Source organism: Nocardioides convexus, from assembly GCF_011090295.1.
Genome location: NZ_JAAMYA010000001.1, coordinates 4424274 through 4478562, shown reverse-complemented (window position 1 = coordinate 4478562; position 54289 = coordinate 4424274). Strand labels below are relative to the sequence as shown.

At 72.7% G+C, this 54289-nt stretch carries 61 protein-coding genes and 28 pseudogenes (2 of these 89 only partly in view); 14 read left to right on the top strand and 75 right to left on the bottom strand.

Annotated elements, in window-relative coordinates; genetic code table 11:
- From G5V59_RS33115 to rplS, 14 genes and pseudogenes are all read right to left on the bottom strand, one after another.
- Positions 1-719, bottom strand: partial view of a recombinase family protein gene (locus G5V59_RS33115; RefSeq protein WP_278259271.1) — the 5' portion only. It extends 691 nt beyond the left edge of the window; only the first 719 of its 1410 coding nucleotides appear in the window; the start codon lies at positions 717-719; the stop codon falls past the left edge of the window.
- Positions 720-755: 36 nt separating this feature from the next.
- A complete protein-coding gene (locus tag G5V59_RS38285; protein WP_341351092.1) occupies positions 756-1394 on the bottom strand; it encodes a YraN family protein in 639 nt (212 codons plus the stop codon).
- Positions 1395-1522: 128 nt separating this feature from the next.
- Positions 1523-1693 carry a hypothetical protein gene (locus tag G5V59_RS33100; protein WP_278259269.1) on the bottom strand — a complete coding sequence of 57 codons (171 nt, stop codon included), beginning with the start codon at positions 1691-1693 and terminating at the stop codon, positions 1523-1525.
- On the bottom strand, positions 1642-3303 hold the full coding sequence (locus G5V59_RS33095; RefSeq protein ID WP_278259268.1) for a pilus assembly protein TadG-related protein: 1662 nt from the start codon (positions 3301-3303) through the stop codon (positions 1642-1644). The genes G5V59_RS33100 and G5V59_RS33095 overlap by 52 nt, the downstream gene beginning before the upstream one ends.
- Positions 3237-3548 carry a hypothetical protein gene (locus tag G5V59_RS33090; protein ID WP_278259267.1) on the bottom strand — a complete coding sequence of 104 codons (312 nt, stop codon included), beginning with the start codon at positions 3546-3548 and terminating at the stop codon, positions 3237-3239. The genes G5V59_RS33095 and G5V59_RS33090 overlap by 67 nt, the downstream gene beginning before the upstream one ends.
- Entirely contained in the window at positions 3436-3771 is a 336-nt protein-coding gene (locus tag G5V59_RS33085; RefSeq protein WP_341351091.1) for a TadE/TadG family type IV pilus assembly protein, read from the bottom strand. The genes G5V59_RS33090 and G5V59_RS33085 overlap by 113 nt, the downstream gene beginning before the upstream one ends.
- A gap of 155 nt (positions 3772-3926) precedes the next feature.
- On the bottom strand, positions 3927-4091 hold the full coding sequence (locus G5V59_RS33080) for a hypothetical protein (protein ID WP_278259265.1): 165 nt from the start codon (positions 4089-4091) through the stop codon (positions 3927-3929).
- A complete protein-coding gene (locus tag G5V59_RS33075; protein ID WP_278259264.1) occupies positions 4088-4426 on the bottom strand; it encodes a hypothetical protein in 339 nt (112 codons plus the stop codon). The genes G5V59_RS33080 and G5V59_RS33075 overlap by 4 nt, the downstream gene beginning before the upstream one ends.
- Complete coding sequence (locus tag G5V59_RS33070) at positions 4423-5181, bottom strand: hypothetical protein (protein WP_278259263.1); 759 nt, start codon at positions 5179-5181, stop codon at positions 4423-4425. The genes G5V59_RS33075 and G5V59_RS33070 overlap by 4 nt, the downstream gene beginning before the upstream one ends.
- 636 nt (positions 5182-5817) lie before the next feature.
- Positions 5818-6127: pseudogene (locus G5V59_RS33065) on the bottom strand (DUF2469 domain-containing protein).
- A 9-nt stretch (positions 6128-6136) separates the two neighbouring features.
- Positions 6137-6816 (bottom strand): annotated as a pseudogene (locus G5V59_RS33060) (ribonuclease HII).
- A 7-nt stretch (positions 6817-6823) separates the two neighbouring features.
- Positions 6824-6973, bottom strand: coding sequence for a hypothetical protein (locus G5V59_RS33055; protein ID WP_278259262.1), 150 nt, complete (start codon positions 6971-6973; stop codon positions 6824-6826).
- Positions 6933-7793 carry a signal peptidase I gene (lepB, locus tag G5V59_RS33050; protein WP_341351354.1) on the bottom strand — a complete coding sequence of 287 codons (861 nt, stop codon included), beginning with the start codon at positions 7791-7793 and terminating at the stop codon, positions 6933-6935. Before lepB ends, G5V59_RS33055 begins: the two co-directional genes overlap by 41 nt.
- Positions 7790-8153 (bottom strand): annotated as a pseudogene (rplS, locus tag G5V59_RS33045) (50S ribosomal protein L19). Before rplS ends, lepB begins: the two are co-directional and overlap by 4 nt.
- Before the next feature lie 419 nt (positions 8154-8572).
- Here rplS and G5V59_RS33040 point away from each other — a divergent pair.
- Positions 8573-9526, top strand: coding sequence for a Fic family protein (locus tag G5V59_RS33040; RefSeq protein WP_278259261.1), 954 nt, complete (start codon positions 8573-8575; stop codon positions 9524-9526).
- 119 nt (positions 9527-9645) lie between these two features.
- Here G5V59_RS33040 and G5V59_RS33035 read toward each other — a convergent pair whose 3' ends face one another.
- From G5V59_RS33035 to G5V59_RS38275, 10 genes and pseudogenes are all read right to left on the bottom strand, one after another.
- Positions 9646-9810, bottom strand: a complete 165-nt coding sequence (locus G5V59_RS33035) for a hypothetical protein (RefSeq protein ID WP_278260215.1) — start codon at positions 9808-9810, stop codon at positions 9646-9648.
- Between the two features lie 94 nt (positions 9811-9904).
- A pseudogene (locus G5V59_RS33030) lies at positions 9905-10376 on the bottom strand (ammonia channel protein); the annotation flags it as partial.
- Positions 10377-10437: 61 nt separating this feature from the next.
- A pseudogene (locus tag G5V59_RS33025) lies at positions 10438-10896 on the bottom strand (ammonia channel protein); the annotation flags it as partial.
- Between the two features lie 155 nt (positions 10897-11051).
- Positions 11052-11303, bottom strand: coding sequence for a GNAT family N-acetyltransferase (locus G5V59_RS33020; protein ID WP_278260380.1), 252 nt, complete (start codon positions 11301-11303; stop codon positions 11052-11054).
- Positions 11304-11571: 268 nt separating this feature from the next.
- Positions 11572-12247 (bottom strand): annotated as a pseudogene (gene trmD / locus G5V59_RS33015) (tRNA (guanosine(37)-N1)-methyltransferase TrmD); the annotation flags it as partial.
- Positions 12244-12800 (bottom strand): annotated as a pseudogene (gene rimM / locus G5V59_RS33010) (ribosome maturation factor RimM). The pseudogenes trmD and rimM, both read right to left, overlap by 4 nt.
- 67 nt (positions 12801-12867) lie before the next feature.
- Positions 12868-13108: pseudogene (locus G5V59_RS33005) on the bottom strand (RNA-binding protein).
- A gap of 245 nt (positions 13109-13353) precedes the next feature.
- A pseudogene (rpsP, locus tag G5V59_RS33000) lies at positions 13354-13545 on the bottom strand (30S ribosomal protein S16); the annotation flags it as partial.
- Positions 13546-14711: 1166 nt separating this feature from the next.
- On the bottom strand, positions 14712-15554 hold the full coding sequence (locus tag G5V59_RS38280) for an amidohydrolase family protein (RefSeq protein ID WP_341351090.1): 843 nt from the start codon (positions 15552-15554) through the stop codon (positions 14712-14714).
- Entirely contained in the window at positions 15509-16051 is a 543-nt protein-coding gene (locus G5V59_RS38275) for a hypothetical protein (RefSeq protein WP_341351089.1), read from the bottom strand. The genes G5V59_RS38280 and G5V59_RS38275 overlap by 46 nt, the downstream gene beginning before the upstream one ends.
- Positions 16052-16188: 137 nt before the next feature.
- On the opposite strand from G5V59_RS38275, the gene G5V59_RS32980 reads away from it, so the two are divergent.
- The 3 genes from G5V59_RS32980 to G5V59_RS32970 all read left to right on the top strand — a co-directional run bounded on the left by G5V59_RS32980 (position 16189) and on the right by G5V59_RS32970 (position 17037).
- Positions 16189-16524, top strand: coding sequence for a hypothetical protein (locus tag G5V59_RS32980; RefSeq protein ID WP_278259258.1), 336 nt, complete (start codon positions 16189-16191; stop codon positions 16522-16524).
- 149 nt (positions 16525-16673) lie between these two features.
- Positions 16674-16799: a hypothetical protein gene (locus tag G5V59_RS32975; protein ID WP_278259257.1), complete on the top strand. Its 126-nt coding sequence runs from the start codon at positions 16674-16676 to the stop codon at positions 16797-16799.
- 1 nt (position 16800) lies between these two features.
- Positions 16801-17037 carry a GDSL-type esterase/lipase family protein gene (locus tag G5V59_RS32970; protein ID WP_278259256.1) on the top strand — a complete coding sequence of 79 codons (237 nt, stop codon included), beginning with the start codon at positions 16801-16803 and terminating at the stop codon, positions 17035-17037.
- Between the two features lie 22 nt (positions 17038-17059).
- On the opposite strand, the gene G5V59_RS32965 is transcribed toward G5V59_RS32970, so the two are convergent.
- Entirely contained in the window at positions 17060-17293 is a 234-nt protein-coding gene (locus tag G5V59_RS32965) for an NYN domain-containing protein (RefSeq protein WP_278259255.1), read from the bottom strand.
- 169 nt (positions 17294-17462) lie between these two features.
- Positions 17463-19006 (bottom strand): annotated as a pseudogene (gene ffh, locus G5V59_RS32960) (signal recognition particle protein); the annotation flags it as partial.
- 184 nt (positions 19007-19190) lie between these two features.
- Here ffh and G5V59_RS32955 point away from each other — a divergent pair.
- The 4 genes and pseudogenes from G5V59_RS32955 to G5V59_RS32940 form a co-directional block, all read left to right on the top strand.
- Positions 19191-20159, top strand: a pseudogene (locus G5V59_RS32955) (carbon starvation CstA family protein); the annotation flags it as partial.
- A gap of 22 nt (positions 20160-20181) precedes the next feature.
- Positions 20182-20922 carry a carbon starvation CstA family protein gene (locus G5V59_RS32950; RefSeq protein WP_278260214.1) on the top strand — a complete coding sequence of 247 codons (741 nt, stop codon included), beginning with the start codon at positions 20182-20184 and terminating at the stop codon, positions 20920-20922.
- A gap of 77 nt (positions 20923-20999) precedes the next feature.
- Positions 21000-21545 (top strand): YbdD/YjiX family protein, encoded by a 546-nt coding sequence (locus tag G5V59_RS38270; RefSeq protein WP_341351353.1) that lies wholly within the window; start codon positions 21000-21002, stop codon positions 21543-21545.
- 49 nt (positions 21546-21594) lie between these two features.
- Complete coding sequence (locus tag G5V59_RS32940) at positions 21595-21849, top strand: hypothetical protein (RefSeq protein ID WP_278259254.1); 255 nt, start codon at positions 21595-21597, stop codon at positions 21847-21849.
- Positions 21850-22032: 183 nt separating this feature from the next.
- Here the strand turns inward: G5V59_RS32940 and G5V59_RS32935 are convergent, their stop codons facing one another.
- The 6 genes and pseudogenes from G5V59_RS32935 to G5V59_RS32910 form a co-directional block, all read right to left on the bottom strand.
- On the bottom strand, positions 22033-23031 hold the full coding sequence (locus G5V59_RS32935) for an HD domain-containing protein (protein WP_278260212.1): 999 nt from the start codon (positions 23029-23031) through the stop codon (positions 22033-22035).
- Between the two features lie 136 nt (positions 23032-23167).
- Positions 23168-24037 carry a nucleotidyltransferase domain-containing protein gene (locus G5V59_RS32930; RefSeq protein ID WP_278259253.1) on the bottom strand — a complete coding sequence of 290 codons (870 nt, stop codon included), beginning with the start codon at positions 24035-24037 and terminating at the stop codon, positions 23168-23170.
- A 52-nt stretch (positions 24038-24089) separates the two neighbouring features.
- Positions 24090-24422 (bottom strand): P-II family nitrogen regulator, encoded by a 333-nt coding sequence (locus G5V59_RS32925; RefSeq protein ID WP_341351352.1) that lies wholly within the window; start codon positions 24420-24422, stop codon positions 24090-24092.
- Between the two features lie 9 nt (positions 24423-24431).
- Positions 24432-24587 carry a hypothetical protein gene (locus G5V59_RS32920; RefSeq protein ID WP_278260211.1) on the bottom strand — a complete coding sequence of 52 codons (156 nt, stop codon included), beginning with the start codon at positions 24585-24587 and terminating at the stop codon, positions 24432-24434.
- Positions 24588-24709: 122 nt separating this feature from the next.
- Positions 24710-25666 (bottom strand): annotated as a pseudogene (locus tag G5V59_RS32915) (ammonium transporter); the annotation flags it as partial.
- A complete protein-coding gene (locus tag G5V59_RS32910; protein ID WP_278259251.1) occupies positions 25666-26487 on the bottom strand; it encodes an SMR family transporter in 822 nt (273 codons plus the stop codon). The pseudogene G5V59_RS32915 and the gene G5V59_RS32910, both read right to left, overlap by 1 nt.
- Before the next feature lie 74 nt (positions 26488-26561).
- Here G5V59_RS32910 and G5V59_RS32905 point away from each other — a divergent pair.
- Positions 26562-26699 (top strand): annotated as a pseudogene (locus G5V59_RS32905) (MerR family DNA-binding transcriptional regulator); the annotation flags it as partial.
- Positions 26700-26942: 243 nt separating this feature from the next.
- On the opposite strand, the gene G5V59_RS32900 reads toward G5V59_RS32905, so the two are convergent.
- The 31 genes and pseudogenes from G5V59_RS32900 to G5V59_RS32770 form a co-directional block, all read right to left on the bottom strand.
- Positions 26943-27275 (bottom strand): P-II family nitrogen regulator, encoded by a 333-nt coding sequence (locus G5V59_RS32900; RefSeq protein WP_278260210.1) that lies wholly within the window; start codon positions 27273-27275, stop codon positions 26943-26945.
- 24 nt (positions 27276-27299) lie between these two features.
- Positions 27300-27746: pseudogene (locus G5V59_RS38265) on the bottom strand (ammonia channel protein); the annotation flags it as partial.
- Positions 27747-27867: 121 nt separating this feature from the next.
- Positions 27868-28284, bottom strand: a pseudogene (locus G5V59_RS38260) (hypothetical protein); the annotation flags it as partial.
- Positions 28285-28292: 8 nt separating this feature from the next.
- A complete protein-coding gene (locus G5V59_RS38255) occupies positions 28293-28592 on the bottom strand; it encodes a hypothetical protein (RefSeq protein WP_341351088.1) in 300 nt (99 codons plus the stop codon).
- A gap of 260 nt (positions 28593-28852) precedes the next feature.
- Positions 28853-29960: pseudogene (ftsY, locus tag G5V59_RS32890) on the bottom strand (signal recognition particle-docking protein FtsY); the annotation flags it as partial.
- 23 nt (positions 29961-29983) lie between these two features.
- Positions 29984-30172, bottom strand: a complete 189-nt coding sequence (locus G5V59_RS32885) for a hypothetical protein (protein ID WP_278259250.1) — start codon at positions 30170-30172, stop codon at positions 29984-29986.
- A gap of 104 nt (positions 30173-30276) precedes the next feature.
- Positions 30277-30723 (bottom strand): acyl-CoA thioesterase, encoded by a 447-nt coding sequence (locus G5V59_RS32880; protein WP_278259249.1) that lies wholly within the window; start codon positions 30721-30723, stop codon positions 30277-30279.
- Positions 30724-30832: 109 nt separating this feature from the next.
- A complete protein-coding gene (locus G5V59_RS32875; protein WP_278259248.1) occupies positions 30833-31156 on the bottom strand; it encodes a hypothetical protein in 324 nt (107 codons plus the stop codon).
- The gene (locus tag G5V59_RS32870) at positions 31107-31622 is read right to left on the bottom strand and encodes a hypothetical protein (protein WP_278259247.1); all 516 of its coding nucleotides are present in this window, start codon (positions 31620-31622) and stop codon (positions 31107-31109) included. The genes G5V59_RS32875 and G5V59_RS32870 overlap by 50 nt, the downstream gene beginning before the upstream one ends.
- A gap of 21 nt (positions 31623-31643) precedes the next feature.
- Positions 31644-32735 (bottom strand): hypothetical protein, encoded by a 1092-nt coding sequence (locus G5V59_RS32865; RefSeq protein ID WP_278260209.1) that lies wholly within the window; start codon positions 32733-32735, stop codon positions 31644-31646.
- A 110-nt stretch (positions 32736-32845) separates the two neighbouring features.
- Positions 32846-34312, bottom strand: coding sequence for an AAA family ATPase (locus G5V59_RS32860; RefSeq protein ID WP_278259246.1), 1467 nt, complete (start codon positions 34310-34312; stop codon positions 32846-32848).
- Positions 34313-34375: 63 nt separating this feature from the next.
- Entirely contained in the window at positions 34376-35638 is a 1263-nt protein-coding gene (locus tag G5V59_RS32855) for an MFS transporter (protein ID WP_278259245.1), read from the bottom strand.
- Positions 35639-35691: 53 nt separating this feature from the next.
- Positions 35692-36384, bottom strand: a complete 693-nt coding sequence (locus G5V59_RS32850; protein WP_278259244.1) for a Uma2 family endonuclease — start codon at positions 36382-36384, stop codon at positions 35692-35694.
- Positions 36385-36462: 78 nt separating this feature from the next.
- Positions 36463-36687, bottom strand: a complete 225-nt coding sequence (locus G5V59_RS32845) for a zinc finger domain-containing protein (protein WP_278259243.1) — start codon at positions 36685-36687, stop codon at positions 36463-36465.
- 27 nt (positions 36688-36714) lie between these two features.
- Positions 36715-36864 (bottom strand): annotated as a pseudogene (locus G5V59_RS32840) (DNA-formamidopyrimidine glycosylase); the annotation flags it as partial.
- A 160-nt stretch (positions 36865-37024) separates the two neighbouring features.
- Positions 37025-37423 (bottom strand): DNA-formamidopyrimidine glycosylase family protein, encoded by a 399-nt coding sequence (locus tag G5V59_RS32835; protein WP_278260208.1) that lies wholly within the window; start codon positions 37421-37423, stop codon positions 37025-37027.
- A complete protein-coding gene (locus G5V59_RS38250; protein ID WP_341351087.1) occupies positions 37423-37884 on the bottom strand; it encodes a hypothetical protein in 462 nt (153 codons plus the stop codon). Before G5V59_RS38250 ends, G5V59_RS32835 begins: the two co-directional genes overlap by 1 nt.
- Positions 37881-38078 carry a ribonuclease III domain-containing protein gene (locus G5V59_RS38245; protein ID WP_341351351.1) on the bottom strand — a complete coding sequence of 66 codons (198 nt, stop codon included), beginning with the start codon at positions 38076-38078 and terminating at the stop codon, positions 37881-37883. Before G5V59_RS38245 ends, G5V59_RS38250 begins: the two co-directional genes overlap by 4 nt.
- Positions 38079-38183: 105 nt before the next feature.
- A complete protein-coding gene (gene rpmF / locus G5V59_RS32825; RefSeq protein WP_278259242.1) occupies positions 38184-38369 on the bottom strand; it encodes a 50S ribosomal protein L32 in 186 nt (61 codons plus the stop codon).
- Between the two features lie 74 nt (positions 38370-38443).
- Positions 38444-38969: pseudogene (locus tag G5V59_RS32820) on the bottom strand (YceD family protein); the annotation flags it as partial.
- A gap of 73 nt (positions 38970-39042) precedes the next feature.
- Positions 39043-39523: pseudogene (coaD, locus tag G5V59_RS32815) on the bottom strand (pantetheine-phosphate adenylyltransferase).
- Positions 39520-40119, bottom strand: coding sequence for a 16S rRNA (guanine(966)-N(2))-methyltransferase RsmD (gene rsmD / locus G5V59_RS32810; protein WP_278259241.1), 600 nt, complete (start codon positions 40117-40119; stop codon positions 39520-39522). The pseudogene coaD and the gene rsmD overlap by 4 nt, the downstream one beginning before the upstream one ends.
- A gap of 451 nt (positions 40120-40570) precedes the next feature.
- Positions 40571-40645: pseudogene (locus tag G5V59_RS38240) on the bottom strand (hypothetical protein); the annotation flags it as partial.
- 355 nt (positions 40646-41000) lie between these two features.
- Positions 41001-41225 (bottom strand): annotated as a pseudogene (locus G5V59_RS38235) (DEAD/DEAH box helicase); the annotation flags it as partial.
- Positions 41226-41233: 8 nt separating this feature from the next.
- Positions 41234-41395 (bottom strand): hypothetical protein, encoded by a 162-nt coding sequence (locus G5V59_RS32800; protein ID WP_278260207.1) that lies wholly within the window; start codon positions 41393-41395, stop codon positions 41234-41236.
- Between the two features lie 56 nt (positions 41396-41451).
- Positions 41452-41826, bottom strand: coding sequence for a hypothetical protein (locus tag G5V59_RS32795; RefSeq protein ID WP_278259240.1), 375 nt, complete (start codon positions 41824-41826; stop codon positions 41452-41454).
- A gap of 106 nt (positions 41827-41932) precedes the next feature.
- Positions 41933-42097, bottom strand: coding sequence for a hypothetical protein (locus G5V59_RS32790; RefSeq protein ID WP_278259239.1), 165 nt, complete (start codon positions 42095-42097; stop codon positions 41933-41935).
- A gap of 281 nt (positions 42098-42378) precedes the next feature.
- Positions 42379-42519 (bottom strand): hypothetical protein, encoded by a 141-nt coding sequence (locus tag G5V59_RS32785; protein ID WP_278260379.1) that lies wholly within the window; start codon positions 42517-42519, stop codon positions 42379-42381.
- Positions 42516-42944 carry a hypothetical protein gene (locus G5V59_RS32780; RefSeq protein WP_278259238.1) on the bottom strand — a complete coding sequence of 143 codons (429 nt, stop codon included), beginning with the start codon at positions 42942-42944 and terminating at the stop codon, positions 42516-42518. The genes G5V59_RS32785 and G5V59_RS32780 overlap by 4 nt, the downstream gene beginning before the upstream one ends.
- A gap of 211 nt (positions 42945-43155) precedes the next feature.
- A pseudogene (locus tag G5V59_RS38230) lies at positions 43156-43302 on the bottom strand (hypothetical protein); the annotation flags it as partial.
- Between the two features lie 199 nt (positions 43303-43501).
- Positions 43502-43912: pseudogene (locus G5V59_RS32770) on the bottom strand (DAK2 domain-containing protein); the annotation flags it as partial.
- A gap of 303 nt (positions 43913-44215) precedes the next feature.
- Between G5V59_RS32770 and rpmB the strand changes: the two are divergent.
- Positions 44216-44401 (top strand): 50S ribosomal protein L28, encoded by a 186-nt coding sequence (gene rpmB, locus G5V59_RS32765; RefSeq protein WP_038680308.1) that lies wholly within the window; start codon positions 44216-44218, stop codon positions 44399-44401.
- 56 nt (positions 44402-44457) lie between these two features.
- Here rpmB and G5V59_RS32760 read toward each other — a convergent pair whose 3' ends face one another.
- The 3 genes from G5V59_RS32760 to G5V59_RS32750 form a co-directional block, all read right to left on the bottom strand.
- Complete coding sequence (locus G5V59_RS32760) at positions 44458-44943, bottom strand: HVA1 family protein (RefSeq protein WP_278259237.1); 486 nt, start codon at positions 44941-44943, stop codon at positions 44458-44460.
- Between the two features lie 63 nt (positions 44944-45006).
- Entirely contained in the window at positions 45007-45420 is a 414-nt protein-coding gene (locus G5V59_RS32755; protein ID WP_278259236.1) for a hypothetical protein, read from the bottom strand.
- Between the two features lie 272 nt (positions 45421-45692).
- Positions 45693-46664: a thiamine-phosphate kinase gene (locus tag G5V59_RS32750; protein ID WP_278259235.1), complete on the bottom strand. Its 972-nt coding sequence runs from the start codon at positions 46662-46664 to the stop codon at positions 45693-45695.
- A gap of 117 nt (positions 46665-46781) precedes the next feature.
- On the opposite strand from G5V59_RS32750, the pseudogene G5V59_RS32745 reads away from it, so the two are divergent.
- Together G5V59_RS32745 and G5V59_RS32740 are read left to right on the top strand one after the other, a co-directional pair.
- Positions 46782-47020, top strand: a pseudogene (locus G5V59_RS32745) (Lrp/AsnC ligand binding domain-containing protein).
- 2 nt (positions 47021-47022) lie between these two features.
- The gene (locus tag G5V59_RS32740; RefSeq protein WP_278259233.1) at positions 47023-47499 is read left to right on the top strand and encodes a DUF3515 domain-containing protein; all 477 of its coding nucleotides are present in this window, start codon (positions 47023-47025) and stop codon (positions 47497-47499) included.
- Here the strand turns inward: G5V59_RS32740 and G5V59_RS32735 are convergent.
- From G5V59_RS32735 to G5V59_RS32720, 4 genes and pseudogenes are all read right to left on the bottom strand, one after another.
- Positions 47396-47611, bottom strand: a complete 216-nt coding sequence (locus G5V59_RS32735) for a hypothetical protein (RefSeq protein WP_278259232.1) — start codon at positions 47609-47611, stop codon at positions 47396-47398. The two genes, G5V59_RS32740 and G5V59_RS32735, sit on opposite strands and share 104 nt — an antisense overlap.
- On the bottom strand, positions 47535-47747 hold the full coding sequence (locus tag G5V59_RS32730) for a hypothetical protein (protein ID WP_278259231.1): 213 nt from the start codon (positions 47745-47747) through the stop codon (positions 47535-47537). Before G5V59_RS32730 ends, G5V59_RS32735 begins: the two co-directional genes overlap by 77 nt.
- Before the next feature lie 109 nt (positions 47748-47856).
- Positions 47857-48465, bottom strand: a pseudogene (locus G5V59_RS32725) (D-alanine--D-alanine ligase A); the annotation flags it as partial.
- A gap of 19 nt (positions 48466-48484) precedes the next feature.
- Positions 48485-48640: pseudogene (locus tag G5V59_RS32720) on the bottom strand (D-alanine--D-alanine ligase A); the annotation flags it as partial.
- A gap of 148 nt (positions 48641-48788) precedes the next feature.
- On the opposite strand from G5V59_RS32720, the pseudogene G5V59_RS38225 reads away from it, so the two are divergent.
- Both G5V59_RS38225 and G5V59_RS38220 read left to right on the top strand, forming a co-directional pair.
- Positions 48789-49379, top strand: a pseudogene (locus G5V59_RS38225) (aminotransferase class I/II-fold pyridoxal phosphate-dependent enzyme); the annotation flags it as partial.
- A 158-nt stretch (positions 49380-49537) separates the two neighbouring features.
- Positions 49538-49747: a PLP-dependent transferase gene (locus tag G5V59_RS38220; protein ID WP_341351350.1), complete on the top strand. Its 210-nt coding sequence runs from the start codon at positions 49538-49540 to the stop codon at positions 49745-49747.
- Positions 49748-49825: 78 nt separating this feature from the next.
- Here the strand turns inward: G5V59_RS38220 and G5V59_RS32710 are convergent.
- From G5V59_RS32710 to G5V59_RS32690, 5 genes and pseudogenes are all read right to left on the bottom strand, one after another.
- Positions 49826-50496, bottom strand: a pseudogene (locus G5V59_RS32710) (response regulator transcription factor).
- Positions 50493-52205: a histidine kinase gene (locus G5V59_RS32705; RefSeq protein WP_278260206.1), complete on the bottom strand. Its 1713-nt coding sequence runs from the start codon at positions 52203-52205 to the stop codon at positions 50493-50495. The pseudogene G5V59_RS32710 and the gene G5V59_RS32705 overlap by 4 nt, the downstream one beginning before the upstream one ends.
- Positions 52202-53539, bottom strand: coding sequence for an alanine racemase (locus tag G5V59_RS32700; protein ID WP_278259230.1), 1338 nt, complete (start codon positions 53537-53539; stop codon positions 52202-52204). Before G5V59_RS32700 ends, G5V59_RS32705 begins: the two co-directional genes overlap by 4 nt.
- A gap of 5 nt (positions 53540-53544) precedes the next feature.
- Complete coding sequence (locus tag G5V59_RS32695) at positions 53545-53823, bottom strand: hypothetical protein (RefSeq protein WP_278259229.1); 279 nt, start codon at positions 53821-53823, stop codon at positions 53545-53547.
- Positions 53820-54289 carry the 3' portion of a M15 family metallopeptidase gene (locus G5V59_RS32690; RefSeq protein WP_278259228.1) on the bottom strand. It continues 154 nt past the right edge of the window, so only the last 470 of its 624 coding nucleotides appear in the window; its start codon lies beyond the right edge, outside the window; its stop codon occupies positions 53820-53822. The genes G5V59_RS32695 and G5V59_RS32690 overlap by 4 nt, the downstream gene beginning before the upstream one ends.

Here is a 54289-nt window from a genome sequence, read left to right as displayed (position 1 = left end):
CCGGGGCCGATGACATCACCAGCGGACTCCACCAGACCGGCATTCCGAGCGCGCTGCAGAACCCGCCGCACCCGCGTCGCGTTGAACGGTCGGCCCTTCGTCCCGATCATCCCGGCAGCCGTCCATTCGCGCGCAATGGCCGCAAGGGACCGACCGGCCAGCAGATCACGCGTTGCCTGGCGCACAAGGTCGGCCTCGGCAGGGCGCAGCGTCACGCCGTCGGCCTCGTATCCGAAGGGTCGGGGGCCGCCCCGATAGCGGCCCTCCGCTACCGCCTGGGCCTTGGCCCGGCGCGCCCGCTCGGAGGTGCGTTCAGCCTCGGCCGCGTCCCACGCGGCCACGGTGATCGCCAGTGCCCGACCGTCGGCGGTGGTGAGGTCATGGCTGCCCGAGACAACGGTCTCGATCCGAAGTCGCCCAGCATTCGCCCGCTCAATGAGGTTCAGCCACTCCAGTGGCCGTCGCGTAAGGCGCGAGTTTGAATAGGCGAGGATCACGGCGGCCTCGCCCGCGTCGATGGCCGCCAGCATGGCCTTGTACTGCGGCCGGGGCTTAGTGCTCAACGTCGATGCGGACACGTCGTTCTCAACGTAGACGCGGGCGACGTCCAGGCCGAGGCGTGCGGCGAGCGCGCGGCAGTCTGCTTCCTGCCGCCGGACTCCGAGTTCACGCCCCTCGGGGTCATTGCTGATCCGGCAGTAGATGACGGCGCGTTCCACAGTTCTTGCTCCCTCGGTAGTAACTGATCTAGTGTGTCATATCGTTCCGTTCGATAGGTCGAACTGCGTGCCGCTCTTCTGCAGGTCGGCCGGTGAGAGCAGGATCGTGGTGCGCTTGGTGGCCGGCCACCGCAGGCCGCTGTTGACGATCGCCATCCGGACCCGGTCGACGCCCTCGCGCAGGGCAGCGTCGGCGCGCCCGACGACGGTCACCGTGGCCTGACCCGGTGAGACATCGGCCTGGACGTCGATGAGGTGGCCGCGGGCACCGTCGAGGGCCACGCAGTGCGTGGTCGCGACGGGCATCAGACCAGCCCCGGCACGTGCTCGACCACGGGCGCGCCGCGGCGGGGGCGGAGCACCGCGACCAGGTCCACCCGGATCCCCGACGGGCGGATCCCGTGCTCGGCGGCCCACCGCTCCCCCAGCCGTCGGAGCCGGTCGAGCCTTGGCGGCGGTGAGCGCCTCGTGCGGTGTGCCGGCGGCGGTGCTCGTGCGCGTCTTGACCTCGCACACGACCAGGGTCGAGCCGTCGCGGAGCACGATGTCGATCTCGCCGGCGGAGCACCGCCAGTTGCGGTCCAGGACCGCCAGCCCGAGGTCGCGGAGGTGGCGGGCGGCGCGCTCCTCGCCGTAGGCACCGATCGCCCGGCGGGCCTGTGCTGTGGTCGTCATGCACGGCAGCCTCACCGATCGGGGCGACCCGCGGCCGCTGCCCGCACCCCGTCTGTGGACGACCGGGCCTCGTCCACAGACGATGCCTTGCCAGGTGGACGCCGGGGTGACTCCTGAGGCGGCTGGGGTCAGCCGACGAGGCGGACGCCCTGACAGGTCGGGGTCGGGACCGCGAAGACGTCGGCGCCACCGACCTGGAGCCCGAGCATCTTCGACAGCGGCGTGATGATCGCGGTCTGCAGCGAGGTCAGCAGCGGGTTGAGCGAGGCGGCCACGCCGGACAGGACCGGGTTGAGCACGGTGCTGTAGAGCGGGTCGGCGTTGAGCACCAGGCTTGGTCTGGTTGCCCAGCAGCCCGTAGTTGATCGACATCTTCGTCGTACCGGTGGTCTGCGCGGTGGCCGGGCCGAGGATGACCCCGCTGCCGCTGCCTGCCGGGACCGTGTAGGCGCCGGGGATCGGGAGGGTGACCTCCTTGGAGTAAGACCCCGTCGGCGGCGCGTTGACGTTCACCGCCAACCCGGTGTCGAGTCTGGACCTCCGGCGGGTTGAGCAGGCTGCCGAGGCCGAGCACGCTCAGGATCTGGCCCAGCAGGCCGCCGCTGCCGAGCAACGGGACGGTGACCTTCACGTGCGCGCCGAGCGAGGCGTTGACGTTGATGTTGCCGACCATGGACGACGACAGAGCGACCTTGACGAAGTCCGGCCCCGCGGAGCCGCAGTGCACCGAGGCAAGGGTCGCGATCGCCCGGCCCACGTCGAGGTCCAGGGTCACCTTGGTCTCGTCGAGCCCGACGGCGACGTTCGCGAGCCCGAGGATCGAGACGTTGATGGACCGCGCCGGGATCGTCGCCGTGACCCGCAGCCGGACCTGCGCGGTCTCGGCCGGCTTGCGCTTGCAGCCCTGACGGGGAGACTCGATCACGGTCAGGGAGGTCGTCGTGCTCACCACCCCGGGCAGGCTGATCCCGAGGCTCGGCACGTTGACCGCGTGCCCCTCGTTGGCGACCAGGGCGGCACCGGTGACCAGGTCCAGCACGTTGATCTGGGTGTCGAGGGCCGAGGAGCCCGTCGGCGAGGCGTTGATCAGGCTGCCGATGGCGATCGTGGGCGTGCTCGCGGCGATGTTGATCGCCCGCAGGACCGACGCCTGGGCCAGCCTTGCCCTGTGAGTCGAGCACCTTGGCGGCCGCCACGAACAAACTTGCCGATGCTCACGTTGTCGAGCGCCAGCAGGCTCGTCGACGGTGCCGACGCCGAGGCCACCCACCTGGACGAGCGAGAGCAGGGAGATGTTGCTCGTCGCCAGCCCTTGGTAGCCGACCAGGTTGAGGTTCAGGCTGCTGCCGAGCAGCGCGTTCAGCAGCGGGTTGAGCAGCGTGCCCTGGTTGCTGTCCAGCGAGGCGACGTAGGAGCCGATCCGGAAGCAGGCCGACTCCTCCGACTCGGCGACCGCGTTCCTCGCGGCGGCGCCGGTCGCGACGCCGGTGAGACTCGTCGAAGGCGAAGTCCACGTCGGTGTCGGCGCGCACCCGCACCGCCGTCGGTACGTCGCTCGACCCCACCCGCGCGAACGAGCCGCTCCGCAGGCTCGCCGAGCTCCCAGCGCAGGTTCGGCGTGGAGCCGAGCGTGTCCCCGTTGCGCGCGAGGCTCTTGGCCATCTCGGTGTTCATCGTCGCCGTGAGCTTGGTCCGCGGTCCGTCCGTCCAGGTTGCGCGCCAGGTCCAGAGCGACCACGTCGGCGAGCGCCTGCATGTCGCGGCGCGCGGTGCGTTGCATGCCCAGGTCGACCGCGAACGCAGCGACGATCAGCAGCACGACGGTCAGCCCGACCGCCATGATCACGGCGGCCGCGCCGCGGTCGTCGCGACGGTGGCTCCCACGGCCCGGTGCGGGCCGGCGGAGCATCGAACCACCCTCGCCACGGCGGTGTACCGCAGGCGGTCCGGCAGGATCAGGCCGACACCTGGGACGGGCAGGAGCGGGTGGTCGTCGTAGGCGTAGTTGATGGTGACGCTCACGCACCGGACCGAGGCCGCCTCACCGGTGCAGGTGGCGACGGCGACGGTGCAGGTGCCGACGTTCGTGCCCTTGCGGGTCAGCGTGCCGTTGCTGCCGCACGAGACGCCGTAGGAGCCGAGGGCGTCGTTCATCGCGCGGGTCGCGTCGGTGACCTGGTTCGAGGTCTGCTGGCTCACCGCGGCGGCACGGGCGCCCTCGGCGGCGGCCTGGCTGATCGCCTGGCGGAAGCTCGAGCATGTAGCCGTAGGCGATGATGCCGAACACCAGGATCAACAGGAGCGGCATGATCAGGGCGAATCCCACCGCTGCCGCACCGCGCTGCGCGCGCCACCTTGTCGCCACTCGTCGCACCATCGGCCGGCCTCCCCGCCCTCGCTCCCATGACGCCTCCCGAGCGGCGGTTTTCGCAGGATAGTGGCGCTCGTCACCGCGGGGGAACGAATCCCGGGTGATTCTGCCCGTACGAACGGGACCGCCTAGCCCGTTCGGACTAGACCCCGCCACGCTGCTCATCCGACCAGTCGCGGACGGGCGCAGGTGACGCCCACGCCGTACACGTCGGCGCCGGCCAGGCGCAGGCCCACCATCCGGGCCACGGGGCCGATGAAGTCGTTGTTGATGTTGGCCACGAGCGGGGTCAGCGTCTTCTCCAGGAAGCCCTTGCCGCTGGTCACCAGCACGTCCACGATCGGGTTGGTGATCGCCGTGACCGCCGAGAGCGTGGCGCTCTTGGTGTTGAGCCTTCACCGACTTGACGGTCGGTACGACGGACGCGGTGTCCAGGTAGATCGAGGAGCCCGTCGAGATCGGCGTCTTGTCGTTCGGCGGGATCTTCAGGTCGGCCCGCGTGGTGCCCCCGCTGTTGGTCGTCCCGATGGTCAGCCGCACCTCCACCTCCAGCGAGATCTTGCTGCCGAGGGTGAGGATGTTGCCGAGCAGGTTCGTGAGCACCGAGGTCAGCCCGAGGCCGACCAGGTCGCTCAGGCTTCACGTCGGCGGCGATGCTCACGTCCGCATACAGCCTGGTACGTCGCCAGGCTGGTGCCGACCGAGACGCTCATCGTCGACGGGTCGGCCGCCGTGCCGTTGCCGCAGTGGATGGCCGGCGGGGCGACCAGCCGCCCGGTGCCCCCGCCCGCGGTGATCTGCAGCAGCCCGCTGCCCTTGGGGGTCTGCAGGGTGCCGAGGCCGGCGACGTTGAGGCTGGGCATGTTGGTGAAGAGCACCCCGACCGAGCCGTTGAGCCTGGGAGGTGTCGGCGACGGCCTGGGTGGAGTTGGGGGCGCCGCACGCGAGACCGGCGGCGGAGATGAGGTTGATGCCGCCGGTGTACTGGTAGCCGACGCCGGGGACCTGGCCCTGGATGTTGGGGACGCCGAGGAAGTGCTTGCCGTCGGCGAGGCGGGCGGAGGCGACGAGGTCCAGCACGTCGAGGTCGATCTTCATCGCGGCGGTGTCCGTCGGCGCCACGTGCAGCACGTCGCTGAGGTTGATCGCCCCGACGCTCGCGGTCACGGTCGAGGTGAGGATCTTGTTGAGCGCCTGGATCGCGACGGTGTTGTCGGTCGACTCGCGGCTGAGCGCGTCGATCGTGGCGCGGATCAGGGTCGCGTAAGCTGATCGAGCCTGCTCAGCAGCGCCTCCGGCGAGCCGACGTACGACGAGGCGACGAGTTCGTTCCAGCCGCACGTCCGCCACCGCGAGCCCCTGGTAGCCGACCAGGGTCAGCGAGACCCCGAGCAGGTCGCCGAGCGGCGCCAGCACGGTGCTGTCCCCCGAGCCGATCGCGGCGACGAAGGAGCCCAGCCGGAAGCAGGCGGTCCCCGAGGCTCTCCGCCGAGGCGGAGCGCTGCGCCGCACCGGCGTCGCGACCGGTCACGGCGGCGAAGCCGTAGGCGACCTGGGTGCGGGCGGAGACCCGGACCGCGGTGGGCACGCCGGAGGCCAGCTCCACGAACTGGCCGTTGCGCATCTGGCCGAGCCGGTAGGTCGGCCTGCGGCGTCGCGGTGCCGATCGCGTCGGCGTTGCGCGCGCTGCTGCGGCGCAGGCTCGGCGTCGACGGCCGGGCGTACGTCGGTGACGGTGCGGCCGTCGAGCTCGCGGGCCAGGTCGAGCGCGACCAGGTCGGCGATCGCCTGCATGTCGGAGCGCGCGACCCGCTGCACACCCAGGTCGACCACGAAGGCGGAGCCGAGCAGCATCACGACGAGCACGAACACCATCACCAGCGTGACGGCGCCCCGCTCGTCCTGCCGAGTCCCCCGACGCCGGAGCAACATGGCGCCTCCCCGCTGCCTGTCGCACGCGGACGGCGCTGCTTGCCGTCCTCGGCTACCTCGTCGGCAGGGCGGGCGCCGGCCGGAGCGGCACGGCGGGAATCGGGACGATGTCCCGCAGAGTCAGGACTTCGGCGACTCGAGGTCCGAGGTGGCGAGCTCCTCGACGTTCACGTCCTTGAACGTGAGCACCTTGACGTTCTTCGCGAACCGGGCCGGGCGGTACATGTCCCACACCCAGGCGTCGGTGATGGTCACCTCGAAGAAGACGTCCGTGCCCTCCGAGCGAGCCTTTACGTCGACCGAGTTGCACAGGTAGAACCGGCGGTCGGTCTCGACGACGTACTTGAAGATCCCGGCGACGTCGCGGTACTCCCGGTAGAGGTTCAGGCTCCTGCTCGGTCTCGTACTTCTCGAGGTCCTCGGCGCTCACGGGGCGACTCTAGCCCTCTCCCCCTGGCAGCGGCTCCAGCCCGGCCGCGCGTCGTACGTTGACGAAGCGCATGCGGTGCACCGGCGAGGGCCCGTGCTCCTCCAGCGCCGCGCTGTGGGTCGCGGTGATGTAGCCCTTGTGCGTCCGGAAGTCGTACGCCGGCCACTGGCCGTCGAGCCTCGACCATGATCCGGTCGCGGGTGACCTTGGCCAGCACCGACGCCGCCGCGACGCAGGCCGCGACCCGGTCGCCCTTCCACATCGCCACCCCCGGGACCCCGAGACCGTCGACGGGGAAGCCGTCGGTGAGCACGTACGACGGTGCGACGGCCGGCTTCGCCACCGCGCGCCGCAGCGCCTCGACGTTCGCGACGTGCATGCCCAGCCGGTCGCACTCCTCGTGCGACATCACCACCACCGACCAGGCCAGCGCACGCTTGACGACCTGCTCGTAGCAGCGCTCGCGGGCGGCGGCGGTGAGCAGACTTGGAGTCGGCGAGGCCGGGCACGATCCCGGCCTTGCCGGGCGGCAGGATCGCGGCGCCGGCGACCAGCGGACCGGCGCACGCGCCGCGGCCGGCCTCGTCGACACCGGCGATCGGCTCGAGACCGTGGCGGCGCAGCGCCCGCTCGTAGCCGTAGATGCCGGCGTCGCGCCGGACGGTGGCTCCCTTCGGCAGGACGGACATGACCCGGCTAGGCCCCCGGGATCGCGTCGAGCTTCTTCGCCTTCTCGAGGAGGTCGGCCGGCGGCGAGTCCGGGACCTTGTCGAAGACCTCGGGACGGCTGATCCAGCGCCAGCGGTCACGCGGCCAGATCAGCGTGAAGACCTTGCCGACGACCATGTCGGTGTCCACCCACGGGCTCTTGGTGCACGGGTCGTCGTCGGGGTTGCACAGGTGTGCCCGCGAGTCGGCGGAGTGCCCGCGGTTGTCGCCGAGCACGAGCAAGCTTTGCCGGCGGGGACCGGCCCGATGGTCCAGCCTGCAGCGCCCCGCGAAGGCGGAGCCCTTGCGGACCGGCCAGTCGTCGAGCGAACTCGGCGTTGCAGGCGCCCGGGTCGGGGCCGAGGTAGGACTTCTCGTCGATGGCGACCCCGTTGACCTCGATCCGGCCCTGCTTGTCGCAGCAGACCACGACGTCGCCCTCGGTGCCGATCACCCGCTTCACCAGGTGCCCGCCGGTGGGGTACAGGCCGACCTTGGAGAGCAGGTTGGCGAAGCCGGTGGGGCCCTGGTCGTCGGTCTCGCCGAGCCACTGGCCCGGGTCCTCGAAGACGATCACGTCGCCGCGCTTCGGCGAGCCGCCGAACCAGTAGGAGACCTTCTGCACGAGGATCCGGTCGTTCTTGACCAGGCCCGGCTCCATGGACTCGGAGGGGATGTAGAACGCCCGGACGAACACCGCCTTGATGACGACAGCCAGGCCCAGCGCCACCGCGAGCAGCAGGATGCTCTCCTGCCACACCGGCAGGTGCTTGCGCTCGGTCTTCTCGGAGTGCCGGGGACCCTGGTCCCCGGCCGCGGCGTCGTCGTGGCCGGGGGCCGTCTCGTCGCCTGCCGTCTCGTCGGTCGTCACGTTGGCTGAGTCTAGGCACGTGCCCCTGGGGAAAGCGCGAAGGCCCGACCGTTGCGGTCGGGCCTTCGGCAAGCGGCGGGCTCTCAGGCCTCGCGACGCTCCTTGATCTTCGCCTTCTTGCCGGTGAGGTTGCGCAGGTAGTAGAGCCTTGGCGCGACGCACGTCACCGCGGGTGACGACCTCGATGGACTCGAAGATCGGCGAGTGGAGCGGGAAGGTCCGCTCGACACCGACACCGAAGGAGACCTTGCGGACCGTGAAGGTGCGACCGACGCCGGAGCCGTGGACGCGGATCACGACGCCCTGGAAGACCTGGACGCGGGAGCGGTTGCCCTCGACGACCTTGACGTGGACCTTGACGGTGTCACCGGCGCGGAAGTCGGGGACGTCGTCACGCTTGACGGCGTTGCCGAGCTCGGTCACGACGGCGGGGCTGGGGTTGCTCATGATTCTCCTCGCGAGTGCCACAGGTCAGCCGCGGAATAGGTGATGGATCGTGGGGGTGCGCGGTCGACGATTCCCCTGTGGCAGAAGCGTCCGCGACACCGACGAAGAATCTTCCCACAGTCGCCGACGCCACCGGAAATCCGCGACTGCGACAATGCGGCCCATGCAGCGCGACTGGGAGCCACACGGTGCGGAGGTCCGGCCCTGGCGCCAGCGCACCCCGCGCGGACCCCGCGCGGACCGGCTGCTGCGGGAGGTGACGGTCAGCCTGCCGCCGTACGTCGCGGAGCGGGACCTGCCGATGGACCGGACCCTGCGAGCGATGACCACCGCGTGTGCCGGCGACCTCAGCCACCTCGACCTGGTGCACGGGCGCACCCTGAGCGCGCTCAACCACCTCCAGCCTGCGCACCGAGGCCGTGGACTCCTCCAAGATCGAGGACGTCGACGCCAGCCTGGCCGACTACGGCCGGGCCCTGCTCGGAGCCGGGGCCAACGCCTCGGCGGTGTCGATGGCCTCGGCGACCGCCGCGCTGACCCGGATGATCGCCGACGCCGACCGCAGCCGGGAGATCCGCCGCGAGGCGATCCTGCGCGCGCACCACGACCTCTTCCGCCGTACCCCGTCGGAGGCGCACCGGGCCGGCACCCTGCGCACCACGCAGAACTGGGTGGGCGGCAGCGACTGGTCCCCGCTCGGCGCGCTCCACGTGCCTCCCCCGCCGGAGACCGTCTCGGCCTACCTCGACGACCTGCTCGCCTTCGCCGACCGCGACGACCTGCCGCCGGTGGCGCAGGCGGCGATCGTGCACGCGCAGTTCGAGTCGATCCACCCGTTCATCGACGGCAACGGGCGGATCGGGCGGACCCTGATCCACGCGGTGCTGCGCCGGCGGCGGGCCACCCGCCACCTCACCGTGCCGATCGCCTCGGCGCTGGTGGCGCACCGGGAGCGCTACTTCGCCGCGCTCGGCGACTACCGCGCCGGTCAGGCCGCCACCATCGTCGCCATGCTCGCCTCGGCCGTGCGGATCGCCACCGCGGAGTCCTGGGTGACCGCCACCCGCCTGCGCGAGGTGCGCGCCGACTGGGGAGCGGCAGTCGGCGGCTCCCGGCCCGGCACTCCCCCGCACCGCACCCTCGACCTGCTCGTCGAGGAGCCGATCGTCAACCCGGCGCTGGTCGCCGGGCGGATCGGGGTGGACGAGGAGGAGGCCGCGGCGGTGCTCGCCGCGCTGACCCGGGCCGGGGTGCTGCGCCGCGCACCGCGCTCACGGCGGGCGCCGGTCTGGCTCGCCGGTGCGGTGCTCGACGAGGTCGGCGACCTCAGCGACCGGATCCAGGCGTCCAGCCGCCGGATGCGCGGCGCCTGAGCGCTCTTGTGACTGCGTGTCGATGACTCGGCGGCCCGCCCCCACGACAGGCCGCCGAGGTCACGACAGGCCCGCCCCGGCGTACGGGACGGGCCTGTCGAGTCGGTGAGCGAGCGGGATCAGTCGATCGCGTAGCCGTTGCCGTGCAGGGCGAGGTCGATGCCCGCGACCTCGTCCTCCTCCTTGGCGCGGAAGCCGATCGTCTTGTCGATGACCGTGCCGAGGACGAAGGCGACGATGAACGAGTACGCCGCGATCGCGAAGGCCGGGATGGCCTGCACCACGAGCCTGCTCGAGGTTGCCGCCGGTGAACAGACCGGTGTCGATGGCGAAGAAGCCCAGGTAGAGGGTCCCGATGAAGCCGGCGACGAGGTGGATGCCCACCACGTCGAGGGTGTCGTCGACGCCGATCTTGTACTTGAGACTCGATGGCGAAGGCGCAGACGGCACCGGCGACCAGGCCCAGGACGATCGCCCAGATCGGGGTCAGGTTGGCGCACGACGGGGTGATGGCGACGAGGCCGGCCACGATGCCCGAGGCAGCGCCGACGGCGGTCGCCTTGCCCTCCTTGAAATGCTCGACGACGATCCAGCCGACGAGCGCGGCCGCCGGGGCGACGAGCGTGTTGACGAAGATCAGGCCGATCTGGCCGTCCGCCGTGGCCGCGCCGCCGTTGAAGCCGAACCAGCCGAACCACAGGATCGCGGCGCCGATGAGCACGAGCGGGACGTTGTGGGGCTGCGCCTCCTCCTTGGAGAAGCCGATCTTGCGCTTGCCGAGGACCAGGGCGAGGGCGAGCGCCGCTGCGCCGGCGTTGATGTGGACCGCCGTACCGCCGGCGAAGTCGATGGTGCTCGCGTCGAAGCCCAGGTGCGTGCCCAGCCTGACCCACCCAGCCGGTGAACGTGGCCGAGCCGTCGTCGTTGACCACGAACGCGAAGACCCAGGAGGCGACGGGGAAGTAGACGAGGGTCGCGAACAGCCCGACGAAGAGCATCCACGGCCAGAACCGGGCCCGGTCGGCGATCGCGCCGGAGATCAGCGCGACGGTGATGATCGCGAACGTCGCCCCGAAGATCGCGCTCGCCAGGGTGACGCCGGCCGCTGCGTCGCCGCTGAAGGCAGCCTTCGCGGCGTCCTGCAGGCCGAAGTCGGAGAACGGGTTGCCGAGGATCTCCGGGATCCAGTCGGTGGCGGAGGTGCCGTCGACGAAGGCCTGGTTGAACCCGAAGAGGATCCACAGCACCGCGACGAGGCCGATGGAGCCGAAGCTCAGCATCATCATCGAGATCACGGACTTGGACTTGACCAAGCCGCCGTAGAAGAACGCCAGGCCCGGCGTCATGAAGAGCACGAGGGCCGCTGCGATCAGCAGCCACAGGACAGCAAGAGTCATCGAAAGAATCTCCTCGGGAAAGGACGGGCCAGACCTCGACCCACAGAGGCCGCCGTCGTTGGCGGCCGGTCTGCCCCGACTCTGGACCCGCGCGATTTCACCGAGCACCGGGCTTCGTTTCGCAGGTGTTACAGGTTCCACGAGCGTGTGACGCGCTCGTGAACGCTCAGCGCCGCTTGGTGAGCGTGACCGTGTGCGGCGGTCCCGGGAGATCCGGCCGCAACCGGAAGCCGGCCTTCTTGTAGAGCCGCTGGTTGCGGACGCTCGCCGCCCCCGTGAAGAGCCTGGTACGACGTGACCTGCTCCGGCGCGACGGCCTGGATGTGCTCGAGCAGCACCCGCCCGAGGCCGCTGCCCTGCAGGTCGGGGGCGACCATCACCCGGCCGATGTCCCAGGTGGTCGCGTCCTCGAGCTTTGCCGCGGGCGGCGCCGACGAGGCGGCCGGCCCGGCGCACCACCCAGGTGTCCCACTCGGCCAGTCCCGCACGGACGTCGTCGAGGGACTCCTGCAGCGCGGGGATGTCGAGGGTGTCGTTGGCGAGGGCCTCCTGCAGCCAGCAGGCGCGCTGCAGGGTGAGGATCTCCCCGGCGTCGGCGGGCGTGGCGCGCACGATCGGGCTGCCGTCGTCGAGGACGGAGGGGTGCAGCAGGTCCGGCCGCCGCAGCGCCGTACGACGCCGCGCCTCGGCCGCGCGCCAGGCCGCGATCCGCCCGTGGTCGCCGCTGAGCAGGACCTCGGGCACCTCGCGGCCCTGCCAGGCCCGGGGCTTGGTGTAGACGGGGTACTCCAGCAGGCCGCCCTCGGCGTGGGACTCCTCGACCAGCGACGCGGCGTTGCCCATGAAGCCGGGCAGCAGCCGGACGACGGCCTCGGTCACGGCGAGCGCGGCGACCTCGCCCCCGTTGAGGACGTAGTCGCCGAGGCTGATCTCGCGGACCTCGGCGATCTCGCGGGCGTGGTCGATCACGCGCTGGTCGATGCCCTCGTAGCGCCCGCAGGCGAACACCAGCCGCTCGCGTCCGGACAGGCTCCTCGGCGACGCGCTGGTCGAAGGGCTCGCCGGAGGGGGTGGTGAACACGACCGTCGTCCGCGCGTCGACGCCGAGTGCGGTGAACGCCTCGCCCCACGGCTCGGGCTTCATCACCATGCCGGCTCCGCCGCCGTACGGCGTGTCGTCGACGGTGCGGTGGCGGTCGGTGGCCCACTGGCGCAGGTCGTGCACGTGCACGTCCAGCAGTCCGCCGGCGGCGGCCTTGCCGGCCAGGGAGAGGTCCAGCGGGGCGAAGAAGTCCGGGAAGATCGTGAGGTAGTCGAGCCTCACGACCCGGCCTCGTCGTCCGGGAAGGGCGTCACCAGGCCCGGTCGGTCGGCGATGACGACCCGGCCGCCGTCGAGGTCGACCTCCGGCACCAGCGCGCTGACGAAGGGCACCAGTGCCTCGCGTCGTCCCGGCGTCTTGATCCGCAGCAGGTCCTGGGCGCCGTGGACGAGGCCGACGACCTCACCCAGCGCCGTCCCCTCGGTGTCGTACGCCGCCAGGCCGATCAGCCTGGTGGTCGTAGAACTCCTCCGGGTCGGCCGGCGTCTCGTCAGCGGGTACGACGGCCCGCAGCACGACCCCGCGCGCGGCCTCCGCCGCGTTGCGGTCCGCCAGGCTCCTCGAAGGTCGCCAGGAGGACCCCCTGGTGCCAGCGGGTCCGCGCGACGGTCAGGGTGCGGGCCGCGAACGCCGAGCCCCGGGGCGCCTCGGCGAGGAGGACCGCGCCGTCGACGTAGCGTCGCTCGGGCTCGTCGGTGCGCACGTCCACCGTGACCTCGCCACGGATGCCGTGCGGCTTGCCGATCCGGCCGACGACGACCTCGAGCGATTCCATGGCGGTCATTGTCGCGGAAATGCGAGCAGCCCCGCACATCGGTGCGGGGCTGCTCGACGAGACGACGTCAGCGACGGTCGGTGTCGACGAAGTCGACCCGGGTGTTGCCGTTGCCGGCGATCGCGGAGACGACCGTGCGGAACGCGGTCGCCGTGCGGCCGCCACGGCCGATCACCTTGCCGAGGTCGTCGGGGTGCACCCGGACCTCGAGGATCGAGCCGCGCCGCAGCCTGCTTGTCGCGCACGACCACGTCGTCGGGGTGGTCGACCACTCCGCGGACGAGGTGCTCCAGCGCGTCAGCCAGCACGGTCTCAGACCTCGGTGCTCTCGGCGGCGGGCGCCTCTGCGGCCGGCTCCTCCGCGGGGGTCTCGGCAGCAGCCTCGGCGGGCTTCTCCTCGACCTTCTCGGCCTTCTCCTTCTTGTCGGCCTTCTTGGTCACCGCCGCGCCCTTGGGCTCGTTGGCGGCCTCCTTGAGGGCCTCGTTGAAGATCTCCAGCCTTGTCGCGCTTGGCGTCCTTGACCTTGAGGGTGCCCTCGGCGCCCTCGATGCCCTTGAACTTCTGCCAGTCGCCGGTGACCTTGAGGATCGCCTCGACGGCCTCGGACGGCTGCGCGCCGACACCGAGCCAGTACTGCGCCCGCTCGGAGACGACGTCGATGTACGACGGGTCCTCCTTGGGGTGGTACTTGCCGATCTCCTCGATCACGGCGCCGTCGCGCTTCTTGCGCGAGTCGACGATCACGATGCGGTACTGCGGGACCCGGACCTTGCCCAGGCGCTTCAGACGGATCTTGACGGCCACGTTTGTGGTGTCTCCTTGAGAACTAGTGTGGGTTGAGGCGGGACCGCCAGGTGGGGAACACCGGGGCCCGGTCTCGATGGGCGCCGTGACCACCGGTTGAGAGGGACCGGGAGACACAGAACTCAGCCGCCAAGTCTGCCAGATGTGTCGGGCACTGCCGAATCGGGCACCCTCGCCGCCATGACCTCGCCTGTCCCGACCCGTCCCGTCGGCTGCTCCGGCATCTGGATCGGCATCGCCCTGATGCTCGCCGCCGTCCTCGTGCTCGTCGCGGCAGGGGTCATCTTCTGGCGCTCGCTGAGCGGCGACGCGACGGTGATCGACGCCGACGGGCAGCCGCACCAGGTCGCCCTGCCGAGCGAGGAGACCTACGGCGTCTTCCTCACCGCGTCCCGCCCGGCGAGCCTGCACAGCCGTGACCGGCGACGGCAGCCCGGTCGACCTCGGCTCCGTCTCGGGATCCTACGAGGTCAACCAGTGGTCCGCCGAGCGTTCCTTCGACACCGGCGACGGAAAGCTCACCTTCACCTGCACCGCCACCTCCCCCGATGCGGAGGTCCGGCTCGGTCCGCTGCCCAGCATCGGCGGGCTGCTCGGCGCGATCTTCGGCGGGCTGTGCCTGGCCGGGCTCCTCGGCGTCGGCGGCCTGGCCCTGCTCGTGGTGACGGTCGTGCGGCGCAGCCGCGCGCCCCGCGGGCAGACCGGGTGATCGGACCACCCGGGACCGCGGCCCGCCTCCCCCACCCGTCCGGGTGGCCCGGCTCGACCCGCCCGGAGGTGGGCAGCGGGCGGTGCGCCGCCGCACCATCGAGACATGATCCTCCGTCGCTCCACGGTCGCCGCCCTCGCGGCCGCCGCACTCACGATCGCTCCCGTCGCCGCCGCCGAGGCCGCCCCGCACAGCGGGAGGGGCCATGCCGCGCACGCCTCCTCCTCCGGCTCCGCCTCGACCCGGGCGGTGCTCAAGGAGATCAGGCTCAAGGACCGGGCCCTGACCCGGATCGCCGCCTCGAAGCCGTTCACCCGGCTGCCCGACGCGCAGGAGGCGGTGCTGGCCGCCTCGGTCACCGCCGACCGCGCCGCGCTCACCGCCCTGGGGGACGCGGTCAGCGGCGGGTCCACGACCGCCAGGGCGGCACGCACCACGCTGCGCTCGTACCGGGTCGAGAGCCTACCTCGTCGCGGCCGCGCTGCTGCGGGGTGCCGCGACGCTGCGAGCCGCCGCGGGCGACGTACCGGAGGTGGTGGCGGCGATCGACGACGCCGTCGCGACCGCGCTGACGGTCACCGCGACGAACGGCCGCACCGTCCTGCGCGCCGCGCACGACGCGCTGGAGGCCGCCTGGGAGGCGTACGAGGGCGAGGACGACTAGGAGTAGACGCGTCCGCGCAGCACCACGGCCGCGGGCTCCTCGGAGCACCGAGAGGTCCTCGACCGGGTTGCGCGGGTAGACCACGAAGTCGGCCGGGTCGCCCTCGTCGAGCCCGGGGTTCCACCCCAGCCAGGCACGGGCCCGCCAGGACGCCGCGCCGAGCACGTACTCGTTCGGCAGCCCCATCTCCGCCATCGCGCGGATCTCCTCGTGCAGCACGCCGTGCCGGGCCGAGCCGCCGCCGTCGCTGCCGACGTAGAGCGCGACGCCGGCCTCCTGGGCCTGCATCAGCACCTCGCGGCGGCGGGCGAAGAGCCGCTCCATCGTGTCGGCGTACGACGGGAACTTGTCGCGTCCGGCGGAGGCGAAGCCCGGGAACTTCGCGGTCTGCAGCACCGTCGGCACGAGCGCCACCCCGCCGGCGACCATTCGCTCGATGTGCGCCTCGGTCAGCCCGGTGCCGTGCTCGATGCAGTCGATGCCGGCGTCCAGCAGGGGGCCGAGCGAGTCCTCGCCGAAGCAGTGTGCCGTCACCTTCGCGCCCAGCGAGTGCGCGACCCCGATCGCCGCGGCCACCGCGTCGGCGGGGAAGGACGGCGCCAGGTCGCCCTCCTCGCGAGAGATCCAGTCACCGACCAGGCTTGACCCAGCCGTCGCCCGCGCGGGCCTGCTCGGCGACGGTGTCGGCGAGGCTCTTCGGGCTCGACCTCGGCGCCGTACCCCTTGAGGTAGCGGCGGGTGCGCGCCACGTGCCGCCCGCACCGGATGAGCCGAGGCAGGTCCTCGCGCTCCTGCACCCAGCGGGTGTCAGCGGGCGAGCCGCAGTCACGGGTGAGCAGCACGCCGTCGGCGCGGTCGAGGATCGCGGTCCGCTCGATCTCCTCCTCGGAGACCGCTCCGCCGTCCTCCAGCCCGAGGTGGTTGTGCGCGTCGACCAGGCCGGGCACGATCCAGCCCTCGGCCGCGGTCTCAGCGCCGGAGGGACGCTCGTAGGTGATCCGGCCGTCGAGGACGAACACCTCCCGTGTCTCGCCGTCGGGCAGGACCGGACCGGAGAACCGCAGCGCACGCACCCGGCCGACGCTACCGAACGCCCCGGACGCCCGCCCGGAAGGTCGCGGCGGGCCCTGTCCCCCGGGGCCCGCCGGGTGCATGCTGACCCCAGCAGGCGCCACTCGGGGCGCCGGCCCTTCCAGAACGGATCACCTCGATGCGCCTTCGCCTCCTGGCCACCGCCGCCGCGTCGCTCGCCGCGGTCGTCATCAGCACCCTCCCTGCCTCCGCCCAGGACGACACGCTGGACTACGTCGCCCTCGGCGACAGTTTACTCCGCCGCCTCCGCCGTCCTCCCCCTCGACCTGTCGTCGCCGCTGTGCGCACGCTCGCTGGTCAACTACGGCCACCTGATCGCCGCCGCGACCGACGCGGCGTACACCGACGTGACCTGCGGGGCGGCCCAGACGTCGCACCTGACGAGCGCGCAGTACCCCGGCGTCGGCCCACGAACTCGACGCGGTCACCGCCGACACCGACCTGGTCACGCTGACGATCGGTGGCAACGACAACAACACCTTCATCGGCGCGATCCTCGCTTGCGGCTCGGCCGGGATCCTCACCGCCGGCATCGGCAGCCCGTGCAAGAGCATCTACGGCGACACCTTCGTCACCGCGATCCGCACCAAGACCTACCCCGCCGTGCGCGACGCACTGGCCAAGATCCGGGCCAAGGCGCCGCACGCCCAGGTCGCGATCCTGGGGTACCCGTGGATCCTGCCGGCCACCCGCGGCTGCTTCACCAAGCCTGCCCATCGCCAGCGGTGACGTGCCCTACCTGCGCGAGCTCCAGGCCACGCTCAACGCGGTCATCGCGCAGGCGGCCGGGGAGACCGGCTCGACGTACGTCGACCTCTCCCAGGCCTCCGAGGGACACGACGCCTGCCAGCCGGCCGGCGTGCGGTGGATCGACCCGCTCTTCCCGACCACCAGCCCGGTGCACCCCAACGCCCTCGGCCAGCGCGAGATGGCGGCGCGGACGCTGTCGGTGCTCGGTCTCGGCTGAGCACCTCAGCGCCCGAGCGGCCTCACAGGTACGACAGCAGCCAGGTCGGCGACAGGGTCGTCGCCCCGACCCCGTGCACCCGCGCGTCCAGCGCGCGGTCGGCGGTCACGACCACGACGCGGTGGCCCTGCTCGACGGCCTGCTGGGCTTGCGCCACGATCGTCGCGTCACCGTCCTTGGCGGCGTGCACGGTCGTGACGTGGGCGTCCCTGCCGGGGCGCGCACCGCCCTTGGCCTGGCCCTCGAGGACGAGCACGACGGCGTCGTAGGGGACGTCGGCGACGAGGAGCCTGCTCGTGCAGCCGGCGCGCCGCACCTGCCCGGTCCTTCCACCAGCCGTCCGGCCGGGCTCCGACGACGTTGGCGCCGTCGACGACGAGGACCGAGCGGCTCACTTGAGGAACTTCGAGAAGTCCTTCGGGAGCCTGGAGGTTCTCGGCGGCGGCCTCGTAGTCGACGTCCTGGCCGATGCCGAACGGGTTCGGCTTCGCGGCGGCGGCCCTCTCCTTGGCCGCCGCGGCCTCCTGGGCCGCCTTGGCCGGGTTGCCGGACTTGCGCGCGCCCTTGCCCTTGGTCTGCTTGGCCTTCTGCTTCGCGCTCGCCCGCTTGCCACCACCGGGCCCGCCCATGCCGGGCATCCCCGGCATGCCGGGCATCCCGCCGCCCTTGGCCATCTGCATCATCATCTTGCGCGCCTCGAAGAAGCGGTCGACGAGACCGTTGACGTCGGAGACGCTGCGGCCCGAGCCCTTGGCGATGCGCGCACGGCGCGAGCCGTCGATGATCTTCGGGTTCGCCCGCTCCGCCGGCGTCATCGAGCGGATCAGCGCCTCGACCCGGTCGATCTCGCGCTCGTCGAAGTTCTCGATCTGGTCGCGGATCTGGCCCATGCCCGGGAGCATCTTGAGGATGCTCGTCATCGAGCCCAGACTTCTTCAGTCTGCTGCATCTGCGAGAGGAAGTCGTCGAGGGTGAAGTCGCCGCCGGTGAGGCTTCTCGGCGGCGCGCATCGCCTCCTCCTGGTCGAAGGCCTTCTCGGCCTGCTCGATCAGGGTGAGGATGTCGCCCATGTCCAGGATGCGCGAGGCCATCCGGTCGGGGTGGAAGACATCGAAGTCGGTCATCTTCTCGCCCGTGGAGGCGAACATGACGGGCTTGCCGGTCACCTGGCGGATCGACAGCGCGGCGCCACCGCGGGCGTCACCGTCGAGCCTTGGTGAGGACCACGCCGTCGTAGCCGACGCCGTCGAGGAATGCCTGCGCGGTGGTCAGCGCGTCCTGGCCGATCATCGCGTCGACGACGAAGAGCACCTCGTCGGGCTGGACCGCGTCGCGGATGCCGGCGGCCTGGGCCATCATCTCGGCGTCGACGCCGAGGCGGCCGGCGGTGTCGACGATGACCACGTCGTGCAGGCTTTGCGCTTGGCCTCCTCGATCGAGGCCTTCGCGACGGCGACCGGGTCACCGGTGCCGTTGCCGGGCTCGGGCGCGTAGACCGGGACGCCGACCTTCTCGCCGTTGACCTGCAGGCTGCTGGACGGCGTTGGGGCGCTGGAGGTCGCAGGCGACCAGGAGCGGGGTCTTGCCCTGCTCCTTGAGCCAGCGGGCGAGCCTTGGCCGCCAGCGTGGTCTTGCCCGCACCCTGGAGGCCCGCGAGCATGATGACGGTCGGGCCGGTCTTGGCGTAGCGCAGCCGGCGGGTCTCGCCGCCGAGGATCGTGACGAGCTCGTCGTTGACGATCTTGACGACCTGCTGGGCCGGGTTCAGCGCACCGCTGACCTCCTCGCCCCGGGCGCGCTCCTTGACCGCGGCGACGAAGTCCTTGACCACGGGCAGGGCGACGTCCGCCTCGAGCAGCGCGATCCGGATCTCGCGGGCGGTCGCGTCGATGTCGGCCTCGGAGAGCCGCCCCTTGCCGCGCAGGTTCTTGAAGGTCGCGGAGAGCCGGTCGGAAAGTGTGGCGAACAAGAGCGTTGCGTCCTCGTGGGATTCGTCGTAGAAGTGGGTGCCTCGAACACCGATCGTAACCGGCGGGGGCCCAGGCCACCGCGTCCGCGGTGGACGTTCGAGGGTACTGCGCCGGTGCCCGGCACCGCGCGCGGTGGTCGGGAGTGCCATCGGGGGCACCCCGCCAGGGTCAAGGAGGATCCGGATGGCGACCGCAACACCCCTACGACGCCCGGGCGGCCCGCGCCGCCGCCCCACTCCCGCCGGCATCGCGACCTGGGGCGGCATCGCCCTGGTCGGCGCCGTCTGCTGGACGGTGCTCGCCCTCTCCCGCGGCGAGGAGGTCTCGGCCCTGTGGATCCTGTTCGCGGCCCTGGCGTCGTACGCCATCGCCTACCGGTTCTACGCCCGGTTCATCGCGAACCGGGTGCTGGAGGTCGACGACGAGCGGGCCACGCCGGCCGAGCGGCTGGAGAACGGCCAGGACTTCGACGTCACCGACCGCCGGGTGCTCTTCGGGCACCACTTCGCCGCGATCGCCGGCGCCGGACCGCTCGTCGGTCCGGTGCTCGCTGCCCAGATGGGCTACCTGCCCGGCACGATCTGGATCATCGTCGGCGTCATCCTGGCGGGCGCCGTCCAGGACATGATGGTGCTCTTCTTCTCGATGCGCCGCGACGGCAAGAGCCTCGGGCAGATGGTCCGCGACGAGATCGGCGTGGTCGGGGGCACGGCCGCGCTGGTGGCGGTCTTCGCCATCATGATCATCATCCTGGCGGTCCTCGCGCTGGTCGTGGTCAACGCGCTCGCGGAGTCTCCGTGGGGCGTGTTCTCGATCGGGTTGACGATCCCGATCGCGCTCTTCATGGGCGTCTACCTCCGCTACCTGCGCCCGGGCCGGGTGAGCGAGGCCACCGCGATCGGTGTGGCCCTGCTCCTGCTCGCCATCATCGTCGGGGGCTGGATCGACGACACCGGGCTCGGCGACGCACTCACCCTCTCGCACGAGACGCTGACGATCTGCCTGATCGTCTACGGCTTCGTCGCCTCCGTGCTGCCGGTGTGGATGCTGCTCACGCCGCGCGACTACCTCTCGACGTTCATGAAGGTCGGGGTGATCCTGCTGCTCGCCGTCGGCCTGGTGCTGGCCCGGCCCGTGCTCGCCAACGACGACATCACCTCCTTCGCGATGGACGGTGACGGACCGGTCTTCGCCGGCAAAGCTCTTCCCCTTCGTCTTCATCACCATCGCCTGCGGCGCGCTCTCCGGGTTCCACGCCCTCATCGCCTCCGGTACGACGCCGAAGATGATCGCCAAGGAGAGCCAGGTCCGGATGATCGGCTACGGCGGCATGCTGATGGAGTCCTTCGTCGCCATCAGCGCACTGATCGCGGCCTGCGTGATCGACCAGGGTCTCTACTTCGCGATGAACAGCCCCGCCGGCGCGACCGGCGGCACCGCGGCGAGTGCCGCGGAGTTCGTCGGCAACCTGGGCTTCACCCTGTCCCCCGACACGCTCACGCAGGCCGCGGCGGCCGTCCAGGAGCCGACGCTGGTCTCGCGCACGGGCGGCGCACCCACCCTGGCGGTCGGCATCTCGCAGATCTTCACCGACGCGTTCGGGGGTGGGCTGGCGGCGTTCTGGTACCACTTCTCGATCATGTTCGAGGCGCTCTTCATCCTCACCGCCGTCGACGCCGGCACCCGGGTCGGGCGCTTCATGCTGCAGGACACGATCGGCAACTTCTGGCCGCGCTTCGGCGACACCTCGTGGAAGCCCGCCGCCTGGGGCGCCAGCGCCGTCGTCGTGGCGGCGTGGGGCTACATGCTCTACGTCGGCGTGACCGACCCGCTCGGCGGCATCAACCAGCCTGTTCCCGCTGTTCGGCATCAGCAACCAGTCTGCTCGCCGCCATCGCGCTGGTGCTGTGCGTGACCCTGCTGCTCAAGCACGGCAAGGCCCGGTGGGCATGGGTTCCGCTCGTCCCGCTCGCGTGGGACCTGGCCGCGACGATGACCGCGTCCTGGCAGAAGGTGTTCTCCGACAACCCCGCGATCGGGTACTTCGCCCAGGCCGACCGCTATCGCGACGCCCGGGACGCCGGCCGACTCCTCGCTCCCGCAAAGGACGCCGACCAGATGGGTCAGGTGATCACCAACTCCACCACCAACGGCGTCCTGCAGGCTCGCCTTCGCGATCCTGGTGCTGATCGTGGTGGCCAACGCCGCGGTGGTGTGGGTGCGAGCGCTGCGGGCCGGCTCGCTGCCGACGACCGAGGTGCCACCGACTCCCTCGGCGATCGTCGCCCCGGCCGACTTCTTCGCCACGGCGCAGGAGAAGGCCGCCGTACGAGAATGGGAGGAGGCGCGGACATGAGCCTCGTCGTGCGCGCCTGGCGCGGCCTGCGCTGGTACGTCCGCGAGGCGACCGGCGAGGCCCGCTGGGACGAGTACGTCGCCCGGTGCGCCGCGTCCGGCAGCGCCCCGATGACCCGGCGCGCCTGGGAGCGGCACCGGGCCGAGCACCGGGAGCGCAACCCGCGGTCGCGCTGCTGCTGAGGCGGGCTGGCCTACAGTGGCGAGATGACGACGGTGCTGGTGCTCGCCGGTGGCGCGCTGGTGCTGTTCGTCCTCGTCGTGCTCGCCGGCAACCGGGTCCTGCGCAGTGGTGGCGCGACCTCCGGCGGGATGGCCGACGGGCTCGGGAGGCTTCATCGACGTCTTCGACCCCGCCCGGGCCCGCGCCGACCAGGACCTGAAGTCGCACCAGAACCAGGGCGCCGTCATCCCGAACCTGGAGGACGACGAGCCGCCGGTGGTCGTGGACCTCGTCAAGAAGGTCGCGCGGATCAGGCTCCGGTGATGGCCGCCCGGACCGCGTGGGCGGCCTCGGCGGCGCGGGTCTCCGAGAGCGCCCCCCGCGGCCTCCTCCTGGACGTAGAAGACGTCCACCGCCTGCGGGCCCAGCGTCGAGACGTGTGCCGAGCGCACCGTCATGGCGAGCCCGGCAAGGGCGGCGCTCACCTGGTAGACGACGCCGAGGCGGTCAGCCGCGCGCACCTCGATGACCGTGGCGTGGTCGCTCGCCTCCGGCCGGACGACGACGGTCGGGTCCAGGCTCCCCCCTCCGGCACCGGCCGCGGCGCGAGCCGGGTGGCCGGGTCGACCCGGCGGGCCTGGATACCGTCGAGCCTGGTCGCGCAGGGCACCGGGGTCGAGGCGCTCGTCGGCGACGTCCCAGGCGGAGACGGCGAACTCCTCCTGGGACCAGATCCGCGCGGCCCGCACGGGAACCCGCCGCAGGGCGAACATCGCCGCGACGTCGGCCAGCAGGCCGACCCGGTCCGGCGCCACCAGGGTGACCCGGGAGCCGTCGACGACGGGCTCGACGGTGATCGCGATGTCGCCGCTCAGGGCGAGGGCGGGGACCTCGATCTCCTCGACCGGGAAGGCCGGCGGCACGCTCCCCTGCTGCAGCGCGGACCGGGCCCGGCGGGACAGGTCGAGGACCAGCCCGGCGCGCCACGACGACCAGGCCTTGGCCGAGGCCGCCTTGGCGTCGGCCTCGGTGAGCGCGGTGAGCAGCGCGAGCGCCTCGGGTGTCGGCACGTGCTCGGTGAGCGCCTCGATGGTGGCCGGGTCGTCGGGATCGCGGGTGGTGGCCAGGTCGGCGAGCAGCAGGTGCCAGCGCACGAGCCTGGCCGATCAGGTCGACCTCCTCGGCGCCGAAGCCCATCCGCTCGGCGATCTCCCGCGCGATCGGCGCGCCGGCGACGCTGTGCTCGGTGAGCCCGCCCTTGCCGATGTCGTGCAGCAGCGCCGCCACCACGAGCACGTCGGGCCGGGACACCTCGCGGATCAGCGCGGAGGCCTCGACGCAGGTTTCCACGACGTGCCGGTCCACGGTGAAGCGGTGGATGGCCGAGGCGTGGGGCAGCAGCCGGATCCGCTCCCACTCGGGCAGGATCCGCACCAGCGCACCGGTCTCCTCCAGGGTCTCCCACACCCCGAGCAGGCCGCGGCCCGCGGCGAGCAGGCGCACCATCTGCTGGCGCGCCTCGTCCGGCCACGGGCTGGGCAGCGGTGCGCACTCGCGCACCAGCCGGGCCGCGGTCGGCGGCGCCAGCACGACGTCGCGGGTCGCCGCCTCCGCGGCTGCGCGCAGCAGCAGCACCGGGTCCTCACCCGGGCGAGCGCCCTTGTCGAGGACCACCTCGCCCTGGGAGAGCGCCACCCCGGGGGCGATGCGGTCGAGCGCGGGGCGTCGCGGCTTCGCGGCCGGCGTACGGCGCAGGGCGTCGTCGGTGCGGCGCCAGGCCAGCCGCGACAGGTGGGTGACCCGGCGGCCGAGCTCGCGGACGTAGCGCTGCGCCGCGCGCTCGTCGGCCAGCCCGAGGCCGTCGGCGAGCGGCTGCCAGTGCTCCGGGGCGATCCGGTCGGTGGCCCGGCCCGCGGCGCCGTGGAGCACGTCGCGCACGTCGAGCAGCCTGCATCCGGCAGCGCTCCAGGTCGGCTGCCGGCACGTCGACCAGCCAGGTCGCGGTCAGGCTCTTGAGCACGGTCGCGTCGCGCAGGCCGCCCTCGGACTCCTTGAGGTCGGGCATCGACAGGTGCGCCAGGCTCACCGGCCAGCCGGTGCCGGTTGCGCACCGACTCGTGCAGGCTCGGGCAGGCGCTGCCGGGCCTGTCGGCGCCACTGCGCGAGGATCGTGGTCCGCAGCCGGATGGTCAGGCTCGGGTCGCCCGCGACGTGGCGCACGTCGAGCAGGCCGGAGGCGACGCGCACGTCCGCCTCGGCGGCGGTCAGCATCTCCGGGAGCGAGCGCACCGAGTGGTCGAGCCTGGCGCCGGAGTCCCACAGCGGGTACCAGACCTGCCCGGCGATCTCGGCCCAGCGCTCCCCCAGGCTCCTCGGCGACGCCCTCGGCGGAGACGAGGACCAGGTCGAGGTCGGAGAAGGGCGCCATGTCACCGCGTCCGTAGCCGCCCACCGCGACCAGGGCCGCGCCCGCGTCGAGACCGCCCGCGTCGTCGTACGCCTTGACGCACAAGGCGTCGGCGGACTCCGTGCGAGCGACCCGATCGGCAGCGGTCACGCGCGGCTCAGACGGCCGCGGGGCCGGTGTCGCCGGTGCGCACCCGCACGACCGACTCGACGGGGGTCACCCAGATCTTGCCGTCGCCGACCTTGCCGGTCTGCGCGGCGCGGGTGATCGTCTCGACGATCTGCTCCACGTCGTGGTCGTCGGCGACGATCTCGATGCGCACCTTCGGCACCATCGCGATGTCGTACTCCGCGCCGCGGTAGACCTCGGTGTGGCCCTTCTGCCGGCCGTAGCCGCTGACCTCGCTGACGGTCATCCCGTTGACGCCGACGGCCTCGAGCGCCTGCCGCACGTCTTCCCACTTGTGCGGCTTCACGACCGCGCTGATCAGGCTTCATGGCTAGAGCGTGCCAGTACTGGGGCCGAAATGGGGCCGGGCACCGCCGGTGACATGCAGGTCGTACGCCGTCTCCGCGTGGATCACGAGGTCCACACCGGCCACCTCGTGCTCCGGGTCGACGCGGAAGCCGATCGTCTTCTCCAGCACCCAGACCAGGATCGCCGTGGCGGTGAAGGAGTACGCCAGGGTCGCGCCGGCGGCGACGAGTCTGCTTGCCGAGCCTGGTCCGCGCCGCCGCCGTAGAACAGGCCGTCGACGCTGGTCACGTCCGAGGACGCCAGCAGGCCGATGATGATCGTGCCGACCAGACCGCCGACCAGGTGGACCCCCACGACGTCCAGCGAGTCGTCGTACCTGAAGGTGTACTTGAGGCCCACCGCCAGGGCGCAGACGGAGCCCGCGGCGAGCCCGACGAGCATCGCGCCGATCGGCGTCACCGAGCCGCAGGACGGCGTGATCGCGACCAGGCCGGCGACCACGCCCGAGGCCGCGCCGAAGGACGTCGCGTGGCCGTCGCGGAAGCGCTCGACCGCGAGCCAGGCGAGCAGGCCGGTGCAGCCGGCGAGCAGCGTGTTGACGAAGACGATGGCCGCGGTGTTGTTCGCCGCGAGCGCGGAGCCCGCGTTGAACCCGAACCAGCCGAACCACAGCAGGCCGGCACCGACCATGACCAGGGTCAGGTTGTGCGGCTTCATGGGGTCGCGGCCGAAGCCGACCCGCCGGCCGAGCACCAGTGCGGCGGCGAGGCCCGCGGCGCCGGAGTTGATCTCGACCGCCGTACCTCCGGCGAAGTCGAGGGCACCGAGCTTGTTGGCCATCCAGCCGCCCACGTGGTCGCCGGAGGTGAAGTCGAAGATCCAGTGCGCGACCGGTGCGTAGACCAGCACCGTCCACAGCGCCGCGAACACCAGCCAGGTCCCGAACCGGGTCCGGTCCGCGATCGCGCCCGCGATCAGGCCGACGGTGATCACCGCGAAGAGGCCCTGGAAGGCCGCGAAGATGGTGATCGGGTACGCCGCGCCCGGGTCCGCCTCGAGCATGCCCTTGAAGCCGGCGTACTGCGTCGGGTCGCCGAGCAGCCCGCCGCCGAGGTCGTCGCCGAACGCGATGGAGTAGCCGACCAGCACCCACACGACCATGACCACGGCGAGCGCGCCGAAGACCATCATCATCATGTTGAGGACGCTCTTGGAGCGGACCATGCCGCCGTAGAAGAACGCCAGGCCGGGGGCCATCAGCAGGACCAGGGCAGCAGCGGCGAGCAGCCACGCGGTGTCACCGGAGGAGGTGGCCGCGGCGGCGGACGCCAGGAGCGGTTGAGGCATCCCGCCACTTTGCGGGCGGAATGTTTCGCGCGTGTAACAGGTCTCCCGGCCAGCGTTACACGGTCGTGAATGGCTCCTCGGCCTCGGCCGGCCGGTCGGCGAGCCTTGAGCCAGACCACCCCGGCCACGATCACGGCCAGCCACGCGGCCCGCTGCGGCGTGAGGCTGTCGTCGAACAGGACCGGGCCGAGCAGGGCCGCTCCGACCGAGCCGATCCCGGCCCACACGGCGTACCCGACCCCGACGTCGATGCCCCGCAGCGCGACGCTCAGCGCCGCCAGGGTCATCAGGAAGAAGACCGCGGCGGCCAGCGACCACAGCGGCCGGGTGAACCCGTGGCTGCCGCCCACCGCGAGCGCGTAGCCGACCTCGAAGGCGCCCGCGAGCAGGAGCACCGCCCACGAGCGGCTCACCGGGTCGCTCCGCTGGCCTGGAGCCCGACGACTCCGACGATCACCACGCCGATGCCCACCAGGCTGGCGAGCGGTGATCCGCTGACCGAGCAGCATGCCGACGACGGTGATCCCGACCCCGGCTGCCGAGGTCCACAGGGCGTAGCCGACGCCGACGTCGAAGGTGAGCAGCGCCCTGCTGAGGGCGTACGTCGCGGCCGCGCCGCTGAGCAGCGTGACCGCCGTCCAGCCGCGCCGGGTGAAGCCGTCCGCGCGGCCGGCCGCGAGGGCGACGCCGATCTCGAACAGCACCGCGATGCCGAGGTAGAACCAGTGCACGAAGATCTCTCCTGCCTCCGGCGTCCCCCGCCGGGACGCGACCGGACCAGGCTCGGACCTCACACTGGTGTCAGGTGCAAGACTGCCGGGAGGAGGCGAGATGCGGATCGGCGAGGCTCGCGCAGGAGACCGGGGTCAGCCCGCGGTCGCTGCGCTACTACGAGGAGCAGGGACTGGTGCGCTCGACGCGCACCCCCGGCGGGTGGCGGAACTTCGAGCCCACGATGGTCGAGCGGGTGGTCCTCATCCAGCACCTCTTCGCCGCGGGGCTGTGCAGCATCAGCGTCGCCGAGTCTGCTCCCCTGCCTGGAGGCGTCCCCGGCCGAGCGCACCGAGGTGATGGACCGGCTGCTCGCCGAGCAGGTGGCACGCCTCGAGGCGAAGCGGCGCGACATCGAGCGCGAGCTCGAGGTGCTGCGCGCGCTCCGCCAGGAGGCCGCCGTACCGCCGTCGTCCTAGAGGGCCGCGGTGTCCTTGTCGCCCGTGCGCACCCGCACCACGGTGTCGACCGGGCTCACCCAGACCTTGCCGTCGCCGATCCGGCCGGTGTGCGCCGTCTTGGTGACGATGCCGACGACGTCCTCGGTGTCGGCGTCGTCCACGACGATCTCGATCCGGATCTTGGGCACCAGCGCGATGTCGTACTCCGCGCCGCGGTAGACCTCGGTGTGGCCCTTCTGGCGGCCGTAGCCGCTGACCTCGCTCACCGTCATCCCGGTGACGCCGAAGGACTCGAGGGCCTCGCGGACGTCCTCCCACTTGTGCGGCTTGATGACCGCCGTGACCAGGCTTCATGCGCGCTACCTCTCGCTTCAGGGGATGAGGACCGAGGACCGACGGGCGCCGCCGCCGGTGCCGAGGTCGTAGGCGGACTCACCGTGCTCGACGAAGTCGATGCCCTCGACCTCGTCGTCGGGGTCGAGCCGCAGCCCGATCGTGTACTTGATGGCCAGCCCGACCACGAGGGTGGCGATGCCGGACCAGACCACCGCGAAGGCCGCGACCGCCACCTGCACGACGAGCTGCTTGGCACCACCGCCGGTGAGCAGCCCACCGTCGTTGGAGGCCAGGAAGCCGACACCGATCGTGCCGATCAGGCCGCCGACCAGGTGGACGCCGACGACGTCCAGCGAGTCGTCGTAGCCGAACCGGTACTTCAGGCCCACCGCCAGGGCGCACACACCGCCGGCGACCAGGCCGAGCACGATCGAGCTCCAGGGCACCAGGTTGCCGCAGGCCGGGGTGATCGCGACCAGGCCGGCGACGACGCCGGACGCCGCGCCGAGGGAAGTGGCGTGGCCGTCGCGGAGCCTTCTCGACCAGCAGCCAGCCCATCATCGCGGCGCAGGTGGCCAGCGTGGTGTTGAGCCAGACCAGGCCGGTCTCGGTCGTGTACTTGTCCAGGTCGACGATCGAGCCGACGTTGAAGCCGAACCAGCCGAACCACAGCAGGCCCGCGCCGATCATGGTGAGGGTCAGGTTGTGCGGCTTCATCGGCTCCTTGCCGAAGCCGATCCGCTTGCCGAGCAGCAGCGCCAGGACCAGACCAGCGACACCCGCGTTGATGTGCACGACCGTGCCGCCGGCGTAGTCGATCGGCGCGACCTCCGCGCCGTCCGGTCCGGAGAACAACAGGTCGGCCAGGCCGCCCTGCACGCCGCTGAGGAAGCCGCCGCCCCACACCATGTGCGCCAGCGGGAAGTACGACAGCGTCACCCAGATCGGCAGGAACACCAGCCACGCCGAGAACTTGAGCCGGTCCGCCACCGCGCCGCTGATCAGCGCCGCGGTGATCACCGCGAAGGTCAGGCTGGAAGGCCACGAACACGTAGTTCGCCGGGTCCGTGCGCTCCAGGCCGAACTCGTGGAAGGGGGTTGGCGAAGAGCTTCGCGATCTCCTTGCCCGTGTGACCGTCGACGTCCTTGAAGGTCGCGCTGTACGACATCGACCAGCCCCAGAGGGCATAGACGATGCCGACCACGCCGAGGGCGGTGAACGACATCATCAGCATGTTGAGGACGGACTTGGTCCGGCTCATGCCGCCGTAGAAGAGCGCCAGGCCGGGGGCGGTCATCAAGAGGACGAGCGAGGCCGACACCAGCATCCAGGTGTAGTAGCCGTTTTCCATGCCCCGAAGGCTGGTCGCCGTTGGTTTCGGCCGGCACGGGCGCGTGTTTCGCGGGTGTAACGAGATCTGCAGGCGCGTTACGAGGTCATGTCGCCGGCGCGCGTCGTACTCGCGCGGACATGGTGCGAGAGGGGTGGCTCACCAGGCCGGTGAGGCGCGCATTCCCGGTCCGGCGGGCAGGTACGTCCGCGCGGCGACGAGGTCAGGCTGAGCAGCGCGTCCACGAACGCCGCCGGGTCGAACGGCGCCAGGTCGTCCGGGCCCTCGCCGAGCCCGACCAGGCTTGACCGGCACGCCGAGTCGGCGCTGCACGGCCACCACGATCCCGCCCTTGGCGGAGCCGTCGAGCTTGGTGAGCACGATGCCGGTGACGTCGACGACCTCGGAGAAGACCTTGGCCTGGATCAGGCCGTTCTGGCCGGTGGTGGCGTCGAGCACGAGCAGCACCTCGGTGACCGGGGCCTGTTTCTCCAGGACCCGCTTGACCTTGCCGAGACTCGTCCATCAGGCCGGCCTTGTTCTGCAGGCGGCCGGCGGTGTCGACGACGACCGTGTCGACGCCGCGGTCCATGCCCTCCTTGACGGCGTCGAAGGCGACGCTGGCGGGGTCCCCGCCCTCGGGGCCGCGGACGACCTCGACGCCGACCCGCTCGCCCCAGGTGGACAGGCTGGTCGGCGGCGGCGGCGCGGAAGGTGTCGGCGGCGGCGAGCAGGGCGGTGCGCTCGTCGGCGACCAGGATCCGGGCGAGCCTTGCCGACGGTCGTGGTCTTGCCGGTGCCGTTCACCCCGACGACCAGAACGACGCCCGGGGCGCTCTCGCCGCTGACGTGCAGCGCGCGATCCATCGACGGGTCCACCAGGTTGATCAGGCTCCTCGCGGAGCACGGTGCGGGCGTCGGCGACCTGGCCGCCCTCGACCCGCAACCGGGTGCGCAGCCGCTCGACGAGCTCCTGGGTGGGCTGCACGCCGATGTCGGCGCCGATGAGGAGGTCCTCGATGGCCTCCCAGGTGTCCTCGTCGAGTTCGGTCGCGGCTGAGCAGGCTGAGCAGGCCGCGGCCCAGCGCGTTGGAGCCGGCAAGGCGCTGGCGCAGCCGGACCAGGCGGGAGGCGGGCTTCTCGGGCGCCTCGACCGTCGGCGCGGTGGGCGCGGGAGGAGCGACCGGCTCCTCGACCGCGGGCTCCTCGACCGGGACCTCGACGGTCGGCGGCGCGGGGGGTGATGACGTCGGTCGGCGCCTGCTCGGGGAGGCGCCCGGGGCGTCGTACCCGGGTGGTGACGAAGCCGGCGACGGCGAGCACGCCGACGACGGCGATCCCGATGATCAGGTAGAGCCACTCCATGGCCCTATCCCACCACGCGGGGGCTACTGCAGGCGCAGGAGGTCGCGCTCCTCGTCCTCGATCACCGGCGCGGCGTCCGCGGCCTTGGCCATCGCGTCACCGATCCACGGGACACCGGGGACGCGCTCGCCGCGGTGCGGGTAGGCGACGTAGAGGGCGACGGCGCCCGAGACAACGAGGCTGAGCAGGATGGCCAGCGCGACGAACAGCACTTCGACTCCTCCGAGTAGGGATCGGCCTTCGTCTCCCATCCTGCCTCGCCGGGCCAACGAATCCGGCACCGGCGGCACCGGAACCGGTCACGACGAGGCCGAGGTCACACCACGAGTGGGGAGAGGACCGCGCGGATCGCGTCGGGGACCGGGGTCGTGGGGCGCGCGGGGTCGGTGTTGTCGACGTAGACGTGCACGAAGCGGCCCTCCGCGCACGCCTCGTCGCCGTCGCCCTGGAACAGCCCGACCCGGTAGACGACCGAGGAGGTGCCGAGCCGCTCGACGGCCAGGCCCATCTCGATCGGTCGCGGGTAGCCCATCTCCGCGAAGTACCGGCAGGTGACCTCCGCGACGACGCCGATGGCCGGCAGCGTCCGGATGTCGCTGCCGGTGGCGTCGTGCAGGTGGGCGTTGACGGCGGTGTCGATGAGGTCGAAGTAGCGCGCGTTGTTGAGGTGGCCGTAGACGTCGTCGTCCGACCAGCGCGTGGTCGCCGTCCGCCAGACCCGGTACGACGAGCGCGTCGGCCGGCTGCGATCGGGATCGCTCACGCGGACTCCTGACGGAGCCGCTGGCTGATCACGGCCGAGACGCCGTCGCCGCGCATGGTGACGCCGTAGAGCGCGTCGCCGACCTCCATGGTCCGCTTCTGGTGGGTGATCACGAGGAGCCTGGGAGTTCTCCCGCAGGCTCCTCGTAGATCTCCAGGAGCCGGCCCAGGTTGGTGTCGTCGAGCGCGGCCTCGACCTCGTCGAGGATGTAGAACGGCGAGGGCCGGGCCTTGAACAGCGCGACCAGGAAGGCGACCGCGACCAGCGAGCGCTCGCCGCCGGAGAGCAGCGAGAGGCGCTTGACCTTCTTGCCGGGCGGGCGCGCCTCGACCTCGATGCCGGTGGTGAGCATGTCATGGGGGTCGGTGAGGACCAGCCGCCCCTCACCGCCGGGGAAGAGCCGGGCGAAGGTCTGGTCGAAGGCCTTGGTCACGTCGGCGTACGCCTCGGTGAAGACCTGCTCCACCCGGGCGTCGACGTCCTTGACGATGTCGAGCAGGTCCTTGCGGGTCTGGCGCAGGTCCTCCAGGCTGCTCGGAGAGGAACTGGTGGCGCTCCTCCATCGCGGAGAACTCCTCCAGCGCCAGCGGGTTGACCCGGCCGAGCATGTTGAGCGCCTTCTCCGCCGAGCGCAGCCGCTTGACCTGCTCCTCGCGGACGTAGGGCACGGTGCGGGGCTCGGCGTCCTCCGCCGGCTCCTCCCCCTCCGCGGGCGGCTCGAGCACAGGCACCGGCAGGTCCGGGCCGTAGTCGGCGACCAGGCCGTCCGGCTCCAGGCCGAGGCTCCTCGAGCGCCTTGGTCTCGATCTGCTCGATCCGCATCCGCTGCTGGGCGCGGGCCATCTCGTCGCGGTGCACCGAGTCGACCAGGCTCCTCGAGGCTCCTTGCCCAGGCTCACGCAGCGACTGCCGCACGGTGGTCAGGCTCCTGCTCGCGGCCCCGGCGGGAGTCCTCGACGCCCTGCCGGCGCTCGGCCGCCTGGGCGACGGAGGCCTCCAGCCGCGCCAGGACGTACGACGCCGCGCTCGCCACCGCCTGACCGGCCCGGCCCTCGGCGATCAGCCGCGCCCGGCGCTCCGCCGCCCGGGCCCGGGCGGCACGCTCGGCCTCCGCTGCCTTGCGCATCTGCTCGACCCGGCCGTGCAGGGCACGGCCGCGCTCCTCGGAGGTGCGCAACGCCAGCCGCGCCTCCATCTCGCTCTGCCGGGCCGCGCGGGTGGCCTCGACGAGGCGCTCCTGCTCGGTGGTGTCCGGCTCCTCCTCGCCGCCGTCCTGCTCGGCGGCAGCGAGGCGCTGCTCCAGGCTCGGCGAGGCCGACCAGGGCCTGCTCGCGGGAGGCTCTCCGCCTGGGCGATGGCGTCGGTGAGCCGGTCGGCCTCGGCCCGGGCAGCCCGGGCGAGCGAGCCGTACTGGCCCAGGCTCCTCGGCCACGGCGGCCAGGGTCGCGTCGGACTCGTGCGAGCTTGGCGAGCGCGACGTCGGCGCGCTGCTGGGCCTCGGCGCGCTCGCTCTCCAGCCGGGCCAGGTCGAAGGCGAGCCGCTCGGCGGCGGCGACGGCCTCGGCCAGCGCCTCCGTCGCCTCGTCGACGGCCGCCTGGATCTCGATCAGGCTCTGCGTGGCGTTCGAGCCACCGGAGGCGAAGTGCGCCCCGAGCAGGTCGCCGTCGCGGGTCACGGCCACCACGTCAGGCAGGTCCGCGACCAGGGCCCGGGCGGCGGGCAGGTCGTCGACGACCGCGACCTTGCGCAGCAGCCGGTCGAGCGCCGGGCGGACCTGGGCGGGGCACTCCACCACCCCGGCGGCGTACGACGTGCCGGTGGGCAGGGCAGGCCAGGTGTCGACCGACTCGGCCTCTCCCCCGCCGAGCAGCAGCCCGGCGCGGCCCAGGTCGTCGGACTTCAGGTGGTCGATGGCGGCGACCGCGGAGTCGGTGTCGGTGACCGCGACCGCGTCGGCGGCGGCACCGAGCGCGGCGGCGACCGCGCCCTCGTAGCCCGGGCGGACCGTCACCAGCGCCGCAACCGAGCCGAGCAGGCCGGAGACCGTGTCGGTCGCGGCGAGCAGCGCGCCGGCGCCGTCCTTGCGGGACAGGCCGAGCTCCAGGGCCTCCTTGCGGGCGGTCAGCCCGGCCTTGTCGCGGTCGGCCTGCTGGGCCTCCTCGCGGACCTTGGCGAGGCGCTCCTCGATGTCGTCGAGCGCGGAGACGGCGCCCTCGTGCTCGGCGTCCAGGCCCTCCTCGCCGGCGTCGAGACCGGCGACCCGGGTCTCCAGCGCGGTGAAGTCGCGCTGGGCCTTGTCGGCGCGCGCGACGGCGTCCGTGCGCGCGGCCTCCAGCCGGCCGATCTCCTCCTCCGAGGAGGTGGCCCGGGAGCGCAGCGTGTTGACCTGGCCGTGCAGCCGGGCCAGACCCTCGCGCCGGTCGGCGGCGGCGCGGAGCAGCCCGGCGACGCGGCGCTCCTCGGTGGCTGCCGCCTCCTCCGCCGTACGACGGCCGGCGACGGCCTGCTCCAGGGCGGTCTGCTGCTCGGCGACCTGGGCGGTGATCTCCGCCTCTTGAGCGGCGAGCCGCGCGGCCTCGGCGTCGAGTCTCGTCGGGATCCCTGCCGGCACCGCCCTGCTCGTCCTCGGCCTCCGCCCCGGCGGCGTTGCGCACCCGCTCGGCGGCCAGGCTCTGGGTGCCGCGGAAGCGCTCGCGCAGTGCGTTCAGCGAGGACAGCGTCTCCTGCGCGGCCGAGAGCGCGGGCAGGTCCTCGCGCAGCGCGGCCTCGAGCCGGCCCTCCTGCTCGCGGGCCTGCGCGATGGCGCTCTCGACCTCCTGGCGGCGGGCGAGCAGCACGCTCTCGTCGGCGAGCTCCTGCTCCAGCGCGGTGCGCGCGGTGACCAGGTCGTCGGCGAGCAGCCGCGCCCGGGCGTCGCGCACGTCGGCCTGGACCGTCGCCGCACGCCGGGCCACCTCGGCCTGGCGGCCCAGCGGCTTGAGCCTGGCGACGGATCTCGCTGAGCAGGTCGTTGAGCCGGTTGAGGTTGCCCTCGGTGGAGTCCGAGCTTCCGCAGCGCCTTCTCCTTGCGCTTGCGATGCTTGAGGACGCCGGCGGCCTCCTCGATGAACCCGCGCCGGTCCTCCGGCGTCGCGTGCAGGATCTGGTCGAGCCTGGCCCTGGCCGACGATGACGTGCATCTCGCGGCCGATGCCGGAGTCGCTGAGCAGACTCCTGCACGTCGAGCAGACGGCAGGTCGTGCCGTTGATGGCGTACTCCGAGCCGCCGGTGCGGAACATCGTCCGGCTGATCGTCACCTCGGAGTAGTCGATCGGCAGCGCGCCGTCGGAGTTGTCGATGGTCAGCACGACCTCGGCCCGGCCCAGGGGCGGGCGGCCGGACGTGCCGGCGAAGATGACGTCGTCCATCTTGCCGCCGCGCAGGCTCTTGGCGCTGGCCTCGCCCATCACCCAGGCGAGCGCGTCGACCACGTTGGACTTGCCGGAACCGTTGGGCCCCACGATGCAGGTGATGCCGGGCTCGAGCTGGAGCGTGGTCGCGGAGGCGAAGGACTTGAACCCCTTGAGGGTCAGGCTCTTCAGGTACACGCAGGCTCCCTTCGGGGATCGTCAGGTCGGTCCGACGCGGGGGAAGGCTCGGCGGTGCCCAGGCTACCCCGCGCCCGCCTCCGGCGCCTGCACCCGTGTGTCGTCGTCCACGTGGGCGATGTGGCCGAGCTGGCGCCACACGAGCAGCAGGGTCAGCCCGGATCCGGCGAAGGCGAACCAGAACGGCGCGGTGATGCCGCCGCGCTCGGCGATCAGGCCGCCGAGCGCGCTGCCCGCCACGACGCCGCCGTAGATCGCGACGCTGTAGACCGAGCCCACCCGGCCCTGGTACTCCCGCGGCACGGCCCGCTGCCGGATCGCCTGGGAGAGGGTGCCCCACACGAAGGCGTAGAGGCCGAAGCCGAACATGATGAGCACCGCTATCCAGGCCGTCGTCGTCACCGCGAAGCCCAGGTGCATGAGCACCTCCAGGGACAGGCAGGTCCGCATCAGGGTGGCGAGCGGGACGCGGCGCTCCAGGCGTCCGTACAGGAGGGTCGCGACCAGCCCTCCCGCGGCCGACGCCGTGGTCAGCAGGCCGTAGCCGACCGGGCCCATGTGCAGCACGTCGAGGGACCACAGCACGAGCACCGACCAGGACGCCGCCCAGGTCACGTTGAAGGTCACGATCACCAGCGCCAGGGTGCGCACCGGGGGGTGGCCCATCAGCCAGCGCACCCCGTCGGCGATGTCGCGCAGCACGTGGGTGTCGACCTCGCCGCGCACGGGGCCCGGCGGCAGCGCCATCCGCGACACCAGTACGACGGCGAGCAGCCCGCACCCGATCTGCACCCCGAAGGGCACGGCCATCCCCAGCGCGAACAAGGCGGCACCGATCGGGGCCCCCGCGAACTGGTTGAGCGTGATGAAGCCGGCCTGCAGGCGGGCGTTCGCGATGCCCAGGTCGCGCTTCTCGACGAGCATCGGGAGGAAGGTGCGGTAGGCCGTGTCGGCGAACACCTCCGCCGTACCGAGCAGGAACATGGCGCCCAGCACCACCGCGATGCTGACCACGCCGGTGACGATCGAGCCGACGAGGGCGAGCAGCACGACCACCCGCAAGGAGTTGGCGACCAGCACCATCCGCTGCCGGTCCACCCGGTCGGCGACAGCGCCGGCGAGCAGGCCGAAGAGCAGCCAGGGCAACCCGACGAGCAGCAGCGCCATCGACACCAGCGCCGGAGAGCGGGTCTGCGAGGCGACCAGCAGCGGACCGGCCGCGAGGGCGATCCCGTCGCCCAGGTTGCTGATCCAGGTCGAGGCCATGAGCACCCGGAAGTCCCGGCCGAGGCGGGCCGGAGCGACTGCTTCGACGACCCGGCTCACAAGGACAGGACGCTATGCGGCGGAGGACCGCTCCGCCAAACGGATTTGCGGCCTCAGCCGTCGAGGAGCGCCGGGAGGTCGAGGCGGACCGTTCCGTGCCCCGCGATGTCGACCGCCCCGATGGGAGGGTCGACGTCGAGCCGGAGCGCGACCTCCCACCCGTCGCCGGCGTTGCCGAAGGCGATCAGCACGCGGTTCGTCCGGTCCACGAGCCAGTAGTGCGCGATGCCCGCCTGGAGGTACTCGACCGACTTGCGGACCGTGTCCTCCGCGGCCGTCGACGGCGAGCGCGCCTCCACCACCAGGACCGGTACGTCGTCGAGCGCGTGCGCGAGCGCGAGTCGCCGCTGCGCCCTGCTGTGCCCGCGCGAGGCCGGCGGGATCACGATCGCGTTCCCCGGTCGGGGAAGCGCGGCCATGGTGCGCCGGGAGGACGAAGTCCGGAGACGCCTCTCCACAAGCGCACCTCGGCCTGTGGAAAACGGGACGGACCACCGTGCCCGGAGGGCGAGGTGGTCCGTGTGTCGTACCTGAGGAGCCTGCTGACTCAGGCGGGCTGCATCTCCGCGGCGTCGCCCGTCAGGATCTCGGCGGCGCGCGCCGACATCAGCCTTGTCGTTCTCCTCCGAGAGGCGGAGGACGAGGGACTCCAGACCGGCGACCCGGTTGCGCAGACGAGCGTTCTCGACGGCGAGACGGGGGTCGCGGAGGTCGCTGTTCAGGTGACCGATCAGCGCCTTGGCCATGAAGTTGAGCCTTCCGGTTCGTGAGGTCGCGGCCCCGGCAGGGGCCGTCTCCAAGAGTCCCACCTCGGGAGCCCGTGGTCAAACGCGCGCGGACCGCCGTCGGGGCACCGGCTGGCAGCGCGGGCAGAAGTACGACGAGCGGTTCATGAACGCCACCCGGCGGATCGGCGTGCCGCACCGGTCACAGGGCTCGTTCTCCCGGCCGTAGGCGTGCAGCGAGCGGGCGAAGTAGCCGGACTCGCCGTTGACGTTGACGTAGAGCGCGTCGAAGGACGTGCCGCCCTGGGCCAGCGCCGCGGTCATCACCTCCCGCGCGTGGCCGAGGAGGGCGACGGCCTGGGCGCGGGTGAGCCGGTCACCGGGACGCTCGCCGTGCAGGCCTGCCCGCCACAGCGCCTCGTCGGCGTAGATGTTGCCGACGCCGGAGATCAGGGTCTGGTCGAGCAGCAGGCGCTTGACGCCGGAGGTCCGCTTGCGCAGCCGTACGACGAACGCGTCGTCGTCGAAGAGCGGGTCGAGCGGGTCGCGGGCGATGTGCGCGATCTCGTGCGGCGAACTCGGCGCCGCCGGTCGAGACGGACAGGCCCCCGAACATCCGCTGGTCGACGAAGCGCAGGCTCACGGCCGTGCTCGGTCCCGGTCAGGCCGAAGCGCACCCGCAGGTGCCGCTCGGGCGGGGCGTCGACCGGCTGGACGAGGAGCCTGGCCGCTCATCCCGAGGTGGACAAGGAGGGCGTCGCCGGCCGGCAGGGTGTCGGGAGGCGTCGCCCGGGCGAGCTTGCTGCGCCCCATGGGCGCCGGAGACACGCTCGGCCACGTCGGGGTTGTCGAGCGGGAGCCAGAGGTACTTGCCGCGGCGGCGGGCGCCCTCGATCCGGCGCCCGGTCAGGGCGGCGGCGAAGCCGGAGGCCCCGCCGGGATGGCGGCGGACCGGTCGGTCGTGGAGGACCTCGACCAGGGCGATGGTGGCACCGGAGACGTGGCGCTCGAGGCCGGCACGGACGACCTCGACCTCGGGGAGGCTCGGGCAAGTCCGGATCAGCCTGCCCGCGAGCGGGCGGCCGTGGTGGTCGAGGCCGAGGGCGCCGGCGATCTCGCCGTACGCCGTCTCGGCGGCGCCCTGCTCGGCCTCCTTCTTGGAGCGGCCGTGGCCGTTGCCGTAGAGCCTTGTCGCCGACCCGCACCTGCGCGGTGAAGGTCTTCATGTGGTCCGGGCCGTCGTCCTCGATGACGTACTCGGGCACGCCGAGGGACTGGTCGGCGGCGAGCCTCCTGCAGGGAGGTCTTCCAGTCCAGGCCCGCACCGAGCGCGGAGGCCGCCTCGATGAGCGGGTCGAAGAGCAGGTGCACGACCTGCGCGGAGACCTCGATGCCGCCGCTGAGGTGGACCGCGCCGATCACGGCCTCGACGGTGTCGGAGAGGATCGATGCCTTCTCGCGACCACCGGTGGCCTCCTCGCCGCGCCCCAGGCTTGATGTGGGCGCCGAGGCCGATCTCACGGGCGACGACCGCCAGCGCGCGGGCGTTGACGACGGCGGCCCGCAGGCTTGGCGAGCCGGCCCTCGGAGAGATCGGGGTGCTTCAGGTAGAGCGTCTCGGTGACCACGACGCCGAGCACCGAGTCACCGAGGAACTCGAGGCGCTCGTTGGTCGGGAGACCGCCGTTCTCGTAGGCGTAGGAGCGGTGCGTCAGGGCGCGGTCGAGCAGACTCGGGGTCCAGCGTGGGATCCCCGAGCGCTCGCCGCAGGCTCGTCGTAGACGGTGATGCCAGCGCCCTGTCAGCCGGGAGGGGCCGGGTCAGAGAACCTGGCGGCGCTCGGTGCGCGCGCCGTACTGGCCGCAGGTGCCGCAGGCACGGTGCGGGAGGTGCTTGGCGCCGCAGGCCGGGTTGGCGCAGGTCACCAGCGACGGGGCGACAGCCTTCCACTGCGAGCGACGGTGACGCGTGTTGCTGCGCGACATCTTCCGCTTCGGAACAGCCACTGTCTTCTCCTTGGTTCCGGGTGCGCTCGGGGCGAGCGCCTCTTCAGTCCGTGGGGTCTTGCGTGAGACTCGGTCAGTGCCGCCCACCGCGGGTCGATCGGCGCCTCGTGCGTGTGGTCCGGCTCGTCCGCCAGCCGTGCACCGCACTCGACGCACAACCCGGGACAGTCGTCCTGGCACAAGGGCTGGAACGGCAGTGCGAGCACCACCGCGTCCCGCAGCAGGGGCTCCAGGTCGACCAGGTCGTCCTGCAGCATGCTGACCTCGTCGTCCTCCTCCGCGTCCGCGGAGTCCCGGATGTCGTCGTAGACGAACAGGCTCCTGGAAGGTCACCGCGATGTCCTCGCGGATCTCCTCCAGGCACCGCGCGCACTCACCCTCCAGCACGGCCTTCGCCGTACCGGTGACGAGCACGCCTTCCATGACCGCCTCCAGGCGCAGGTCGAGCTCGACCGGCGCGCCCTCGGGGACGGAGAGGACTTCGATGCCCAGATCTGCTGGGGCCGGAACTGTCCGCGACACCTCACGCTGGGACCCCGGGCGGCGGCCGAGCTCGCGAGTATCGAGCACGAGCGGCGCTCTCGGGTCCAGGCCGTTCAGATGATCACTTCCAGGTCCGGGCACAACACATCGGAGCAACTGTAGTGGGACGGGTGGGACGTGACCAAATCACTCACCGCTCCCCCAGCCGGGCGACGAGGCGCTCCTGGACCGCGGGCGGGACCAGCGCGGACACGTCGCCACCGAGCGAGGCGACCTCCTTGACGAGGCTGGAGGAGACGTAACCCAGGCTCGCGGTGGTGGGCACGAAGATGGTCTCCACACCGGTGAGGTGGGCGTTCATCTGCGCCATCGGCAGACTCGTACTCGTAGTCGTTGCCGCCGCGCAGGCCCTTCACGATCGCCTGGGCGTCGATGTCGCGGCAGAAGTCCACGATCAGGCCGGTGAAGCCCATCACGGTGACGTTCGGCAGGTCGGCGGTGGCCTCGCGCAGCATCTCCGGGCGCTCCTCGGGGTCGAAGAGCCGCGACTTGGAGACGTTGGTGCCCGTCGCCACCACGAGCTCGTCGAACAGCGCCGCGGCGCGCCGGAAGATGTCGAGGTGGCCCAGGGTGGGCGGGTCGAAGGAGCCGGGGCACACCGCTCGGGTCATGGCTCCACGCTATCGGTCGGGTCCTCCGGGGTCTCGGCGAGCCACAGGTGGGTCTCGCCGTACTTCTTGAGGCGGCGCTTGCCCGGCAGCGGCTCCAGCCCGTCGGGCCAGGTCGGCTCCGGACTGCGCCGGGAGCGCTCGACGACCACCAGCGCGCCGCCGGCGAGCCAGCCGTGCTCGGCCAGGAGGGCCAGGTCCGTGGCGAGCTCCTCCTCCGCAAGCGGGTACGGCGGGTCGCTGAACACCACGTCGTAGGGCGCCGGCGCCGGGCCGGCCAGCACGCTGCCGACCGCGCGGGCGACCACCTCGGCGACGTCGCAGCCCACCGCACGGGCGTTCGCGCGGACCAGGTCGGCGGTGCGCCGGTCGGACTCCACCAGCGTCACGGCGCTCGCACCGCGCGACCACGCCTCCAGGCCGATGGCCCCCGAGCCGGCGTACAGGTCGAGGAAGCGCAGGTCGTGCAGGGAGCCGGCCCACGCCTCCAGTGCGGAGAACAGCGCCTCGCGGACACGGTCGCTGGTGGGCCGGGTGCGGTCGCCGGAGGGTGTCTGCAGACGCAGGCCACCGGCCCGGCCGCCGATGATGCGCGTCACGACTTGTCCACGAACTCGGCCTGGGTGGTGCGCTCCAGGTCGGTGACCGCGGCGGCGAGCCCGGGCGCCTGGGCGAGGTCCTCGTCCACGTCGAGCAGCGCCTCGGCGGCCCCACGGGCGGCGACGATGGTGTCCTCGTCGCGCAGCACCCGCAGGTTCTCCAGGCTGGAGCGGCGCCCGGCCTGGGAGGCGCCGAGGACGTCGCCCTCGCGGCGCTGCTCCAGGTCGATCCGGCTGAGCAGGAAGCCGTCGGTGGTGGAGGCGACCGCGTCCAGCCGCTCGCGGGCGGGAGTGAGCGCCGGGGCGTGGCTGACGAGCAGGCACAGCCCGGGCAGGCCGCCACGGCCGACCCGGCCGCGCAGGCTGGTGCAGGCTGGGAGATCCCGAAGCGGTCGGCGTCGAGGATCACCATGGCGGTGGCGTTGTGCACGTCGACACCGACCTCGATGACGGTCGTGGAGACCAGCACGTCGATGTCGCCGGCCGCGAAGGCGCGCATGGTGGCGTCCTTCTCGTCGGCGGGCAGGCGCCCGTGGAGCCGCTCGATGCGCAGTCCCGGCAGCCTGCTCGCGCAGCACCGGCAGCAGGTCCTCGACGGCCGCGGCGGGTGGGCGGGGCGCCTCCTCCGGCGCCTCGTCGTCCGGTACGTCGACCACGTCGACCTGCCCCGACTCGGGCTCGTCGCCGTCGATGCGCGGGCACACGACGTAGACCTGGTGTCCCGCGGCGACCTCCTCGCGCACCCGCTCCCAGACCCGGCCGATCCACGCGGGCTGCTCGGCGAGCGGGACCACGTTGCTCTGGATCGGCGCGCGGCCGGCGGGCGGCTCGGTCAGCGTGGAGGTCTCCAGGTCGCCGAAGACGGTCATCGCGACGGTGCGCGGGATGGGCGTGGCGGTCATGACCAGCAGGTGCGGCGGGCTCTCCGACTTGCTGGTGAGCGCGGCGCGCTGCTCGACGCCGAAGCGGTGCTGCTCGTCGACGACCACGAGACCGAGGTCGGCGAAGAGGACCTTGTCCTGCAGCAGGGCGTGGGTGCCGATCACGATCCCGGCCTCGCCGCTCGCGATCCGCGACAGCGGCGCGGTGCGCTGGGTCTTGCTCATCGAGCCGGTCAGCAGGCTCCACCCGGGTGCCCACCCCGGAGCCGAAGATGGTGCCGCCCTCGGCGAGCCTCGCCGAGCATGGCCACGATCGAGCGGTAGTGCTGCTGGGCCAGCACCTCGGTCGGCGCGAGCAGCGCGGCCTGGCCGCCGGAGTCGACCACGCGCAGCATCGCCCGCAGGGCGACCAGGGTCTTGCCGGAGCCGACCTCGCCCTGGAGCAGCCGGTTCATCGGGTGCGGCTGGGCCAGGTCGTGGTCGATCTCCTTGCCGACGCTCGCCTGCCCGGCGGTCGACTCGAAGGGCAGCCGCTCGTCGAAGGCCGCCACCAGCGCCCCGTCGCCGCCGTCGCGCGCCGTGGCGCCGGCCGCCCGGATCGCCCGGCGCCGCCGGCCCAGCACGAGCCTGGGTGACCAGCGCCTCCTCGAAGCGGAACCGGCGGTGCGCCTGGTGGACCTGCTCCTGGTCCTCGGGCCGGTGCACGAGCTCGTAGGCGTCCTCGATCCCCACGACGTCGTACGACGCCCGGACCTCCTCGGGCAGCACCTCCTCGATGCCCTCGACGACCGAGCGGGCGAACTTCACCGCGCGGGCGACGTCCCACGACTCCACGCCCTTGGTGAGCGGGTAGATCGGGTAGAGGTTGCCGACCTCGACGATGTCCTCGGTCGGCTCCTCTCCCTCGGCGCCGTCGCCCATCCCGAAGATCGTCAGGCTGCGGGTTGGCCAGCTGCCACTGGTCGCGGAAGCGGTCGGCCTTGCCGAGGAAGACCCCGCGGTTGCCGACCGCGACCCGGCGCGCGTGCCAGCCGGCGGTGCCCTGGTTCTTGGCGAAGAAGGTGAGCCTTGAGCGCGGGGCCGCCGGTGCGCAGCATCGCCTCGACCCGGTACGCCGGACGGCCGGTGCGCCGGTCGCGGTAGGCTGTGGGTGTTGCAGGCCGAGATCTCCCCCACCACGCAGAGCATCTGCCCGGGCCTCAGGTCGTCGACCCGGGTCAGCGAGCCGGTCTCCAGGTAGCGCCGCGGGAAGTGGTGCAGCAGGTCGCCGACCGTGCGCAGGCCCAGGCCGTCCTCGAACTTCTTGCGCTTCGCCGGAGTCGTCGCGCCGAGGACCGCGGTCAGCGGGGAGTCGAGGGTGATCGCCACGGGTGTTCTCTCATTCGACGGACATCAGGAGCGGGTACCGCTGCTGACCCCCGTCGTACACCACGACGTCGACATGGGGGTGGAACTCCTCGACCCACGCCGTGGCGCGCTCGGCCAGGTCGCCGGCCTCCACGCCGCCCACCAGGGTCACCAGGCTCGCCGCCGGCCGCGAGCAACCGGTCCAGCACGACGAGGGCGACCCCGCCGAGGCTCGTCGCCGACGACCGCGAAGTCGCCCGCGATCACGCCGAGCGCGTCGCCGGGCTCGCACGGGCCCGCCATCGTCATGGCCTGCTTGGCGGCGATGGTGACGGCGCCGTGGCGCACGTGGCGCGCGGTCGCGGTCATCTCGGTGACGTCCTGGTCGAAGGCTCGGCCCGGCTCGTGGACCGCCAGCGCGGCGAGTCCCTGGACCTGGGCGTGGGTCGGGATGACGGCCACCCGCAGCCCGCGCTGGCCGTGGTCGGCCTCGGCGGTGCTGGCCGCCGCGAGCGAGGCGCGCACCGTCGGCTCGTCGTTGGGGAGCACCACGACCTCGCGGGCACCGCAGCCGGTGATGGCCTCCAGCAGGCTCACCGGTCGAGGGACGCCTCCCCGGTCCTCCGCGTACGACGACCGCGCCGGCCTCCTCGAAGAGCGCGGCCAGGCCCTCGCCCGCCGCCACGGCGACCACCCGGCGCCCGTCGAGGGTCGGCAGCGCGGTGGTCTCGGCCTGCGCGGCCTGGCGCGCGATCTGCTCGGCGAAGTGGGTCACCCGGATCCGGTGCGGGCGCCCGTCCTCCAGGGCCGCCTCGATCGCGGCGCCCACGTCGTCGGTGTGCACGTGCACGTTCCACAGCCCGTCGCCGCCCACCACGACGACCGAGTCGCCGATCTCGCCCAGCCGCTCGCGCAGCGCGGGCGCGACGTCGTCGGGCGCGTCGAGGAGGTACATCACCTCGTAGGCCGGCCCGTCCTCGTCCAGGTCCTCGCCGGCTCCGCCCGCCGCCAGCACGGGCACCGGGATCACGTGACGGCCCAGCGGCGCGGTGACCGGGATCGGCCGCCGGCCGGTCAGCACGGTCTCGGCGGCGTCCAGGATCACCGAGACGCCCCGCCCGCCGGCGTCCACGACGCCCGCCTGGGCCAGCACCTCCAGCCTGCTCCGGGGTGTGTCCCAGGGCCTCGCGGGCGGCCGCGGCCGCCTCGGCGAGCACGTCGCTGCTGCGGGCCCGCTCCTTGCCGGCCCGTTCCGCCGCGGCGTCGGCCGCTGCCCGCAGCACCGTCAGCATGGTGCCCTCGACCGGCTCCCCCACCGCGGCGTACGCCGCCAGGGAGGCCTGCCGCAGCGCGTCGGCGACCACCACCGCGTTGGGCTCGTCGCGTGCCGCGGTCGCGAAGCGTCGTACCGTCGCCCCGAGCATCTCGCTCAGGATCACGCCCGAGTTGCCCCGGGCTCCCAGCAGCGCCCCGCGGGCGAGCGCGGTGAGGATCGCGGCCCGGTCGGCGCCCTCGGCCTGCGCGGCACGGATGGCGTCACGCGCGGCGACGACGGTGAGGTACATGTTCGTGCCGGTGTCGCCGTCGGGCACCGGGTAGACGTTCAGCGCGTCGATCTCCTCGCGCGCCTCGGCGAGGGCGTCGACGGCGATGTCGACGAAGCGGGCTACCGTGTCGAGCGCGATACCGCCCGCGGCGCCCTCGGCCGTCGTCCCCTCGTCCATCGGGGTCACCCTAGTGGGCGGGCGGCGATTTCGGCCCGATGGTGTTCCTCGGCTATTCTCTTCCGGTTGCCCGAAGCGCCGTCCGCGCGCGGGCCGTCCGACTTGACTCACCTCTGCAACAGACCGCGATCTCAGGAGTTACCCATGGCCGCCGTGTGCGACATCTGCGACAAGAAGCCGACCTTCGGCAACAACCGGCCGTGGTCGCGCAAGATCACCAAGCGTCGCTTCGACCCGAACATCCAGCGCGTGCGCGCCGTCGTCAACGGCACGCCGAAGCGCCTCAACGTCTGCACCGGCTGCATCAAGGCCGGCAAGGTCACCCGCTGACCTGACGTCTTCGCAACCGACCCGCCACCCCGCGTGGCGGGTCGGTTCGTTTTGGGTCACTTCTGGGGGTCGTGACCCCAGTTCATCAGCGAGAAGCGCCACGCGGTGTCGCCGACGTCCCCGGAGGGCCGCTGGGCGAGGTGGCGGTGCACGTAGCCCACGACCTTGCGCATGTGCGCCGCGTCATCGGTGGTGAGGTCGGCCTTCTTGGTGCGCAGGATCGCCACGATCCGGCGTCCGGAGCGATGCCCGGTCGACTCCCCACCCGACTTGTCGCCCACCGAGCGGGACTCGTCGGTCTCCAGGAAGTCCTCGATCTCGCCGGGCGCCATGTTGACCGCCGCGCGCCAGTCCTCCCAGATCTCGTCGACCTCCTCGGCGACCTCCCCGGCAGCCATCAGGACGAGCTTCCGCAGCGCCGAGGCCTTGTGCACGGCCTCGCCACCGGACTTCTCGCTGCGCACGAGGTACTGCGGCTCGTCCTCGCTCGCGCGCACGTCCCGGCCGGCGAGGTGGGTGTCCTCGGTGATCTTGCGCAGCACCTCGCCGTGCGCGGTGCTGCCGTGGCTGTGCCAGGCTCACCCGGTCGCCCTTGCGGAGCTCGCTCACGACAGCCCCTCCGGCCGCTGGAGCAGCAGCACCAGGCCGCAGCCGGGCTCGGCGCGGACATCGCTCATCCGCAGGGAGTCGGGCAGGCTCCGCCCGCAGGCTCCGCGCCTGGTCCAGCGAGCCGAGCCTGCAGCAGGGCCGCACCGCGGGGGTCGAGGTGGCGGTCGATGGCGGCCACACACTCGCGGGCCAGCGCGAGGCCGTCCGACCCGCCGTCGATCGCGCGGACCGGGTCGGCGGGGAAGCACCCCACCTGCTCGCTGAGCACCCACGGCGGGTCCGCCACGATCACCGGGAACAGGCTCGCCCGGCGCGAGGTCGCCCATCGCCACGTTGCGCACGTCGACCAGCCCGGCCCGGCCGGCCGCGCGGGCGTTCGCCTCGGCGTACCCGCAGGCGATCGGGTCCACGTCGACGCAGACCAGCGCGCGGTCGGTGTCGTGCACGGCGAGCAGACCGATGTGGCCGGCGCCGCTGCACAGGCTCGAGCACGGGCCCCGGCGGCGCGGTCTCCAGCAGGTCGTGGGCCCACTCCGACTGCAGCACGGTCCAGGGACGCGGGGTGAGGACGCGGTCGTCGTAGGCGATCGAGAGCGGCCCGAAGGTCATGGACCGCGGGGCGAGGTCCAGGGAGGTGTGGTCCATGGCACGGCGATACCCACCGTGGGCGCGCCGATGCGGGTCAGAAGTGCGACCACCCCGTCGGCCCGTCGTACGGCGCCCCGTCGACGGTGACCGCCTCCTCGCCGCGCTCCCCGACCGTCCCGATCCGGGTCCAGCCCTCCGGCAACCCGGTCCCCGCCGGAAAGGTGGCCAGCAGGGCGTGGTCCTCACCGCCGCTGAGGATGAACTGCAGCGGGTCCGCTCCGGTCGCCTGGCCGACCGCGAGCAGCGGCTCGGGCACCTCGAAAGCGCCGGTGGTGACGTCGATGCTCACCCCCGAGTCGTCCGCGAGGTGGCGGGCCTCGGCCAGCAGCCCGTCGGAGACGTCGATCATCGCGGTGGCGCCGGCCTCGGCGGCGACCTGCCCGGCGTCGTACGGCGGTGCGGGGCGGCGGTACGCCTCCACCAACACGCGGGGCGAGCGGAAGCCGCGGCCCAGCACCGCCAGACCGCCCGCGGACCAGCCCTGGCGCCCGCACAGCGCGAGCACGTCGCCCGGTGCGGCCCCCGAGCGCAGCACCGGCGACACCGTGCAGGCGCCGATCGCGGTCACCGAGATCACCACCTGGTCGGCACGGCTCAGGTCGCCGCCCACCAGTCCGGCACCGACCTTGGCGCACTCCTCGGCGAAGCCGCGGGTGAAGTCGAGCGCCCACTGCGCCGGCAGGTCCGCGGGTGCGGCCAGGCCGACGGTGAGCCACTGCGCGCGGCCGCCCATCGCGTTGATGTCGGAGAGGTTCTGCGCGGCCGCACGGGCCCCCACGTCGACCGCCTCGGCCCAGTCCCGGCGGAAGTGCCGGCCCTCCACGAGCATGTCCGTGGAGACCACGACGTGGCCCTTGCGCACCCGCATCACGGCGGCGTCGTCCCCGGGTCCGACGAGCACCTCCTCGCCCGGCGCCGTGCGCGCCACGAGGTCGCTGATCTGCGCGATCAGCCCGAACTCCCCCACGTCGGCCAGGGTTGCGTCACGGTCGGTCCCCGAAGTCATGGGTCCATCCCACCAGACCGGCGCCGGGACCGCTTCCGCCGGTTATCGGCTGCGCCCGGATCGCGGTAGGTTGAGGCCGTTCCACGACCGACCATCTCAACGAAGGGGGCGTGACCCATGACGGTTCAGGCCTACATCCTCATCCAGACCGACGTCGGCAAGGCCGCGGAGGTCGCCCGCGAGGTCGGCAACATCAACGGCGTCACGCTGGCCGAGGACGTCACCGGCCCCTACGACGTGATCGTGCGCGCCGAGGCCCGCAACGTCGACGAGCTCGGCAAAGCCTGGTCGTCTCGAAGGTGCAGAACCTCGAGGGCATCACCCGCACCCTGACCTGCCCGGTCGTCCACATCTGAGCATGCGCGCCGCGGCGACTCCCGTGCTGCTGCTCCCGCTGACCCTGCTGACCGCCTGCGGCGGCCCGGTCGAGGTCGACGTGCCCGACCTCACCTCCGCCCAGCGCGCGGCGTGCGAGTCCTTCGCCGACGCCCTGCCCGAGACGATGGCGGACCAGCAGCGGGTGGAGATCGAGCCTGCCGACGCCCCCGCGGCGGCGTACGGCGACCCGGCGATCGTGGTGCGCTGCGGCGTGCCGAAGCCCGCCGGGTTCTCCCTGGCCGCCTCCTGCGAGACGGCCAACGGGGTCGGCTTCTTCATCCCCGACGAGCAGTACCGCGACCAGGACGCCGACCTGACCATCACCGCCGCCGGCTACCGGCCGCGGGTGGAGGTCACCGTGCCCGCGCAGTACCGGCCCAGCGGCGGCGCGGCCGCCATGTCCGTGCTGGCGCCGCTGGTCCAGAAGTACCTGACCCTGGTCGAGGCCTGCGACTAGCGGGATCAGCGGTCAGCGCAGGCCGGTGCCGCGGTTCAGCGCCAGCGTGAGCAGCCGGTCGACCAGGCTCCGGGTAGGGCACCCCGGTCGCGGCCCACATCTGCGGGAACATCGACAGCGGGGTGAAGCCCGGCATCGTGTTCAGGCTCGTTGATGACGAGCGAGCCGTCGGGCATGAGGAAGAAGTCCACCCGGGCGAGGCCCTCGCAGCCCGCGGCCCGGAAGGCGGCCGCGGCGAGGTCCTGCATCCGCTGCGTGGTGTCCTCCTCCAGCAGCGCCGGTACGTCGAGCCTGCGTGGCCTCCTCGGGGAGGTACTTGGCCTCGAAGTCGTAGAACTCGTGATCGCCGGTGATCTTGATCTCGGCCGGGACGCTCACGTCGAGTCCTCCGCCGACGGCCTCCAGCACGCCGCACTCGATCTCGCGCGCGCCCTCGGCGGAGACCTCGATCAGCACCTTCGGGTCGTGGGCGAGAGCGCCCTCGACCGCGGCAGCCAGGTCGTCACGGCTGTGCGCCTTGGCGATCCCGATGCTGGAGCCGCCCCGGGCGGGCTTCACGAACAGCGGGTAGCCGAGCGCGTCGCAGCGCTCGTGCACGGCGGCCGGCGCCTCGGCCCACTCGTGCGCGGTGGTCGTGGTCCCCGGCATCACCGGCAGGCCGGCCGCCTGGAGGGCGATCTTCATGAACACCTTGTCCATGCACAGCGCCGAGGCGAGCACCCCGGAGCCGACGTAGCGCACGTCGGTCATCTCGAAGAGCCCCTGGATGGTGCCGTCCTCGCCCCACGGGCCGTGCAGCAGCGGGAGGACGACGTCGACCTCCCCGAGCGCGCGCGGCGGCGCCCCGGCCTCGCTGACGACCAGCCCGGTGCCCTCGGCGGTCGGCGCGAGGGCGACCGTGGCCCGCTCGCCGTCGACCGACGGGAGCCTGGCCGGGACCGGTGATCCGGTGCCGCTCGGGATCATCGGCCTCCAGCACCCAGCGGCCGTCGGTCGCGATCCCGATCGGGACGGCGTCGTACTTCTCGCGGTCGAGGGCCTGCAGCACGCTCCCCGCGGTCACGCACGAGATGGCGTGCTCGGTGGAGCGGCCGCCGAAGACGACGGCGACGCGGACACGGCGGCCGGTGGGTGCGTTCATCGCCGATGACCCTACCTTTGGGGCATGTCCCACCCCACGCTGCGCCCCGCAACCGTCGCCGTGACCGCCGGACGTCCGCCGCACGAGCCGGACCAGCCGCTCAACGTGCCGATCACGATGACCTCGACGTACGTCGCGACCGGCGAGCCTGGAGTACGGCCGCTTCGGCAACCCGACCTGGACCGCCTTCGAGGACGCCCTCGGCGCGCTGGAGGGCGGCCGGGCGCTGGCCTTCGCCTCGGGGATGGCGGCGGTGACGACGCTGCTCGACCTCGTCGGCCAGGGCAGCAGCGTGATCGCACCGCGGCACGCCTACAACGGCACCGTCTCCGCGCTCGCCGATGCCGAGGCCCGTGGCCGGCTGCAGGCCAACCTCGTGGACATCACCGACACGGCCGCGGTCATCCAGGCCATGGAGGACGACGAGGACTGCGCCTTCCTGTGGCTGGAGTCCCCGACCAACCCCGCGCTGGAGGTCGCCGACATCGCCGCGCTCAGCGCCGCCGCGCGCGAGCTCGGCATCCAGGTCGTGGTCGACAACACCTTCGCCACTCCCCTGCTCCAGCAGCCGCTCAGCCTGGGCGCGGACATCGTGCTGCACTCGGCGACGAAGTACATCGCCGGCCACAGCGACGTGCTGATGGGCGCCCTGGTGCTGACCGACGACGAGGCGTACGACGCCCTCAAGGCCCGCCGTGCCCTCGCCGGCTCCACGCCCGGCCCGTTCGAGACCTGGCTGGCCCTGCGTGGCCTGCGCACCCTGCACGTGCGCCTGGAGCGCGCCTGTGCCAACGCGGCCGAGCCTGGCCCGCCGCCTCGCCGAGCACCCCGCGGTCGAGGAGGTGCGCTACCCCGGCTTCGGCGCGATCGTGGCACCCGTCCTGGCCGGCGGCGCCGATGCGGGCGACTTCCTGGTGCGCGCGACCACGCTGTGGGTGCACGCGACCTCGCTCGGCGGCGTCGAGTCCACCTTCGAGCGGCGGCGCCGCTGGAAGGCTCGAGCCCGCGACCATCCCCGAGGGCCTCGTCCGGCTCTCCGTCGGCATCGAGGACGTCGAGGACCTGTGGGAGGACCTGCGCCAGGCGCTGGACCGGATCAACGCCTGAGCCGTGCCGCGCGGTTCAACTACCGAATCCGCTGCCATCCGCGCTGATCCACAGCAAATTCGGTCGTTGAAGCGTGGCTCAGGAACCCGCCAACCCGTGCTCGTGGGCGAAGACGACGATCTGCACCCGGTCGCGCAGGCCGAGCTTTGCGCAGGATCGCACCCACATGGGTCTTCACCGTCGACTCGCTGAGGAACACCCTGACCGCGATCTCGGCGTTCGACAGGCCCTTGGCGACGGCGGCGAAGACCTCGCGCTCCTTCTCCGTCAACGACCGGTACGACGCGGGCGGCGCCACCGGCGCCCGGAACTGGGTGTCGAGCAGGCTGGACAGGTCGGTCGGGGCGAGCACCGCGTTGCCCGCGTGCACGGTGCGGATCGCGTCGCGCAGCATCACCGGGGTGGTGCCCTTGAGCAGGAAACCGCTCGCGCCGTACCGGATCGCGGTGGCGGCGCGGTCGTCGAGGTTGAACGTCGTCAGCACCACCACCCGCACCGGCGTGGACCGGCGCGCCGCCCGCTCGGGCAGGAAGATCTGCCGGGTCGCCTCGACCCCGTCCATCTCCGGCATCCGGATGTCCATGAGCACCACGTCCGGCGCCGACTCGTCGACCAGCCGCACCGCCTCGACGCCGTCGGCGGCGGTGCCGACGACGCTCATCCCCTCCTGGGCGTCCACGATGACCCGCACGCCCTCGCGGAAGAGCCTCCTGGTCGTCGACCAGCAGCACCCGGATCGGCTCGCTCATCGCGCCCTCACCGGCACCCACGCGGTCGCGGTGAACGTCGGAGGGTCGGTACGACGCCGCACGTCCAGCCGCCCGCCCACGGCCTCCAGGCGTCGGCGCATCCCGTCGAGTCCCTGACCGCCCGACGCTCCGGGGCCCTCGCCGACCAGCGTGTTGCGGACCTCGATGCGCAAGTCGCCCTCCCAGTGGCGCTCGACGAAGACGGGCTGGTCGCGCGGACCGTGCTTGAGGGCGTTCGTGAGCATCTCCTGGAGCACCCGGAAGGCGACCGCCGCGGTCTCGGGCGGCATCGGCTGCGGCGTACCGATCTCGGTGGTGCGGACCTCGTGCCCGCTCGCCCGCACCCCCTCGACGAGGCTGTCGAGGTCGGTGGGCGCGGCCGGCGCGGCGGTGCCGGCGGTCGAGGCGAGCACCTGCCGCACGTCGTCCAGCGAGGAGCGTGCGGACGTGGCGATGTTCTCCATGGTGACCTTGAGGCCCTGGGTGTCCGCGTCCTGGAGGTACTGCGCCGACTCGGCCTGCGCCAGGATCACCGCCAGCGAGTGGCCGACCACGTCGTGCACGTCGCGGGCCAGACGGGCCTGGTCCTCGCGCAGACGGGCGATCTCCTCGGCCTGGTCGCGCTCGGCCTCGGCGGCGACCTGCGAGCGACGGGAGTCCTTCGAGCGGGCGGCGAAGCGCAACGCCAGACCGGCCAGCCACGGCGTCGCGAGCACCGCGACGCCCAGCACCCCGACCGCGAGCCGCCAGTCATAGCCGCCGCTGCGGTAGGCCTCCTCGACGAGCGAGCCGACGCCGACCGTCAGCAGCGCGTCGTAGAACGCGTACGGCGAGAGGAAGGCCACCGCCAGCACGGCGCCGGCCGGGATCGAGAGCCCGCTGAGCCAGACCGTGATCACCCGGCCCCAGCGCGCGCAGCCGAAGGCCACCACGGCGAGCAAGCCCTCGGTCAGCAGGGGGTCGACGTCGTTGACGACCTGGATGCCGCCGGTGAACCAGGCGACCCCCAGCGCCGCGCCGGGCATCCGTCGCGACAGGCCCACGGCGATCGCGATGCCGAGGGCGACGAAGACCGGGGCGGGCGGCAGGTCGGCGTAGGCGTGGCGGACCTCCGCGAGCCCGACGGCCAGGGTGAGCACGCCGGCCAGCACGTCCGGCAGCCAGCGCCGTGCGTCCTTCACGCGGTGGTCCTCCTGCGGGTGGGGGCGGGTGTCCGGGTCAGTCTCCCGCACCCGGCTCACCGGTGTGCGCCGCGGACCAGGCTCGTCGAGCAGGTCGGGGTACGCCAGGCCGGCGGCCGCGAACATCCGCGGCGCCTGCGAGTGCGCGGTCATGCCCGGCATCGTGTTGACCTCGTTGAGCACCGGCCCGTCGGCATCGAGGAAGAAGTCCACCCGCGCGACGCCCGCGCAGCCCAGCGCCTCGAAGACCCGCACGGCGGCCTCCTCCAGAGCCTTGGCCTCCTCGTCGGTGAGTGCCGCCGGCACCCGGAAGTCCGCCCCACCGCCGTACTTCGCGTCGTAGTCGAACAGCCCGTCCGCCACGATCTCCAGCGCCGGCGGGACGAGCAGGCTCCCGTCGGCCCGGCGCAGCACCGCGACGTCGACCTCGCGCCCGCGAGTCACCTCCTCGACAAGGACCCGGTCGTCGAGAGCGAAGGCAGCATCCAGGGCCGCCCCCAACGCCTCCGGTACGTCGACCCGGCTCACCCCCTGGCTCGACCCCGCCGCGACCGGCTTGACCACCACCGGCCCGTGCCAGCGCAGGTGTGCCGCGGTCGACCGCGTGACCAGGACACCCGGCGAGGTGCGGATCCCGAGGGCCTCGGCGACGAGCCTTGGTGGCCCACTTGTCCATCGCCAGCGCACCGGGCCGGATGCCCGAGCCGACGTACGGCAGCCCGGCGAGCCTCGCACAGCGCCGCCAGGGCGCCGTCCTCGCCACGCGGGCCGTGGACGACCGGGAAGACCACGTCGCAGCCGCGCAGCACCTGCGCCGCGCCGCTGAGCCCGATCGGGCGCAGCCCGCGGTCGCGCCAGGTGCCGTCACGGCCGATGGTCAGCGGGACGACGTCGTACGTCGCCGGGTCGAGGGCCGCCGCCACCGAGGCCGCGGAGGCCACCGAGACGTCGTGCTCGCAGTTCTGCCCACCGCCCACCACCGCGACCCGCGTCCTCATGCCAGGCTCCGCAGGTGGCGCGGAGCGAGGGCGTGGCGCGGCACCCGTGCGCCGATGCCGGTGACGATCTCGTGCTCGATGGTGCCGGCCCAGGCCGCCCAGTCGGCGGCGGTCGGCTCGCCGTCGTGGCCCGGTCCGAACACCGTCACACCGTCCCCGGCCTCGGCACCGGCCTCGCCCAGGTCGACGACGAGCCTGGTCCATCGAGATCCGCCCGACGACGGGCCGGCGCACCCCGCGGACCAGCACCTCCGCGGTGGCCGAGGCGACGCGCGGTAGGCCGTCGGCGTACCCCAGCGGGAGCAGGCCGAGGTACGTCGCACGGTCGGTCCGGTGGGCGTGCCCGTAGCCCACGGCGGTGCCGGCCCGGGCACGTCGTACCTGGACCAGGGGGGCGGTGAGCGTCATCGCCGGCTCCAGCGTGGTGCTGCCGGAGGGGTCGATGCCGACGAGACCGGCGCCCACCCTGCTCATCGTGTGGTGGCTGCGGGGGTCGGTCAGGGTGGCCGCGGTGGCGGCGAGGTGGCGGTGCTGGGGGCGCAAGCCGGTGGCGAGGGCGTTCTCGATCGCCCACGCGAAGCGGGTGCGACCCACCGCGTTGCAGCCGTCGGCGGGGTCGTCGGCGCAGCCGAGGTGGGCCATCACGCCGACGACCTCGACCTCGCCGCGCACCTCCGCGCGCCGGGCGGCGCGGCACAGCGCCGGCCAGTCCGCCGGGTCCGCGCCGTCACGGGCCATCCCGGCGTCGAGGTGCAGGTGCACCCGGTGCCGGCCCGGCGCGGCGGCCACCGCGGTGAGGTGGGCGAGGCTGGGCACCGCCACCTCGACGTCCTGGGCGGAGGCGACCGCGAAGTCCGCGTCCACCGGGTTCAGCCAGCCTGAGGACCGGTACGGCGAGCCCGGCGTCCCGCAGCGCCACGGCCTCCACGAGCGTGGTCACCCCGAGCCGCGTGGCGCCGTGCGCGAGGGCGGTGCGCGCCACGTCGGCCGCTCCGTGGCCGAAGCCGTCGGCCTTCACCACCGCCATCAGGCTCCCCCGTCGCGGCCGCGGCCAGCCGACCGGTGTTGCGCGCGACGGCGGCCAGGTCGATGGTCAGCCGCGGCGACGGCGCCCGCGTGTCCCGTGGCTGCACGGCGAGGCCGTTCATGCCGCCACCGCCGCCGCGAGCGGGCCGTAGAGCGCGTGCGGAGCACCGCTCGTCAGCGCCCAGTACCGGTCGCCGTGGCTCCAGTGCCACCACTCCGTCGGGTAGTTCACCAGTCCCTGCGCCCGCAGCGCCCGCGCCAGCACCGTCCGGTGCGCCCGGGCGTCCGCGCCGATCCCGGCCGCGGCGAACCAGCAGCGGCCGTCGCTCTGCTCGGGCGTCGCGTCGATCTCCGTGCCCAGGTCGAGGGCGTCGCCGCACACGTCCACCAGGGTCAGGTCGACCGCCGCGCCCGCCACGTGGGGTGCCACGTCGAGCGGCGCGACGTACCGGCTGGTGAGCCGCTCCCGCTCTGTGGGCTCGATGCCCGGGTTCAGCGCGCGCACCTCGTCGGCGTACGACGCGATGATGGCCTGCTGCTGGGCGGCCGGCCGGTACCCCTCGACCACCCGGAGCCGGATCCCCCGCG

Excerpts from the sequence above, each read along its gene's own strand:
- G5V59_RS38285 (WP_341351092.1), bottom strand. The coding sequence starts at position 1,394 with ATGACGACCACAGCACAGGCCCGCCGGGCGATCGGTGCCTACGGCGAG.
- G5V59_RS33095 (WP_278259268.1), bottom strand. The coding sequence starts at position 3,303 with ATGCTCCGCCGGCCCGCACCGGGCCGTGGGAGCCACCGTCGCGACGAC.
- G5V59_RS33090 (WP_278259267.1), bottom strand. The coding sequence starts at position 3,548 with ATGAACGACGCCCTCGGCTCCTACGGCGTCTCGTGCGGCAGCAACGGC.
- G5V59_RS33085 (WP_341351091.1), bottom strand. The coding sequence starts at position 3,771 with ATGGTGCGACGAGTGGCGACAAGGTGGCGCGCGCAGCGCGGTGCGGCA.
- G5V59_RS33055 (WP_278259262.1), bottom strand. The coding sequence starts at position 6,973 with ATGGTCGTCGGCAAGGTCTTCACGCTGATCTGGCCGCGTGACCGCTGG.
- G5V59_RS32980 (WP_278259258.1), top strand. The coding sequence starts at position 16,189 with ATGCGCCTTCGCCTCCTGGCCACCGCCGCCGCGTCGCTCGCCGCGGTC.
- G5V59_RS38270 (WP_341351353.1), top strand. The coding sequence starts at position 21,000 with ATGACCGCGTCCTGGCAGAAGGTGTTCTCCGACAACCCCGCGATCGGG.
- G5V59_RS32935 (WP_278260212.1), bottom strand. The coding sequence starts at position 23,031 with ATGGTGCGCCTGCTCGCCGCGGGCCGCGGCCTGCTCGGGGTGTGGGAG.
- G5V59_RS38255 (WP_341351088.1), bottom strand. The coding sequence starts at position 28,592 with ATGCTGGTGTCGGCCTCGCTCGTCCTCTTGATGACCGCCCCCGGCCTG.
- G5V59_RS32850 (WP_278259244.1), bottom strand. The coding sequence starts at position 36,384 with ATGGCCAAGGCGCTGATCGGTCACCTGAACAGCGACCTCCGCGACCCC.
- G5V59_RS32845 (WP_278259243.1), bottom strand. The coding sequence starts at position 36,687 with ATGACCGCGGCGCTGGCCCAGGGCGGCACGTCCTTCGACGCGCTCTAC.
- G5V59_RS32800 (WP_278260207.1), bottom strand. The coding sequence starts at position 41,395 with ATGCTGCGCGTGGTCGACTCCGGCGGCCAGGCCGCGCTGCTCGCGCCG.
- G5V59_RS32790 (WP_278259239.1), bottom strand. The coding sequence starts at position 42,097 with ATGCTGCGCACCGGCGGCCCCGCGCTCAAGGCTCACCTTCTTCGCCAA.
- rpmB (WP_038680308.1), top strand. The coding sequence starts at position 44,216 with ATGGCCGCCGTGTGCGACATCTGCGACAAGAAGCCGACCTTCGGCAAC.
- G5V59_RS32750 (WP_278259235.1), bottom strand. The coding sequence starts at position 46,664 with ATGACTTCGGGGACCGACCGTGACGCAACCCTGGCCGACGTGGGGGAG.
- G5V59_RS32740 (WP_278259233.1), top strand. The coding sequence starts at position 47,023 with ATGCGCGCCGCGGCGACTCCCGTGCTGCTGCTCCCGCTGACCCTGCTG.
- G5V59_RS32735 (WP_278259232.1), bottom strand. The coding sequence starts at position 47,611 with ATGTTCCCGCAGATGTGGGCCGCGACCGGGGTGCCCTACCCGGAGCCT.
- G5V59_RS32730 (WP_278259231.1), bottom strand. The coding sequence starts at position 47,747 with ATGCAGGACCTCGCCGCGGCCGCCTTCCGGGCCGCGGGCTGCGAGGGC.
- G5V59_RS38220 (WP_341351350.1), top strand. The coding sequence starts at position 49,538 with ATGCGGGCGACTTCCTGGTGCGCGCGACCACGCTGTGGGTGCACGCGA.
- G5V59_RS32695 (WP_278259229.1), bottom strand. The coding sequence starts at position 53,823 with ATGAACGGCCTCGCCGTGCAGCCACGGGACACGCGGGCGCCGTCGCCG.